The organism is Pseudomonas sp. DE0010 (assembly GCF_007680745.1).
Classification (GTDB): Bacteria; Pseudomonadota; Gammaproteobacteria; order Pseudomonadales; family Pseudomonadaceae; genus Aquipseudomonas; species Aquipseudomonas parafulva_B.
Map to the genome: position 1 here is coordinate 57,672 of NZ_VEJQ01000016.1, position 55,523 is coordinate 113,194.

Here is a 55,523-nt window from a genome sequence, read left to right on the forward strand (position 1 = left end):
ACGCGCCAGCCTGCGCAAGAGCGGCCTGGTGCGTCATAGCGTGGTGCTACGCCCCTTGCTCGACAGCCTGTGCAGCACGCTGGCCAAGGTCTACCGCGACAAGCACGTGGACGTGACCTTGCAGGTGCCGGACCAGGCGCGCGTGCCCATGGAGCAGGGCGCATTGCTCGAGCTGCTGGGTAACCTTCTGGAAAACGCCTACCGCCTGAGCCTGGGCCAGATCAGGGTAAGCCTGTTCAGAGAAGCCGGACGGCTGACCCTCTGTATCGAAGATGACGGCCCAGGCGTGCCCGCCGATCAGCGCCAGCGCATTCTGGAGCGCGGCGAGCGGCTGGACAGCCAGCACCCGGGGCAAGGCATTGGCCTGGCTGTGGTGAAGGACATCATCGACAGCTACGATGCCGAACTAAGCCTCGATGACTCGGCGCTTGGCGGGGCCGCCTTCCGTATCACCTTCAATCTGGAATGAGCCCAGGCGGTTTTCCGCCATCTGAGCCGCTCCAATTCCGCCAGCGGGCGGAAACCCGCCACCCTTGCTCAGGTTTCGCCCCGTCGTTGGGCATGGAAAGCCAGCAATAGCCCAGCCTGCACCCGGTTTGGGCATTTTGGCATCACCCTTGCTATTGCTATTGGCAGAGGCCTCAACAGGCAGCTCTACCACAACGACAAATCCCTCCAAGTGCAGGAGGGTTAGCGATTCAGGTGCTGCACCCCTGGAACAGGATGGCGCGGCACACTTGAGGAAAAACAGCCATGACGACACGTCAGCCGCTTTACAAATCCCTGTATGTCCAGGTGTTGGTTGCCATCACCATCGGTATTCTGCTCGGCCATTACTACCCGGAAACGGGTGTTGCCCTCAAACCCTTGGGTGATGGCTTCGTCAAACTGATCAAGATGGTCATCGCCCCGATCATCTTCTGCACCGTGGTCAGCGGTATCGCCGGCATGCAGAGCATGAAATCCGTCGGCAAGACGGGCGGCTATGCGTTGCTGTATTTCGAAATCGTCTCCACCATCGCGCTGATCATCGGCCTTGTGGTCGTCAACGTGGTCAAGCCCGGCGCTGGCATGCATATCGACGTCAGCACCCTCAATGCCAGCAGCGTGGCCGCCTATGCTGCCGCCGGCGCGCAGCAGACCACCGTAGGCTTCCTGCTCAACGTCATTCCCAACACCGTGGTCGGTGCCTTCGCCAACGGCGACATCCTGCAAGTACTGATGTTCTCGGTGCTGTTCGGCTTCGCCCTGCACCGCCTGGGCAGCTACGGCAAGCCGTTCCTGGACATGATCGATCGCTTCGCCCATGTCATGTTCAACATCATCAACATGATCATGAAGCTGGCCCCGATCGGTGCCTTCGGCGCCATGGCCTTCACCATCGGCCAGTACGGCGTGGGCTCGCTGGTGCAGCTCGGCTACCTGATGGCGTGCTTCTACATCACCTGTCTGCTGTTCGTGCTGGTGGTGCTCGGTGGCATCTGCCGCGCCCACGGTTTCAGCGTACTCAAGCTGATCCGCTACATCCGTGAAGAACTGCTGATCGTGCTGGGCACGTCCTCGTCCGAGTCCGCGCTGCCGCGCATGCTGGCCAAGATGGAGCGCCTGGGTGCCAAGAAGTCCGTGGTAGGCCTGGTCATCCCGACCGGCTATTCGTTCAACCTGGACGGCACCTCGATCTACCTGACCATGGCTGCGGTGTTCATTGCCCAGGCCACCGACACCCCGATGGACATCACCCACCAGATCACCCTGCTGCTGGTGCTGCTGGTCGCCTCCAAAGGCGCCGCGGGTGTTACCGGTTCGGGCTTCATCGTGCTGGCGGCCACGCTGTCGGCCGTGGGCCACTTGCCGGTTGCCGGCCTGGCCCTGATCCTGGGTATCGACCGCTTCATGTCCGAGGCGCGTGCCTTGACCAACCTGGTGGGCAACGCCGTTGCCACCGTGGTCGTGGCCAAGTGGGTCAATGAGATGGACAACGACAAGCTGGCGTCGGAGTTGGCTTCTGGTGGCGGTCCGCTGATCGACACCCGTCCGACCGATGACCTGGGCGTTGCCGAAGGTCCTGCGCGTTGATCGCACCGTAACGGCACGAAAAAAGGCGACCCGATGGGTCGCCTTTTTCGTGGGTGACTGTTCGTGCCTGCGGCCGATGGCGGCAGCACAATCCCCAGGTGTGGCCCTATTGCACCTTTAGGCCAGCACCACCTCAAGCACGCAGATCACATCCGTCTGCGGGTAGTGCCACCTGACCTGCACATCCCAGAACTTCACCCCATACACCCGCTCGGCCACAGGCACCTGATAGGCCGGCCGTGGGTCCTGCGCCAGGCATTGCTCGATCAGGGCCACCAGGGGCTCGCCCAGCCGCAACGCATGCTCGCGGGCCTGGGGCAGGGCGCTGTCGGCCCACTGCACGGTAATGGCGACTGGCGCACCGCTGGCCATGTGGTTATGGGCACCCTCGACACTGTCGGCATAGGGTACGTAAGGCTTGATGTCCAGCACCGGCGTGCCGTCGAGCAGGTCGATGCCTGACAGCAGCAAGCGGCCAGGTTCAACACCCTCCAGCCGCACCACCGACTGGCCGATGCCGTTGGGCCGGTGGGTAGCGCGGGTGGCGAACACGCCCATGCTCTTGTTGCCCCCCAGGCGCGGTGGGCGCACCTTGAGCCTGGGTTTTTCTTCCAGGGCCTGGTGGAACAGAAACAGCAGCCAGACGTGGCTGACCTGTTCCAGCCCTTCGACCGCCTCGGGTTGGTCGAAGGGTGGCAGCAGTTCCAGCACACCGCGTGCGGCCGGTGCCAGCTGCGGCTGGCGCGGAATGGCGAACTTCTCCATGAAGCAGGAGCGCACGATGCCTACCGGCGCCACCGTATGCTGCATGACCATTCAGCCGTGCACGCGCTGGGTCAGGCCCTTGAGGAAGTTGCGCAGCAACTGGTCGCCGCACGGGCGATAGTTGTCATGGCCGGCCTTGCGAAACAGTGCGCTGAGCTCAGGTTTGCTGACGGGGAAATCGACCGATTTCAAGATCGCGTGCAGGTCGTCTTCCTTCAGTTCGAAGGCCACGCGCAGCTTCTTCAGGATCTGGTTGTTGGTAACCGGCAGCTCGACAGGTTGTGCCGGACGGCTTTCGTCCTTGCCGCGACGGTAGATGACCAGGCCGTCGAGAAAGTGCGCCATGACCCGGTCCGGGCAGCGCACAAAGCCATGCTCTTCTTCTTTCTTCACATAGGTCGCCAGCACGACAGGGTTCACGTCCAGGCCGGTCAAACCGATGATCTCGGCCATCTTGGCGTCATTGACTTTCAACATGTAGCGCAGGCTGCGCAGGACGTCATTGTGGTTCATTGCTGCAAAATCCTGTTCTTGTGCCGCACGTCATCGCACGGCATCTCACTTAGAAACGTTCGGTGCCCATCAGGTAGCGCCATTGGCCCAGCGCCAGCTTGCCCATCGAAACCCCACCCAGGCGTATGCGGCGCATGCCCAGCAACTCCAGGCGCAGATAGGCGCACAGTTCGGAAATCTGGCCAGGTTGCGGGTTCTTCAGCACCAGGCGCAAATGGGTTTCGTTCTGCCAACTGGCCTTGGCCTTGGGCAACTCGCGGTCATTGCGCGTCACACCGCGTGCCAGACGCTCGAGCATCTGTGCACTGGCTTCACCGCGCACCTGGACGACGAATTCCTGTTCGAGCTTGCGCAGGTCGGCGTTGATCTTGCGGGTTACCCGCCAGTCCTGGGTAAATACCTGCAAGCCGCTGGCACCCGGTTCCAGTGGTGCTACACAAGCCTGGCGGGTGAAATGCCCGTGCAAGGGGCGCACGCCTTCGCGATGGGCTTCGCTGAGGCTGGTCATGTTCATGCCAAGCCGGGCGGTTTCATTGTCCATGCCCGCGGCTTGGTGCAACAGCAGCGTGACCGGCTCCAGGCTCTCGGCGCGCGCGTCGGGCAGCAGCTCCACGTGCTGCTGCTCAATCTTGAACTGCGGCTGCTCGACCACCACGCCGTCGACCGTCACCCAGCCTCCTTCGATATACAACTCAGCCTCGCGGCGGGAGCAGCCAAGCTGCTCGACAAGGCGTTTGGACAGACGGACGGGTTCGGACATGACGACGATTCGCAAAGGCAATGAAAGGCTGCATTGTACCCTTCCCGCCGGACGAGGGGCGGGAATCTGTGAGAATCAGGCCGTGCCGCGTCGGCGCATGTGCAGCAATGGATACGGCTGGCCCAGGCCGTCCTTGGGCGAACGGCCCACGATTTCGAAGCCCTGGTGCAGATAAAAGCCCAGCGCCTGGGTGTTCTGCTCGTTGACGTCGAGGGTCAGGGCGTCCAACGCCTGCACAGCATGCTGCAGCAGCTGTTTGCCGATACCCCGGCCATGCCATTGCGGGTCCACGAACAACATGTCGATTCGCCCGCCCGCCACGCCGACAAAACCCTGGATGCTGCGATCAGGCCCACGGGCACAGACCAGCATCACCGCGTCCAGGTAGCGCCGCAGCACCTTGTCGCGCAGCAGCACGATGTAGTATTCGGGCAGGAAAGCGTGCGTTGCACGTACCGCGTCTTCCCACACGCTGACCAGCTTGGGGTAGTCGCTGAGATGTGGCGTTTCCAGGGTCGAGAAGGTGCGCATCGGGTCCTGGCTCCAGTGGCCGTCAAACCAAGGATAGATGCTGGGGGAGGGCGCGACCCGGGGCGGGCCGCGCTACTGCGACAGGAGGCCAGCGTGGCGCCCTGTCAGATGGGCTCTGCCCACATGTCGTATTCGTCGGCGTCTACCACGCGGCAACGCACCTTGTCGCCAGGCTTGAAGCCATGGTTGCCATCGATGAAGACACTGCCGTCGATTTCTGGCGCGTCGAAGAAGCTGCGGCCCACCGAGCCTTGCTCTTCGACCTCATCGATGAGTACGTCGATTTCCTTGCCGATGCGCATCTGCAGGCGAGCGGCGCTGATGGCCTGCTGGTGGGCCATGAAGCGGTCCCAGCGATCCTGTTTGATCTCGTCGGGGACGTCGACCAGGCCCAGGTCGTTGGCCGGGGCACCTTCGACGGGCGAATACTGGAAGCAGCCCACGCGGTCGAGCTGGGCTTCGGTCAGCCAGTCCAGCAGGTACTGGAAGTCTTCCTCGGTTTCCCCTGGGAAGCCGACGATGAAGGTCGAACGAATGACCAGCTCCGGGCACTGCTCGCGCCACTGCTTGATGCGGGCCAGGGTCCGGTCTTCGAAGGCCGGACGCTTCATCGACTTGAGCACCTTGGGGCTGGCGTGCTGGAACGGAATGTCCAGGTACGGCAGGATCTTGCCGGCAGCCATCAACGGGATCACGTCGTCGACATTGGGGTACGGATACACATAGTGCAGGCGCACCCACGCACCCAGGCTGCTCAGGGCCTCGCACAACTCGAGCATGCGGGTCTTGACCGGGCGGCCGTTCCAGAAGTCGGTCTTGTACTTGACGTCTACGCCATAGGCGCTGGTGTCCTGGGAGATCACCAGGATTTCCTTGACCCCGGCCTTGACCAGGCGCTCGGCCTCGCTCAGCACCTCGCCCACCGGGCGGCTGACCAGCTTGCCACGCATCGACGGGATGATGCAGAAGCTGCAGCTGTGGTTGCAGCCTTCGGAAATCTTCAGGTAGGCATAGTGGCGCGGCGTAAGCTTGACCCCTTGCGGCGGCACCAGGTCGATCAGCGGGTTGTGGTCCTGACGCGGCGGCACCACTTCGTGCACGGCGTTGACCACCTGCTCGTACTGCTGCGGACCGGTTACCGAAAGCACGCTTGGGTGCACATCGCGAATGCTGCCTTCCTCGACACCCATGCAGCCGGTGACGATCACCTTGCCGTTTTCCTTGATGGCTTCACCGATCACTTCGAGCGATTCGGCCTTGGCGCTGTCGATGAAACCGCAGGTGTTGACCACCACCACGTCGGCATCCTCGTACGTTGGCACGACTTCATAGCCTTCCATGCGCAACTGGGTCAGGATGCGCTCGGAATCGACCAGGGCTTTGGGGCAACCCAGGCTGACGAAACCGACCTTGGGGGTGGCGGGCGTGGTGGACATGACTAACCTCGGCATTGAATACAGGTCGCCCAGCGGTGATCGGGGGCGATCTTGACGGGCGCTTTTGGCGCCTCTGATCAAAAAGTGCGCAATTCTAGCGAGCGATGGGTCGATTGACCAGCACAAATACGACGAACGCTGCGCTATGCTTCGCGCCGTTACGCCAGGCCCGGATGGGCGACCTGGCATGCACGCTGACAACAGTGGCCGTGAGGGCCTTTTGCGGGAGTGGTCGATGGTTCAGGCAAGCAGTCACGCCGAGGGCGGGCACGCAGCGAAGCAGGGGGCGACCCGATCGCTGGGCCTGCTGGTGGCGGCGGTCGGGGTGGTTTATGGCGATATCGGCACTAGTCCGCTGTATACCTTGAAAGAAGTGTTCACGGGCGGTTACGGGGTGCAGGTCAATCACGACGGTGTGCTGGGGATCCTGTCGTTGATCCTCTGGTCGCTGCTGTGGGTGGTGTCGTTCAAGTACGTGGTGTTCATCCTGCGTGCCGACAACCAGGGGGAGGGCGGCACCATGGCCCTGACCGCGCTGGCGCGGCGCGCCACGGCGGCGCATCCGCGCCTGCGGACCCTCATGGTGATCTGCGGCTTGATCGGTGCCTCGCTGTTCTATGGCGACAGCATGATCACCCCGGCCGTTTCGGTGCTCTCGGCCGTCGAGGGCCTGGGCCTGGCCTTCGATGGCATCGATCATTGGGTGGTGCCGGTGTCGCTGGTGGTGCTGGTGGCGCTGTTTCTGGTGCAGCGCCACGGCACCGAAAAGATCGGCAAGCTGTTCGGCCCGGTCATGGTCATCTGGTTCGTGGTGCTGGCCGCGCTGGGGGTTCATGGTATCGCACAGACGCCTGAAGTGCTGCGCGCCTTCAACCCCGGTTGGGCAGTCAATTTCTTCATCGTCCACCCCGGCATGGGCGTGGCCATCCTTGGCGCGGTGGTGCTGGCGCTGACCGGTGCCGAAGCCCTATACGCCGACATGGGGCATTTTGGCCGCAAGCCGATCGCACGGGCCTGGTTCGCCCTGGTGCTGCCGGCACTGGTGCTCAACTACTTTGGCCAGGGCGCCATGCTGCTGCAAAACCCCGAGGCCGCGCGCAACCCGTTCTACCTGTTGGCCCCTAGCTGGGCCTTGCTGCCGCTGGTCGGCCTTGCCACGCTGGCCACTGTCATTGCGTCGCAGGCGGTGATCTCCGGCGCCTTCTCGCTCACCCGACAGGCCATCCAGCTGGGGTACATCCCGCGCATGCACATCCAGCACACCTCCAGTGACGAGCAAGGGCAAATCTACGTGGCGGCGGTCAACTGGACGTTGATGGTGGGCGTGGTGCTGCTGGTGATCGGCTTCGAGTCCTCTGGCGCCCTGGCGGCAGCCTATGGCGTGGCCGTCACCGGGACCATGCTGATGACGACCATTCTGGTGGCGGCGGTGATGTTGTTGCTGTGGAAGTGGCCACCGGTCCTGGCCGTGCCGCTCCTGCTCGGCTTCTTGTTCGTCGATGGGCTGTTCTTTGCCGCCAACGTTCCGAAGATCGTCCAGGGTGGGGCCTTCCCTGTGCTGGCGGGCGGTGTGCTGTTCCTGCTGATGAGCACCTGGAAACGTGGCAAGCAAATTCTCGTCGAGCGTATAGACGAAGGGGCGCTGCCACTGCCGCTGTTCATCAGCAGTATCCGCATCCAGCCGCCGCATCGGGTGGAGGGCACGGCAGTGTTTCTCACCGCGCGCTCGGATGCCGTGCCCCATGCATTGCTGCACAACATGCTGCACAACCAGGTGCTGCATAGCCAGGTCGTGTTGCTGACGGTGCTCAGCGAAGATCGACCCCGCGTGCCTGAGCAGGAGCGATTCGAGGTCGAGGCCTATGGCGATGGCTTCTTCAGGGTGGTGCTGCATTTCGGCTTCATGGATGAGCCGGACGTGCCGGCGGCGCTGAAACTCTGCCACCTGGACGAGCTGGACTTCACGCCCATGCGCACCACCTACTTCCTCAGCCGCGAAACCGTGATCGCGTCCAGGCTTGAAGGCATGTCGCGCTGGCGAGGCAACCTGTTCGCGTTTTTGCTGAAGAATGCCAACGGCAATTTGAGGTTCTTCAACCTGCCGCTCAACCGGGTGATCGAGTTGGGGACTCAGGTTGAGATCTGAAACAGGGTAGGGGAGCGGCTGAGGGGATTCCCCTAGGGCCTGGTGATGTTTGCGGCGACGCGAGGATACTGGGGCTGCTGCGCAGCTCATTGCGGCCGGTCCGGCGCCCCGGCGAGGCCGCCCCTACACTGACCGCATAACGCCTGAGTCAGGAGCTTCACAGGGCTTTGTAGGAGCGGCCCTAGTGCCGCGATGGGCCGCAGCGCGGCCCCGGCAATATGCGCTGCGAAGCTGAAATCTTGGGGCTGCTGCGCAGCTTATCGCGGCATGAGGTCATGCAGGGCGCTGGGTAACCCCCGATCCGCGCTATCAGTGCCGAGCGCTCGACCTGGCCCTTGCAAACTGTGCGTCCAATAGCCCTCAGTTCTGCTCAGCCACACTCGACTTGCCCTGACGCGTCTCGATCTCATCGATCAGGCGCTTGGCCAGGGCCGGGTAGTTTTCATCGAAGTGGTGCCCGCCCGGCAGTTTCAGGCGTTCGCCCACGGCGGTCTTGTCCGTGCAACCGCTTTCGTCGCTTTCCTCTACCCCGTACACACACACCACTTTCGCAGCCGGCAGCTTGGCCATCTCAGGCCCGGTGGGTGCCTCTTGACCTTCCTTGCCTAGCCAGCCTTCGACTTCGATCTCGAAGCTGCCGCTGCGGGCAAAGGCCAGCAACATGACAGCGTCCACCCGTTGCTGGTCTTCCGCCGGCAGGCGGTTGTAGATGGCAGGCAGTACGTCTGCACCGAACGAGTACCCCGTCAGCACGAAACGCTTGGTCCCCCACTTCTGCCGGTAGTGATGCATCAGTTCGGACAGGTCGGCAGCGCTTTGCTCCGGTGTCTTGTGCTGCCAGTAGTAGCGAAGGGTATCGATGCCCACCACCGGATAGCCCAGCTTGGCCATCTCGCCGGCCACGTCGCGGTCCAGGTCGCGCCAGCCACCATCGCCGGACAAGAACAACGTAACGGTATCGGTGGTTTGACCGGCAGGTACCTCGACCACGGGGATCGCCAATGCGTTGCCATCCTGGCCCACCAAGGCCTGGGTCAGCTGTGCCTTGAGCACCTGCGGCAGGTGGATGTCATAGTCGCTGATGCTGGTTTCGGCATTGCTCTGGTCGCGCACGAAGGCCGCACTGGCATCGTCCGGGTTATCGTTCCACGCCACGCTCCAGTGGCCGTGGGGCGCGGTCTTGGGCAAGGGGGCCTGGCACCCTGGCTGCTCGACCGTAAAGCCCACGGAAATGGCCCTGGCCTTGTCGTCGTTCTGGCTGGCCAGCCAGCGCCAGGCTTGGGTGGCACCCGGGCCAATGCCGGCGACCAGGGTCGGTTTGCTCGGCAACTGCGCCAGGGCCGTGTCCATGGCTTGCTGCTGCTTGGTGCAATCACCGGCAGGCAGCACCACTTGCACCAACTGCGCTTCGGCCGCCTGGGCAAGGTCCAGCAGTTGCTTGTGGGTCAGGGCCTGGTCCTGCGGCACGCCGATCGCCACCCAGGCAGTGGGATGCACGCCTGGGGTGACGCGGGTGATGCTGGCATCGTTGATTTGAAGTTGCTCAAGCTGTGCATCAGGCGCCGGGCGCGTCCAGAACCAGAACGCCGTGGCGCCGGCCAGGGCGGCCAACAGCAGGGTCAGCAACAGGTAAAGCCAAAAGCGTCGGGTCATCAGCGTTTCACCAATCCAGTCAAGCCGCCGGCAATCAGGGCGGCAGTGTCGGCCAGCGCCACCAGCGGGTCGAGCCCGGCAGGCACGGCCATGTAGCGAGGTTCCCAGTCGGGCTGGAACTTGTCCTTGAACCGGCGCAGCCCTTGGAAGTTGTAGAGCTGCTCGCCACGGCGGAACACCATCGAGCCCAGGCGCTGGGTCAGGGGCGCACCGCGCCGTGGTTGTAGCCCCGAAAGCGGTACCATGCCCAGGCTGAAGCGGCCGTAGTCATGGCTTTTGTAATGCAGGATCAAGCCGATCATCATGAACTCCATGGTCAGCTTGGGCGCCTGCGGGTGTGCGCGCATCAGGTCGAGGCTGGCCAACTCGTTGCTGTGGGTCTCGAGCAGGTTGGCAAAGGCCACAGGTTGGCCCTGGAAGCGGATCAGGGCGATACGGAAATGTTGCAGATAATCCGGGCTGAAACGGCCCAGCGAAAAACCCTTTTCGCGAACGTTCTTGCCACTTAGCCATGCATCGGAAATTTCCTTGAGCTCAGCCAGCGGCGCATGGCCTGGCTCATGGATTTCCAGGCTCAGCCCGTCACGGCCGCCTCGATTCCACGTGTAGCGCAGGTCCTTCATCTCCTTGCCCTTGGCGTCGAGGTCGAAGCGGCGCAGGTCGACACGGGCTTCTTCACCAAGCTTCAACGCGGTCAGGCCGATATCCATGTAGAACGGCAGGTTCTCCGCACGCACCTGGTAAAACACCGGTCGGGCGTGGTGCAGGTCGCACAGGTCGCGGAACTGCCAGATCATTTCGGCACGCTCCTGGGCCGGCCCGATCGGATCGTAGAGCGCTACCAGGCTGCGACCACGGCGGGCATACATCAGGAACGCGTTGTCCCGGGGATGGAACAGCAGCGCCTTGTCGCCGGTCAGGGCCAGGCCGCCATCGGGCTGGTCGGATGCCTGCAGAATGCGATGGGCACGTTGCAATTCGGCTTCATCGGGCAGGTGGATCACCGGCGGTGCGGTGCGTAGCAGCCAGGTCAGCGCCAGCGCTGCTAGCAGCAAGGCACTGCCCATCGCCGCACGCAGCCCACGGGGGGCATCGGCGTCCAGGGTGAACTGCCACCACAGCTGATGGCTGTAGGGAACATCCTGGTAGGCGAACAACAGCAGCCACACCGAGGCGCCCACCGCGCAGGCGCTGGCCACCAGGTACACTGGCGAGAACGGCAGCTCCATCAAACGGCTGGGCCGGTAGAACGAGCGGCGGAACAAGGCCAGGAGCGCGGCCGTGAAGGTCAGCAGGCAGGCTTCCTCCCAATCGAACCCCTTGAGCAGCGAGAGCAATGCACCCACCAGCAACAGCACCGTGGTCAGCAGCCATGCGGCCGACAGGCGCCGACGCAGGCCTTGGGCCAGCAGCAGGCACAGTACGCCGATCAGGCTGGCGCCGAAGTGGGAGGCATCGATCAGCCGATGAGGGATCAGAAAGCCCATGTGCTCAAGGCGGGTATCGATCTCGGGCGTGGCGCCGGAAAACAGCAGCACCACCCCAGACAGAAATACCATGATGGCCAGGATAGGCGCTGCCAGCCCGGAGGCAGCCTTCATGGCCTGCCGCGCGAACAGCAAGCGCCGGGCTTCGTTGGCCAGCAGCAGGACGCAGGCCAGCAGAAGCGGCAGCACCACATAGATGATGCGGTACAACAGCAACGCGGCCGCCAATGGCGCAGCGCCCAATTGATCGGCGAAGGCGGCCAGCAGGATGGCCTCGAACACACCAACGCCACCCGGTACATGGCTGAGCACGCCCGCGGCCAGCGCCAGGAGGTAGACCAGTACGAAGGCACCGAACGGGGGTGCTTCGGGCAGCAGCAGGTAGAGCACGGTAGCGGCGGCGGCGACGTCCAGTGCCGTGATCAGCAGTTGCAGGCCAGTAAGCCGGGCGCCGGGCAGTCGTAGCGTACGCCGACCCAGTTGCACCAGCAGATTGTCAGGCACTGGCTGCTCGGCCAGCCGCTTGCGGTACAGGCCTACCGCCAACAGTGCGCAGGCGGCCAGGACGGCAACCGCAATGCCGGCCAGCAAGCCTTGCGGCAACCGCAGGGCAGTCGAGGCGGCGGGCAGATTGCTAAGGGTGGCCAATGCTGCGAGCGGTGGCAGTGCACAACCCAGTGAAAGGCTCGCGAAGACGGTCATGCGCGCGACCTCGCCCGCACCCACGCCTTGGCGTGCATACAGCCGGTAGCGCACCGAGCCGCCCGACAGCATGGACAGGCCGATGGCATTGCCGATGGCGAAGGCGCTGAAACCGCCCAGTATCAACGTTCGCGCAGGTAGCTTGACCCCAGCGTAGCGGCTGGCCGACCACTCGTAGCCCAGCAGAATCACGAATCCGATCACGGTCGCCAGCAGCGCGCCAAGCAGTGACTGCACCGGCACTTCGAGCATGGCATCGTGCAAGGCATAGATGTCCAGCTCGCTCAGCAGGTGGCGGCAGGCGATCAAGGCCATGGTGAACAGCACCAGCGTCACCGCCAGCCCGATCGGCTGACGATAGCGGCTTATCCGTTCAAGCAAGGGCAGGCGCTGCACGGCTCCGGGCAACGCTGTGGCCAGCGGCACCGTAGGTTCAGGGTTCTGAGCGGTCATGAATTACCCCGGGCGTCAGGCACGAGGTGAAGAAGAGGCGCGGCCAAGTGAAAGTCCCTTTGGAAAACGTATCCAATATTACTCCGGCCATGGGCGCATAACAGCCCGGCAGGGGTTAAAGATAGTTCATCCACGCAAGGGCAGCGCCAGCCGCTAATCGGGAGGGGGCGCCAAGGCATGCAGGCATCGCTTGCAAGTAAGGGAGGTAGAAACGAAAAACCCCGCGCGTATCGCTACGTGCGGGGTTTGTTCTGACGAATATGGTTGCGGGAGCCGGATTTGAACCGACGACCTTCGGGTTATGAGCCCGACGAGCTACCAGACTGCTCCATCCCGCGTCAGAGGTGCGCATTCTACAGCGAAGTGCATTGATGTCAAGTGTTTAATGAAGCGCGCGGGCAACACTCGAACAGGGCAGGGCGCACCCGTGCCAATCCTGCCGCCGTATGACAGGCAAAGAAAAAGGCCACTGCGTTAACAGTGGCCTTTTCTTGAACTTGGTTGCGGGAGCCGGATTTGAACCGACGACCTTCGGGTTATGAGCCCGACGAGCTACCAGACTGCTCCATCCCGCGTCTGTGGGGCGGATTCTACAGCTTTAGCAGGGGGTGTCAAGTGCTACTCATTGATTTACCGAGGTTTTTTACGAATTGCTTTACACACGCGCAAAGAAAAAGGCCACTGCGTTAACAGTGGCCTTTTCTTGAATCTGGTTGCGGGAGCCGGATTTGAACCGACGACCTTCGGGTTATGAGCCCGACGAGCTACCAGGCTGCTCCATCCCGCGCCTGTGAGATCGAATTCTACGGATTTCTTGCCCAGTGTCAAGCAAATAGTATGAAAAGCCCTTTTTGTTCAACCCTTTAGCCTTGCAAGGCGCGGGCAGGGGTCGTTCCCCTGAGCCGAAGACCGGCGTTGCCCAACCCACGGCCATGCTGTTTGAACACGAAACCATGCGCTATTATCTGTATGAATTTACAGTGCCTACGGTCATCCATGTCCCTGCGCAAGATCATTCACGTCGACTGCGACTGCTTTTATGCTGCCATCGAAATGCGCGACGACCCTCGTCTTGCAGGTCGCCCCATGGCAGTGGGCGGGTCGGCCGAAAGGCGTGGGGTCATCGCCACGTGCAATTATGAAGCGCGTGCCTACGGGGTGCGTTCTGCAATGTCGTCCCGTCACGCCCTCAAGTTGTGTCCGGACCTGTTGATCGTCAAGCCGCGCTTCGAGGCTTACCGTGAGGCTTCTCGAGAGATCCATGCCATCTTTCGTGACTACACCGACCTGATCGAGCCGCTGTCCTTGGACGAGGCCTACCTGGATGTCAGCGAAAGCCAATGGTATGCCGGCAGCGCTACACGCATCGCCGAGGACATCCGTCGGCGCGTGGCCCGTACCCTGCATATCACCGTCTCGGCCGGAGTGGCGCCCAACAAGTTTCTGGCCAAGATCGCCAGCGACTGGCGAAAGCCCAATGGCCTGTTCGTGATCAGGCCTGATGAAATAGAAGCGTTCGTGGCGACGCTGCCGGTCACCCGCCTGCACGGTGTGGGCAAGGTCACAGCAGACAAGCTGACCCGCCTGGGGATCGAGACCTGCTCGCAGTTGCGCGAATGGTCTCGCCTGGCGTTGGTGCGAGAGTTCGGCACCTTTGGCGAGCGGTTGTGGGGACTGGCGCGTGGTATCGATGATCGCGTGGTTCAAAACGACAGCCGGCGGCAGTCGGTCAGCGTCGAGAATACCTACGACACCGACCTGCCGGATTTGCCCAGTTGCCTGGCACGGTTGCCGGAATTGCTGCAGAGCCTGAACGAGCGCATCGAGCGGATGGACAGCACCTACCGGCCGGAAAAGCCTTTCGTCAAGGTCAAGTTCCATGACTTTACCCAGACCACCCTTGAGCAAGCAGGCGCCGGCAGGGACTTGGACAGTTACCGGCAGCTGGTGACGCAGGCGTTCGCGCGCGGTGGTAAACCTGTGCGATTGCTAGGTGTAGGGGTGAGATTGCGGGACTTGCGCGGTGCGCATGAACAGCTGGAGCTTTTCCCGCCGGTATAGCTCGCAAGGAAAGTGCTGCGGGTCACGAAAGTTGCGCTCGAAGGGACTGCTTCGGATTATATCGCCGGTAGGCCGGCTTCTATGGGGCAGGAGCGTGTAAGGCCTATTAAAGGCAGTTGCCCCGCGTTGAGCCCATCACGGGCCCAACGCAGGTCAACCACAGGCGGCCATCAATGCCCGGGATCGGCAACCAGCCGGCCAGTGGCCTTGGTCAGGGACTGCAAGAACTCCTGTTGCAACTCGGGATCGTTGCGCGTCAGCTCGATCAGGCTCTGCTCCAACTCACTGGCTTCCTCTTCAAGGCCCAGCTCGGACAGCCGCTTGACCCGGTGCACCCACTGGCTCACCTCATCATCTTCGAGGTCGTCGAAAATCAGCTCGTGAGCTTCGCGCAACTTGTTGCGCAGCGTGGCGCTGATCAACAAACTGGCGTCACCGCGCACGGCGTTGTCCTCATCGACCACTTGCAGGTGCAAGGTGCCGACATGGTTGAGGTTCTGCTCCGAGAAGGGGCTGTCGAGCAGGTTCAGGCGCAGGATGCCCGCGCGGTCGGTGGTCAGCTCATAGGTGTTCTTGCCGGCCTTGACCTCCACCAGGCGCTCGCTCCACGGCATGCTCGTGGCCTCTTCGCGCTTGGCTTTCTGCACTTCGCTGATACCTGCCAGGTTCTGCTGGGCGCGGCCGTTGGAAGGCACGTTCATGAACGGATTAAGGCCGTCCACGCCATAACTGAGCCAATCGTGGGTAATGCTCTGGGGCAGGTTGCCCAAGGCGAAGACGTTGACCACGTTGGCACCCACGCCCGCTACAACCGCCACGGCGCCCAGCGGAATCTCGTAGATTTCCCGCCAGGGTTGGTAAGGCGTGTAGCGGTCGTAATGGCGCGTCACCTCGAACTCGGTGACCTCGAAACGCTTCTGCTCATGCACGCGTACACGTCGTTGCGGCAGCTCCATCACCTTCGGCTCGCCAACGTCGATCTGCAGGGTGTGTTCGAGCAGTTTGCGCTCGACGCGCTCCTCGTGGTCGCTGCGCTGGGGCATCTGGTTGGCGCAGCCGCTGACGAGCAGGGCGCCGCACAGTGCGGCGCCCTTGAGCTTATAGGTACTTCGCTTGGACATGATCACTCGTGCATTGATTATCAGCGGCGAACGCGGGCCTGCAGGAAGGTCAGCACTTCTTCGAGTGGCAACACCTGGGCATCCTGCTCGGTACGGTGTTTGTATTCCAGGTTGCCATCGGCCAGGCTGCGATCACTGACGACGATGCGATGCGGAATGCCGATCAGCTCCATGTCGGCAAACTTGATGCCGGGGCTGGTCTTCTTGTCGCGGTCGTCGAGCAGCACTTCGTAACCTGCCGCAGTCAACTCGGCATACAGCTTGTCGGTAGCTTCGCGAACCACGTCGGTTTCATAGCGCAGGGGTACCAGGGCAATCTGGAAGGGCGCCAGGGCGTCGTTCCAGATGATGCCTTTCTCATCGTGGTTCTGCTCGATGGCAGCCGCTACCACGCGGGACACGCCGATGCCATAGCAGCCCATGGACAGCATGACCGGCTTGCCGTTTTCGCCCAGAACCTGGCACTTGAGGGCTTCGCTGTACTTGGTACCCAGCTGGAAGATGTGACCTACCTCGATGCCACGCTTGATTACCAGGGTACCCTGGCCATCCGGGCTCGGGTCGCCTTCGACCACGTTGCGCAGGTCGGCCACCTGCGGCACTGGCAAGTCACGCTCCCAGTTCACGCCGAAATAGTGCTTGTCGTCGATATTGGCACCGATACCGAAGTCGCTCATCAGGGCGACCGAACGGTCGATCACGCACTCGAGCGGCAGGTTCAGCGGGCCCAGCGAGCCTGCCCCAGCACCGATGGCCTCGCGCAGTTCGGCATCGGTGGCCATGACCAGGGGGTCGGCCACCTGTTCCAGCTTGGCGGCCTTGATTTCGTTGAGCTCGTGATCGCCGCGCACGATCAGGGCGACCAGCTTGCCTTCCTCGGCGCCGCGTACGATCAAGGTCTTGACGGTCTTTTCGATCGGCAGACCGAAGTTTTCGACCAGCTGGGCGATGGTCTTGGCATCGGGCGTATCGACCAGGCGCAGCTCTTCGGTTGGGGCAGGGCGCACGGTTTCGCGCGGCACGGCCTCGGCCTTTTCGATGTTGGCAGCATAGTCGGAGCTATCGCTGAAGATCACATCGTCCTCACCGGACTGGGCCAGGACGTGGAATTCATGGGAGTAGCTGCCACCAATGGAACCGGTGTCGGCCTGCACCGGACGGAAATCCAGCCCCAGGCGGGTGAACACATTGGTGTACGCCTGGTGCATGCGGTCATAGGTTTCCTGGAGGGAAGCCTGGTCGGCATGGAAGGAGTAGGCGTCCTTCATGATGAACTCGCGGCCACGCATCAGGCCGAAGCGCGGGCGGATTTCATCGCGGAATTTGGTTTGGATCTGGTACATGTTCAACGGCAGCTGCTTGTAGCTCGACAGCTCGTTGCGCGCCAGGTCGGTGATGACCTCTTCGTGGGTTGGGCCCACGCAGAAATCGCGCTGATGCCGGTCCTTGACCCTCAGCAGCTCGGGACCGTACTGCTCCCAGCGGCCGGACTCCTGCCACAGTTCGGCAGGCTGGATGCTGGGCATGAGCACTTCCAGGGCGCCGGCGGCGTTCATTTCCTCGCGCACCACGTTCTCGACCTTGCGCATTACCCGCAGGCCCATCGGCAGCCAGGTGTATAGGCCCGAAGCCAGTTTGCGGATCATGCCGGCACGCAGCATGAGCTGATGGCTGATGACCACTGCGTCGGCAGGGGTTTCTTTTTGGGTGGCGAGCAAATATTGACTGGTGCGCATGGTTAGCCGTGTCGATTGCCTAAGACGTTGAAATAGCCCCGCATTGTACGGGGGTGAAGCCAAGGCGTACAGGATGCCCCAGGGCGTCCTGCTTGTCAGCCAAGAAAAAGCCCGGCACGGTCGCCGGGCTTTTCAGGTGCGAAGCGTTGCAAGCCAGGCTTACAGGATGCTCAGCGGGTACTCCACGATCAGGCGCAGCTCGTCCAGCGATGGGGAGCCGTAGTAGACGCCATCGGAAGAACGGTAGGTGGCTTGACGAACGCGGAAGCTCAGGTCCTTGGCAGGGCCCTCTTGCATCACGTACTTGATGTCGATGTCGCGTTCCCATTCCTTGCCGTTGCTGGTGGTGCCGGTGTCGGCGCCGCTGCCACGCACGTAGCGGGTCATGAAGCTCAGGCCTGGAATGCCGTACTCGGCGAAGTTCAGGTCGTAGCGAGCCTGCCAGGACTTCTCGCCTTCGGCGTTGAAGTCGGAACGGGCCACGGAGTTGGCCAGGAACACGGTGCCGCCACCGTCGACGCCGTAGCCATAGTCGCCGTCGCCGGTCACTTTCTGGTAGGCCAGGGTGAAGGTGTGGGCGCCGATGTTGTACGCACCGGACAGGCTGAACGCACGGTTGTCGAGCTTGGTCACGCCGTCTTTTTCGGCGCGTTGCAGGCCTTGGCCGTCGCTCTTGGTGTCATAGAAGTTGAAGTCGAACACCAGGCCTTGCTTGTCCGACAGCGGCAGCGCCCAGTTGACGTTGGCGTAGTATTTGCGCCAGTAGTCTTCGACCTTGGAGTAGTACAGGCTGGTGGACAGGCTGTCGGTGAAGGCATAGGTGCCGCCGAATACGTCGGCTTCTTTCAGGCGCAGGCTGTCACGGTTGGTCTGTTCCTGACCGGTCAGGCTGGTGAAGCGACCCGCGTGCAGGGTCAGGCCCTTGATGTCGTTGCTGGTCAGCAACGCGCCCTGGGCGATTTCCGGCAGCAGGCGGCTGTCGTCGGTGGCGAACACTGGCAGGGCAGTGAACTGGTCGCCGACTTTCAGCACGGTGTCGGAAATACGGAATTTAACCGCGCCGCCACCCTTGGAGTAGTCATCCTGTGCACGGCCGTCCGAGCCGTTCGGGAACAGGCCGGTGCCAGCACGGCCCTTGCCGCTGTCCAGTTTCAGGCCGAGCATGCCAATGGCGTCGATACCCACGCCCACGGTGCCCTGGGTGAAGCCCGACTCATAAGTGCCCACGAAGCCGAGGCCGGTTTCTTCACGGCGGCTCTGGCCGCCTTCGTTGTTGCGGAAATCACGGCTGAAATACAGCATGCGAGTTTTGACGCTCAGCTTGCTGTCTTCAATGAAACCTTTGGACTCATCCTGCGAAGAGGCCAGTGCCATCTGCGAGGACCCCGCCGAAACGGCCAGGGCGATCATGCTCCACTTCATCACGCGCATCGTGACTTGCTCCTTTGGTTTTTTTAGGAAGAGTACCGCTGCATCCAGGTGTTCTAGTTATAGGGTGCAGCTCTTTCTTGTTATGTCGGCGAAAATGTATAGCACGCTGAAGGTCGTTGGCGATACGGCGTAAAGCACTCTTGATGGAACTTTTTGGTCGTGTCGCTGTCGGGCAATTCAGCGTCGCATCCGAGGGTGGTGACGCCCGGTGTGCAGGTGTTTCAGAGAGCATGCCGACTTGGGGTGAAGGCAATGCAACAAGCGTGCTCAACTTGGGCTGGCATTGATGAATTTTTCACAAAATTTTCAGGAATCCGTTTTTAACCGCCGTAAACACGGGGGTTGGTCGGACTGCACCTCAAGCCTGCCCGGCCGGGCTATTCAGTTGGCTAGCTTGCTATCAAAGTCAATGTGTTACCGCAACATGTTGATGCGGTGTCAATTGTGGTGGGCCACGGAGTCAGTCGACGTGGCGAAGCACCTTATTGGTGCGAAAAGTAGCGCTGTGTTACCGCAATTGCGCAAGGTATCCTTGCTGCCGTTTTTTACCGCCACCGTGCGGGTCGCTTTGCCTGAAGGAGGTACGCCGTGTTCGTTCTTGATCCACGCTTGCAGCAGGACACATGGGTGCTGGGCGATTTCGCCCTGTGCCAGTTGCTGCTGAGCCGAGATGCCAACTACCCCTGGTTCATCCTGGTGCCCCGCCGTGCCCAGGTCAGCGAACTGTTCGACCTGAGCCTGGATGACCAGCACCTGCTCTGGCAGGAAACCACGCAGCTTGCCGAGGCGCTCAAGCGCAGCTACGGGGCTGACAAGATGAACGTGGCGACGTTGGGCAATGTGGTCAGCCAAATGCACATGCACGTGATCGTTCGCCAGCACGGTGATGTGGCCTGGCCTGCACCGGTCTGGGGCAAATGCCCGGCCGTGGCCTATACCGACGCACAAGTACAGGCGATACGCGCCCGCGTGCGAAATCTGCACCTCGAAGGTTTCCAGGAGGCCGCCGATGTCGCTTGAGCCGAGAATGATCGAGCTGGAAACGCGCCAGGCATTCCAGGACGACACCCTGCAGGCGCTCAATGATGTGGTGGTCGAGCAAGGGCGCGTGATCGAGCGGCTGCAGTTGCAGATGGCCGAGTTGATCAAACGTTACGAAGAGATGGCAGGTCAGTATGGCAGCGAGGGTGAAGAGGCGCCGCCGCCTCACTATTGATCATGTGGTCGTCAGGCCTGTCGCACCCGTGGGCGAAGCGACAGGCCTGGTTTCAACGTGTTGAAGCCTGCTCGCCTGTCAGCGGCGCGTGACGGGGACCACATCCTCGGCCTGCAGGCCCTTGTCGCGGTGCATGACCGAGAACTCGACGCGTTGACCCTCTACCAGGATGCGATGGCCCTCGCCGCGGATGGCGCGAAAGTGCACGAAGATGTCATCGCCTGAGTCCCTGGAAATGAACCCGAACCCCTTGGACGTATTGAACCACTTGACCGTGCCCATATCTCGGTTGCCGGCCTCCGTCAGTGGCTGTTGGCTGCTGCGTACCTTGCGCGTGCCCTGGGCAAAGCCTGCGCCCAGGTGCAGGGCCACGGCCAGAGCGGCGCACACCAGCGCCGCCAGGTTGCCAAGCTCCGGTCGAGCCAGCACGGTAAGGGTCTGCAGCACCACGGCCACCACCAGCAGGGCGCAGGCCAGGTATTGCAACTGCTGCCTGGCACCTCGGTAGTACAGCGGCAGGACAGGCGCCAGGATCAGGTTGAGCAAGCCGAACAGGGCCAGGTAGACCGCGTCGGGTTGTTGCAGGAAAGGCGTTGCCTCGGTTTTAAGGCTGGGTATGAACGCTAGCAGCAAGGCTGCCGCGCCTGTCACCAGGTGGACGATCTTGAACATGGGATTGGCTCACATTGATTGAAGCTGATCACGGGAAGAGCTGACGGCCCGGTGCGCATGAAGTGTTGGCGCGAACACGTGGCCTTCAGCCTATGCATTCGGCAATTGCAGTCCGCACGAATGGCACGCTGCCTATTTAACCGTAAACCTGCAGGCTACTCAAACTGCACCCGGCGCCCTGTGCGTGCGGCCACCTGACAGAGGCGCGGCGCTCAGAGTGTTGCTAAAGTGGTCGGCACCCGCTTGGGTTTCACGTTTTCCGAAGGGGAGCATCATGGCAATCGATATCGGCATCAGTGAAGAAGATCGCAAGTCCATCGTCGATGGGCTTTCCCGCCTGCTTTCAGATACCTACGTGCTGTATCTGAAAACCCACAACTTCCATTGGAACGTCACCGGGCCCTCGTTCCGTACCCTGCACCTGATGTTCGAGGAGCAGTACAACGAGCTGGCGCTGGCGGTGGACGCCATTGCCGAGCGCATCCGCGCCCTGGGGTTCCCGGCGCCTGGGTCCTATGCGTTCTACGCCAAGCACTCTTCGATCAAGGAAGAGGAGGGGGTTCCCCCGGCCGACGAGATGATCCGGCAACTGGTGCAAGGGCAGGAGGCGGTAGTGCGCACCGCCCGCAGTATCTTCCCGGCGGTGGACAAGGTCAGCGATGAGCCCACCGCCGATCTGCTCACCCAGCGCATGCAGGTCCACGAAAAGACCGCCTGGATGCTGCGCGTGTTGCTCGACGAGAAATAGCCGGGTCGTGCCGGCAGGCCTGCCCAGGGTGGCTGGGCCGGCCTGCCGGTTTCTGTGCGGGAAGGGTTTGCCGCTGCTCTGCACTGGCGCGTTCGGCGCTTGATACACCCCTTGGTTCAATCATCAGGAGGTGTGCAGATGGCTCAGTCTGGCAAGCGGACGGCAGGTCAGGGGCGCTGGCCCGGCAAGCAATGCGTCGACCCATTCACGGCAGATTTCGACATGTTGCAGACCCAGCCTATTTCCCGCTCGGTGCGGCTCAATGGTTTTTCCACCTGTCTGCGCCTAGAAGCCGTGTATTGGGGTATCCTCGAGCGCATTGCCGCTGCCAACCAGTGCTCGGTCAGTGCGGTGTTGTCCTACGTCGACCGTGAGGTGCACCTGCGCCAGGGGGGCGTGCGCAACTTCAGTGGGCTGATACGGGTGATCTGCGTGGCCTGGTTGCAGCAGCCACCGACGTCGCACTGATTGCCCGGCGGGCTGCGCAGCGCTGGTTAACCATATATAATCCCGCCTTTTGCTGCCCAGGCAGCCAGCGTTATGGTTGACGAGAGACATCCATGCCCCTTTACGACTATCAATGTGCGTCCTGCGAGCACCGTATGGAAGTGCTGCAGAAAATCAGCGCCGCGCCGCTCACCGATTGCCCGGCCTGCCAGGCGCCGGCGATGAAGAAACTGCTGTCGGTACCCGGCTTTCGCCTGAGCGGTAACGGCTGGTACGAAACCGACTTCAAGACCGGTGCGAAAAAGAATCTGGCAGGCGGCGACAAGGCCGACTGAGTTGAATGCTATGACCGGGTCTTGCAGTATTAGCCCTCCGGGCGGCCAAGGCCTCCATCGAATACACGAATCACGAGAAGCGAAACCACCATCATGATGCGCAGCCATTATTGCGGCCAACTGAACGAGAGCCTGGACGGCCAGGAAGTCACCCTTTGCGGCTGGGTCCATCGTCGCCGGGACCACGGCGGGGTGATCTTCCTCGACATCCGTGACCGCGAGGGCATGGCCCAGGTCGTTTTCGATCCGGATCGCGCCGACACCTTCGCCGCAGCCGACCGTGTGCGCAGCGAGTATGTCGTGCAGATCACCGGCAAGGTCCGCCGTCGCCCGGAAGGTGCGGTGAACAGCAACATGGCCTCCGGTGCCATCGAAATCCTCGGCTACCAGCTCAATGTGCTGAACGAAGCCGAAACCCCGCCGTTCCCGCTGAACGAATACTCCGACGTTGGTGAAGAAACGCGTCTGCGCTACCGCTTCATCGACCTGCGTCGCCCTGAGATGGCCGACAAGCTGCGCCTGCGTTCGCGCATCACCAGCAGCATTCGACGCTTTCTCGACGAAAACGGCTTCCTCGACGTGGAAACGCCGATCCTGACCCGCGCCACCCCTGAAGGCGCGCGCGACTACCTGGTGCCAAGCCGTACCCACGCCGGTAGCTTCTTCGCCCTGCCGCAGTCGCCACAGCTGTTCAAGCAGTTGCTGATGGTCGCCGGTTTCGATCGTTACTACCAGATTGCCAAGTGCTTCCGCGACGAAGACCTGCGTGCCGATCGCCAGCCGGAATTCACCCAGATCGACATCGAGACCAGCTTCCTGGACGAGTCCGAGATCATGGGCCTGACCGAGAGCATGATCCGCAAGCTGTTCAAGGAAGTGCTGGACCTGGAGTTCGGCGAATTCCCGCACATGACCTTCGAGGAAGCCATGCGTCGCTATGGCTCCGACAAGCCAGACCTGCGCATCCCGCTGGAGCTGGTTGACGTCGCCGACCAGCTCAAGGACGTGGACTTCAAGGTATTCGCCGGCCCCGCCAACGATCCTAAATGCCGCGTCACCGCGCTGCGCCTGCCAGGCGGCGCCAGCATGCCGCGCAGCAAGATCGACGAATACACCAAGTTTGTCGGCATCTACGGTGCCCGTGGCCTTGCCTACATCAAGGTCAACGAGCGTGCCAAGGGCGTTGATGGTCTGCAGTCGCCGATTGTCAAGAACATCCCCGAGGCCAATCTCAACACCATCCTCGACCGCGTGGGCGCCGTTGACGGCGACATCGTGTTCTTCGGTGCCGACAAGTTCAAGGTGGTCAGCGAAGCGCTGGGCGCCCTGCGTATTCGTCTGGGTCACGACTTCGAACTGTTCACCTGCGAGTGGGCGCCGATGTGGGTCGTCGATTTCCCCATGTTCGAAGAAAACGAAGACGGCAGCTTCACCGCGCTGCACCACCCGTTCACCGCGCCCAAGTGCACGCCCGAGGAACTGGAAGCCAACCCGGCCACGGCCCTGTCCCGTGCCTATGACATGGTGCTCAACGGTACCGAACTCGGTGGCGGCTCGATCCGTATCCACCGCAAGGAAATGCAGCAGGCCGTGTTCCGCCTGCTGGGTATCGAGGCGGCGGAACAGGAAGAGAAGTTCGGCTTCCTGCTCGATGCCCTGAAGTTCGGTGCACCGCCTCACGGTGGCCTGGCCTTCGGCCTGGATCGCCTGGTCATGCTGATGACCGGCGCCCAGTCGATTCGTGAAGTGATTGCCTTCCCGAAAACCCAGAGCGCCGCGTGTGTCATGACCCAGGCGCCGGGCATGGTCGATGCCAAGGCATTGCGTGAGCTGCACATCCGTCTGCGCGAGCAGACCAAGGTCGAGTAATCGGCCCGGGCGCAGCCGGCGGTTGCGCCCACGCGCTTTGGCGCAGTCTTTCCACGTTCCGCCCTTCGGGGCGGAACCTGTTTCTGTTACACGGATCGGGAGTCGTTATGGCGGGTCATTCCAAGTGGGCGAACATCAAGCACCGCAAAGAGCGCCAGGATGCCAAGAGGGGCAAGGTATTCACCAAGTGGATCCGCGAGCTGACAGTCGCTGCCAAGCAAGGCGGCCCGGACCCTGCCTCCAACCCGCGCCTGCGCCTGGCGCTGGACAAGGCCCTGGGCGCCAACATGAGCCGCGATATCATCGATCGCGCAGTGGCCCGTGGCGCCGGCACGAACGAAAGCGACAACGTCGAAGAGCTCACCTATGAAGGTTACGGGCCGGGCGGTGTAGCGATCATGGTCGAGGCCATGACCGATAACCGCAACCGCACAGCTGCAGCAGTGCGCCATGCCTTTGCCAAGTGCGGGGGCAACCTGGGCACCGATGGCTCGGTCGCCTACCTGTTCGAGCGCAAGGGGCAGATCAGCTTTGCACCGGGCCTGGAGGAGGATGCCTTGATGGAGGCGGCGATGGAGGCCGATGCCGACGACGTGGTGGCCCACGAGGACGGCTCGTTTGACGTGTTCACCTCGTTCAACAGCTTCTACGCCGTGCGCAATGCCTTGGAAGAGGCCGGTTTCAAGGCGGCCGACGCCGAAATCGTGATGCAGCCGACCACTAGCGCCGAACTCGATCAGGAGGGCGCCGAGAAGGTACTCAAGCTGATCGACATGCTCGAAGACCTGGACGACGTACAGAACGTCTACTCCAATGCGCAGATTTCCGACGAGATCATGGAAAACCTCGGCTGAGGGCTTTCCGGCGCGCCATACTGACGCTTCCGGGCGTCGTACAGGCCCTTTCGCAGGGCACCCGTGGCACAGGTGGCGACACATGCGACCTGGCCAGGGGGTTGACCTGCGAAAGGGCCTGTACTGTTTGCACACCGCTTCACTTCAACGACAGGCGCTATGACTCTGATTCTAGGTATCGACCCCGGCTCGCGCATCACAGGTTATGGCGTCGTCCGCCAGACCGCACGTGGTTGCGAGTACGTGGCCTCAGGCTGCATCCGCACAGGCAGTGGTGAACTGCACGAGCGCTTGCAGATCGTGTTTCGGGGGGTCAGCGAAGTCATCGGCCAGCATGGCCCGGTGACCATGGGCATCGAGCGGGTGTTCATGGCCCGCAACGCCGATTCCGCCCTCAAACTGGGACAAGCCCGAGGCGCGGCCATCGTCGCCGCGGCTGAAGCAGGGTTGGAAATCGCCGAGTACAGCGCCACTCAGGTCAAGCAGGCAGTGGCCGGTACGGGCGGGGCGAACAAGGACCAGGTGATGATGATGGTCATGCACCTGCTCAAGCTGACCCAGAAGCCCCAGATCGATGCTTCCGACGCGCTGGCCATCGCCTTGTGCCATGCCCACACCCGTTCGAGCCTGGTGCCCCATGGGCTGTCGACGGCGCGTCGGCGCGGTGGGCGCTTGCGTCTGTAAGCGCTTCATGCGCTGATACACATTTTGTGCAGGTGGAGCGTCCGCCTGCCGTATTTGCTGATAGGGTTGAGCGGCCATCGAGCAGCTCCCCGTGAAAAGGATCGAAACGTGATCGGACGTTTGCGCGGCACCCTGGCGGAAAAGCAGCCGCCGCACCTCATCATCGACGTCAATGGCGTGGGCTACGAACTGGAAGTCCCCATGACGACGCTTTATCGCCTGCCCAAGGTCGGCGAACCGGTGACAGTGCACACACACCTTGTGGTGCGCGAAGACGCCCACCTGCTCTATGGCTTTGCCGAGAAGCGCGAGCGCGAATTGTTCCGCGAACTCATTCGGCTCAACGGTGTAGGCCCCAAGCTGGCCCTGGCACTGATGTCCGGGCTTGAGATCGATGAGCTGGTGCGCTGCGTCCAGGCCCAGGACGCCTCGGTGTTGGTACGCGTACCCGGCGTAGGCAAAAAAACAGCAGAGCGCCTGCTGGTCGAGCTCAAGGACCGCTTCAAGGCCTGGGAAACGTCACCGGCCATGTTCACGCTTGTGTCCGATGGCCCACTGCCGGCCGCCAGCGAGTCCAGCGCCGAGGCGGATGCGGTCAGCGCCCTGGTGTCCCTGGGCTACAAGCCTCAGGAAGCGAGCAAGGCCATCGGCGCGATCAAGGACAAGTCGGGGCTTTCCAGTGAAGAGCTGATTCGTCGCAGCCTCAAGGGGATGATTACCAAGTGATCGAAGCCGACCGCCTGATCGCTGCCAGTGGCCGCGACCGCGAAGAAGTCCAGGATCGCGCCATCCGGCCATTGCGGCTGGAGGAGTACATCGGCCAGCCCGTGGTGCGCGAGCAAATGGCGTTGTTCATCCAGGCGGCGCGTGGGCGCAGCGAGTCGCTCGACCACACCCTGATCTTCGGCCCGCCAGGCCTGGGCAAAACCACCTTGGCCAACATCATCGCCTATGAGATGGGGGTATCGGTCAAAAGTACCTCGGGGCCGATTCTCGAGCGCCCTGGCGACTTGGCCGCCATGCTGACCAACCTTGAGCCCCATGACGTGCTCTTCATCGATGAGATCCACCGGCTGTCGCCGGTCGTCGAAGAAGTGCTCTACCCAGCCATGGAAGACTTCCAGCTCGACATCATGATCGGCGAAGGCCCGGCGGCCCGCTCGATCAAGCTCGACCTGCCACCTTTCACACTGGTCGGTGCCACCACGCGCGCTGGCATGCTCACCAACCCGTTGCGCGATCGTTTCGGTATCGTCCAGCGGCTGGAGTTCTACAGCGACAAGGACCTGGCCACCATCGTCAGCCGTTCGGCCAACATCCTGGGCTTGGTCATCGAGGACCTCGGTGCCTACGAGATCGCACGCCGTGCCCGTGGCACGCCGCGCATTGCCAACCGTTTGCTGCGGCGGGTACGCGACTACGCCGAAGTGCGCGGCAAAGGCCAGATCACCAAGGCCGTGGCCGACATGGCGCTCAACCTGCTGGACGTCGATGAGCGCGGCTTCGACCATTCCGACAGGCGCCTGCTGCTGACCATGATCGAGAAGTTCGACGGTGGCCCGGTCGGCGTCGACAACCTTGCCGCCGCCATCAGCGAAGAACGTCACACCATCGAGGACGTGCTCGAGCCCTATCTCATCCAGCAGGGCTACATCATGCGCACCCCCCGTGGCCGTGTGGTGACCCGGCACGCCTACCTGCACTTCGGCCTGAATGTTCCCGGGCGGTTGGGGGAGGGCGCGGATTTTTCCGAGCCGGGTGATGAATGACAGATCGAAACATGCTTTTCGTGGTCCTACCGCTGGCATGCAGCGGGGGCGTTGGCACCTGGACATGAATGTTGAAAAACAGTTGCCAGAGCGGATTGGCAAGCCGAGGAGTAAGCACTAGAGTATGCGCGCGCAAAAAGGCCTGGAACCGTTCACACACCGTTGTCGCGTCTATTACGAAGATACCGATGCCGGTGGCGTGGTGTATTACGTCAACTACCTGAAATTCATGGAGCGCGCGCGCACCGAACGCTTGCGGCACCTGGGCTTTTCCCAGTCGCAACTGGCTGACGACAACCTGCTGTTCGTGGTCCATTCCAGCGAAGCGCGCTACCACGCGCCGGCGCGGCTGGACGATGAATTGCGGGTGACCGCGCACGTACTTGAACTCAATCGCGCCAGCTTGCACTTCGTGCAGCAAGTGTGGCGGGAAAGGGACGACACGCTGCTCTGCGAAGGGCGGTTCCTGATAGCCGCTGTGCGCGCCGACACTTTCAAACCCCGAGCCATACCTCCCCAGCTGCGCGACGCCTTTGCGGCAGACGGCTCGGGTAATCAATCGAATGCAGGAGAATAAGCGTGGAAGCTAACGTCGTCGACCATACCTCCATGTGGAGTCTGGTCAGTAACGCCAGCGTCGTGGTGCAGCTGGTGATGCTGACCCTGGTGGCCGCCTCGGTCACCTCGTGGATCATGATTTTCCAGCGCAGCACCATGCTGCGCGCCGGTCGTCGTGCGCTCGATGCTTTCGAGGAGCGCTTCTGGTCGGGTATCGACCTGTCCAAGCTGTACCGCCAGGCCGGTAGCAACCCGGACCCGGACTCGGGTGTGGAGCAGGTCTTCCGTGCAGGCTTCAAGGAGTTTTCCCGCCTGCGTCAGCAACCTGGCGTTGACCCGGATGCCGTGATGGAAGGGGTTGGTCGTGCCATGCGCGTTGCCATTTCCCGCGAAGAAGAAAAGCTCGAGCAAAGTTTGCCGTTCCTGGCGACCGTGGGTTCGACGAGCCCCTATATCGGCCTGTTCGGTACCGTGTGGGGCATCATGAACTCCTTCCGCGGCCTGGCCAGCGCCCAGCAAGCCACGCTCGCCACCGTTGCGCCGGGCATCGCCGAGGCGTTGATCGCCACGGCCATCGGCCTGTTCGCAGCCATCCCGGCGGTGATTGCGTACAACCGCTTCGCGGCCCGCAGCGAGACGCTGATCGGCCGTTACTACACCTTCGCCGACGAGTTCCAGGCGATCCTGCACCGCAAAGTGCACACCAGCGAAGAGTAATCAGGTAGAAGCCCATGGCCCGAGTTCGCCACAAACGCAAGCCCGTCGCCGAGATGAACGTGGTGCCCTACATCGACGTGATGCTGGTGCTGCTGGTCATCTTCATGGTGACGGCGCCCATGCTCAACCAGGGCGTGAAGGTCGACCTGCCCAAGGTTTCCAGCGAAGCCTTGCCGCAGGACAACAACGTCCAGATCCTTACCATTTCCATCAAGGCCGACAAGACCTACTACTGGAACCTTGGCAGCGAAGTCGATACCGACAAGCAGATGGACAAGGCCATGACCCTGCCGGCCATGACCGACGCCGTCACCAAGATCATCGCGGCCGGCCGCGACCAGGGCAAGCAGACCCAGGTATTCATCCGCGGCGACAAGGCGGTGGACTACGGCGCGGTCATGGGTGCCATGGGCGGGCTGCAGAAAGCCGGTGTCGGTAACGTCGGCCTGATTACCGAGGCACCCTGATGCAACAGCGAGAGCCCTCTGCCTCGGAAAGCTACTTCTGGCCCAGTGTCTGGGCCATCGGCCTGCATGTGCTGGTGTTCGGCATGCTGTTCGTAAGCTTTGCCATGACGCCCGAACTGCCGCCGGCCAAGCCGATCGTTCAGGCTACGCTGTATCAGCTCAAGTCCAAGAGCCAGGCCACCACCCAGACCAATCAGAAGATTGCCGGGGAAGCCAAGAAAACCGCTTCGCGCCAGACCGAGGTCGAGCAGCTTGAGCAGAAGAAGGTCGAGCAGGAAGCGGTGAAAGCTGCGGAACAAAAGAAAGCCGACGCTGCTCAAAAGGCCCAGGAGGCACGCGAGGCAGCCGAGGCCAAGAAAGCCGAGGACGCCGCCAAGGCCGCTGAAGCTGCCAAAGCCGCCGAGGCCAAGAAAGCGGCTGAAGCCAAGAAGGCCGATGAGGCGAAGAAAGCGGCCGAGAAACAGCAGGCTGACATCGCCAAGAAGAAGGCCGAGGAAGAAGCGAAGAAAAAAGCCGAAGAAGAGGCCAAGAAACAGGCCGCTGAAGAGGCGAAGAAGCAAGCTGCCGAGGAGGCCAAGAAGAAGGCCGCAGCGGCCGAAGAAGCGAAGAAGAAGGCAGCCGAAGACGCCAAGAAGAAGGCCGCGGCCGATGCCCAGAAGAAAAAGGCACAGGAAGCGGCTCGCAAGGCGGCTGAAGACAAGAAGGCACAGGCCCTGGCCGAGCTCTTGTCCGACACCACCGAGCGGCAGCAGGCGCTGGCCGACGAGCAGGGTGACCAAGTGGCCGGCGACTTCGACGACTTGATCCGCATGCGCGCGGCAGAAGGCTGGGCTCGCCCGCCATCGGCGCGTAAAGGCATGACGGTGGTACTGCAGATCAGCATGTTGCCCGATGGCACCATCACCAGCGTCAGTGTGGCCCGGTCAAGCGGTGACGGCCCCTACGACAGCTCGGCGGTGGCAGCGGTGAAGAACATCGGTCGCCTGACTGAAATGCAGGGCATGAAGCCGAGCGATTTCAACCAATATCGCTCGTTCAAGATGACATTTACACCTGAGGATCTAGCGTTGTGATTAAACGTCTGAGAGGACTGCTGGTCATGCTGTGCTGCGTGGCAGGCATGGCCGTAGCAGAGGAAAAGAACATCCTGGTCACCAGTGGCAGTGACCGGGCAACGCCAATTGCGGTGGTGCCGTTCGCTGTTCAAGGTGGCAGTGTGCTGCCTGAAGACATGGCCGACATCATCGGCAACGACCTGCGCAACTCCGGCTACTATTCGCCTATCCCGCGCCAGAACATGATCAGCCAGCCTTCCCAGGCCAGCGAAGTCATCTTCCGCGACTGGAAGGCGCTGGGTGCCCAGTACGTGATGGTAGGCAGCATCGTGCCCTCCGGTGGGCGCTTGCAGGTGCAATACGCCCTGTTCAACGTCGCCACCGAGCAGCAGGTCCTGACCGGCAGTGTCGCTGGCGGCACCGACCAGTTGCGCGACATGTCGCACTACATCGCCGACCAGTCGTTCGAGAAGCTCACCGGTATCAAGGGTGCCTTCTCCACGCGCATGCTGTACGTGACGGCCGAGCGCTTCTCCACCAACAACACGCGCTACACCCTGCAGCGTTCGGACTATGACGGTGCCCGCGCCGTGACCCTGCTGCAGTCCCGCGAGCCCATCCTGTCGCCGCGCTTTGCGCCCGATGGCAAACGCATCGCCTATGTATCGTTCGAGCAGAAGCGCCCGCGTATCTTCGTCCAGCACATCGATACCGGTCGCCGTGAACAGGTCACCAACTTCGAAGGCCTCAATGGCGCACCTGCCTGGTCGCCAGATGGTTCGCGCCTGGCCTTCGTGCTGTCCAAGGATGGCAACCCGGACATCTACGTGATGAACGTGGCTTCGCGTCAGATCAGCCGCGTGACCGCCGGCCCTGGCATCAATACCGAGCCATTCTGGGGTAAAGACGGCAACACCCTGTACTTCACGTCCGACCGTGGCGGCAAGCCGCAGATCTACAAACAGTCGGTCAGTGGCGGCAGCGCCGAGCGCGTAACCTTCGTGGGTAACTACAACGCCAACCCTAAACTCTCGGCGGATGAAAAGACCCTGGTGATGATTCACCGCCAACAGGGTTTCACCAACTTCAAAGTTGCCGCCCAGGACTTGCAACGCGGAAGTGTAAAGATTCTCTCGGAAACAAGTCTTGATGAGTCTCCCACTGTTGCGCCCAACGGCACCATGCTAATCTACGCCACCCGCCAGCAGGGCCGGGGAGTCTTGATGCTCGTGTCGCTTAATGGCCGCGTGAGGCTCCCACTTCCTACCGCTCAAGGCGAAGTCAGAGAACCGTCCTGGTCCCCTTACCTGAACTGATTGCGGCGTAATACGTTTTGCTTAACACACTGGGGTTTCATTAGGAGTTTCACGATGGAAATGCTGAAGTTTGGTAAATTCGCTGCGCTGGCTCTGGCCATGGCCGTGGCTGTAGGTTGCTCCTCCAAGGGCGGTGACAACGCAGGTGAAGGCGCTGGCGCCGTTGACCCGAACGCTGGCTACGGTGCCAACACCGGCGCAGTCGACGGTTCCCTGAGCGAAGAAGCCGCTCTGCGCGCAATCACCACCTTCTACTTCGAATACGACAGCTCGGACCTGAAGCCAGAAGCCATGCGCGCTCTGGACGTTCACGCCAAGGACCTGAAAGCCAACGGCAACCGCGTTGTCCTGGAAGGCAACACCGACGAGCGCGGCACCCGCGAGTACAACATGGCTCTGGGTGAGCGTCGTGCCAAGGCCGTTCAGCGCTACCTGGTTCTGCAGGGCGTTTCCCCTGCTCAGCTGGAAGTGGTTTCCTACGGCGAAGAGCGTCCAGTTGCTACCGGCAACGACGAGCAGTCCTGGGCTCAAAACCGTCGCGTAGAACTGCGTAAGTAAGTTCCTATGCGCAAGTGCCGCCGTGCAGTAACCGTCCTCGCACTCAGCCTGCCCTTTTCGGCGTGGGCTGCAGTCCCTGTAGTAGATGACAACACAGGCAGCTATCCGCCTGCGGGTTATGGCACGAGCGGCGCCTATGCCGGGTCAGGGGCTTCGGCCCCTGCCTCTGCACAGGGCCAGCTGTTCATGCAGCTGCAACAGATGCAGGATCAGCTTTCCCGCCAGCAAGGCATCATCGAAGAGTTGCAAAACGATGTGTCTCGTATGAAGCAGGAAAACCTGGAGCGATACCAGGACCTGGACCGTCGCATCAACAGTGGCGCTGCGCCTGCCGCGACCCCTGACAATTCTTCCGCCGGTGGTGCCTCTGGTGCCGCCGCGGGGGCTGCAGCCGGTGCTGCTGCCCAACAACCGGCCGCCAGTAGCGAGCCCGGTGATCCGGCCAAGGAGAAGCTCTACTACGATGCTGCCTTCGACCTGATCAAGCAAAAAGACTTCGACAAGGCCAGCCAGGCGTTCAACGCCTTCCTGCGCAAGTACCCCAGCAGCCAATATGCTGGTAACGCACAGTATTGGCTGGGCGAAGTGAACCTGGCCAAAGGTGATCTGCAGGGCGCAAGCCAGGCGTTCGCCCAGGTAAGCCAGAAGTACCCCAAGCACAGCAAGGTGCCAGACTCCTTGTACAAACTGGCCGACGTCGAGCGTCGTCTCGGCCACACGGACAAGGTAAAGGGCATTCTCCAGCAGGTGGTGACCCAATATCCGGGCACATCGGCTGCGCAACTGGCGCAGCGAGACCTGCAAAGGCTGTGAAGTAATGCGGCGCTTGCCTGCCGTTCGAAAGAAACCCGCGCCTGGCGCGGGTTTTTTCGTTAGAATCACCGCCCTTTTTTCGTAAACACGCTGTCACGGATAACGCTATGTCGAGTCCGTGCCAGTGCCTGACGGAGGCGGGCAGCCTGTTTTGCTGTCACGCCCGTGGCGATCATGCAAGATACATTACGCATCACCGAAGTCTTTTACTCGTTGCAGGGTGAAACACGAACGGCTGGGCTGCCCACGGTATTCGTGCGGCTCACCGGTTGCCCCCTGCGCTGCCAATACTGCGACAGCGCCTATGCCTTCAGTGGCGGCACCCTTCGCAGCCTGGATTCGATCCTTGAACAGGTGGCCGGCTTCAAGCCGCGCTATGTCTGCGTGACGGGCGGCGAGCCCCTCGCCCAGCCTAACGCCTTGCCCCTGCTGCAGCGCCTGTGCGACGCCGGTTACGAAGTCTCGCTGGAAACCAGCGGCGCGCTCGATATCGCCGGCACCGACACCCGTGTCAGCCGCGTCGTCGACCTGAAAACCCCAGGTTCGGAAGAATCGCACCGCAACCGCTATGAGAACATCGAGCACCTGACGCGCAACGACCAGGTCAAGTTCGTCATCTGCTCCCGCGAAGACTACGACTGGGCGGTGTCCAAGTTGATTCAGTACAACCTAGCCGAGCGCGCCGGCGAAGTATTGTTCTCGCCCAGCCACCACCAAGTGAGTGCCACTGATTTGGCCGACTGGATCGTTGCCGACAACTTGCCTGTGCGTTTCCAGCTTCAGCTGCACAAGCTGTTGTGGAACGACGAACCTGGCCGCTGAGCAAGAGAGTGAGACATGACTGATAAACGCGCAGTAATTCTTCTGTCCGGTGGCCTGGATTCGGCCACGGTAGTGGCCATGGCCAAGGCCCAGGGCTATGCCTGCTACACCATGAGCTTCGATTACGGCCAGCGTCACCGCGCTGAGCTCAACGCCGCTGCACGGGTCGCTCATGACCTGGGCGTGGTAGAGCACAAGGTGATCGGGCTGAACCTGGACGGCATCGGTGGCTCGGCCCTGACCGACAGCAGCATCGATGTGCCGGAAACGCCGGGCGAAGGTATCCCGGTGACCTACGTACCAGCGCGCAACACGGTGTTCCTGTCGCTGGCGCTGGGCTGGGCCGAAGTGCTGCAAGCCCGTGACATTTTCATCGGTGTCAATGCCGTGGATTATTCCGGCTACCCGGACTGCCGCCCCGAATTCGTCGAAGCCTTCGAACGCATGGCCAACCTGGCTACCAAGGCAGGGGTCGAAGGGCAGGGTTTCCGCATTCAGGCGCCCTTGCAGAACATGAGCAAAGCCCAGATCGTCCAGGCCGGCGTGGCGCATGGGGTCGACTATAGCTTGACTGTGTCGTGCTACCAGGCTGATGACGACGGGCGTGCCTGTGGCAAGTGCGACAGCTGCCGCTTGCGCGCTGACGGCTTCAAGGCAGCATCCGTGGCGGACCCAACGCGCTATTTTTAAGAAATTTTACTGCGGGGTGTTGATTTCTCTATAGAAATCAGTATTATACGCGCCATCCAACGGGTCGTTAGCTCAGTTGGTAGAGCAGTTGGCTTTTAACCAATTGGTCGTAGGTTCGAATCCTACACGACCCACCATATTCGCAGCGGTTCGTATGTACTAGGAAGTAAGGCCTGTCACAGCCAACCTAGTCGTGCTGCCGTATGGAGCGAACCTTAGGCGCGCTTCAGCGTGATGCAAATATGAAATAGCCCGCAGCCTGCACAGGTTAGCGGGCTTTTTCGTTGGTCCAGTCAGCGTATGCACCTGCCTTCACCCCATATCCCACCTGCGGCCAGTGCTCAAAAAAATCATGCAACACAGCTTCATAGCTGAAGCAGGTGATAGTTTTTCGCCAATACATAGCCCGATCCTGAGCCGGTGATACCGCAGCTCAGGTGGATCAGTACGACACAACCCCCATCAGAGGCGAAGCGCCGTTATATTCCAGGAACAGCTGCCCACTGTTTGTGCTTGCCGATGAGGTGTTGCAGGAAGAGTGCTGCCCGAGATGGGACTGGGCGTCTGGGGATAAGGTCAGGCGTGTGGTTTCAGCAACAATCCGGCGAGCAGTAGGTCTAGCGCGGCCACGCTTTCTGCGAGTCTCGGCATGACGTCGTCGGTCTCGGCGATCCAGAAGGCCGCCTCTGCCAAGCTGCCATAAATCAGCGCGGCCAGTGCTTGTGGATTGACAGGGGCTACGGTTCCCTGGCGAATCAAGTTGGCAAGCAGTAATTGCATCGAGTCCACGCAATAGCGCTGTGCGTCTGGCGATGCTCCTCCCAGAACTGCGCGGGCGTCGCGCAACACGATTCGCTGAATTGGCGGTTCCGTTGCCATCTCCAGATAGGCACGGCAACGCTTACAGAAACCCTCCCAGGCATCGTCTGCTGTGTCGGTGATCGCTCGCAAGCGCGCGTCCATTTCCGCATCCAGCTGCTCGACCACCGCCGCCAACAGCCCCTGCTTGTCGCCGAAGTGGTGATATAGCGCCCCTCGGGTGAGCTGCACCTGGGCTGTCAGTTCATCCATTGATGTCTGCGCGTACCCGCGCTCACTGAACATCTTGCGCGCTATCGCCAGGAGCGTGGCGCGGGTTTCTTCCATTTCGGCACGGGTACGGCGGGCCATCAGGCATTTCCTTTTTCAAAAGGGGACATGACGGTGAACAACTGCCGCCACTGACGTGATCCGCGTATTTTCCGGTGCCGGGCTTACAGAGACAAGTCCGGCGCCGTAGTGGTGGGCATTAGCGCGCGAGCAGCTCGTGGATGGCACTCTCGATGGTATGGGTATCCCTGTCATTCAAGCCTTCACCGGCAACGTGTCCCCAGTCGGACTCGAGTATGCGCAATTCGGCCCCGGCGATGCACCTGGCTTCCTGCTCGGCATCCTGCACCGGAAAATACAGATCGCTGGAGGAGGGCATGATGATGGTCTGAGCCTTGATCGATGCCAGCGCTTTGTCGATATCGCCTTGGTAACGCGTATTGGCGCTGATATCGGCATGCTGGCCGGTCCATAGCTGGGCGAGCAGGTTATTTGCGTCGCGCTTGAGGAACCAGCCTTCCCAAAAGTCGATCAAGAAGTCTTCGATCGACGCATAACCCAGCTCCCGTTGATCTAGGCGTTCGCGATAGAACGCTTGGGAGAATCCCCATCCCGCGTAGATCCGTGCCGCCACGCGCAGGCCGCGATGCGGGGGCTGTGTGTAGAATCCCTCCTTGAAATCAGGGTCGAGCTCAATCGCCGCGCGCACGCTGTCGAAGAACACATGGAAGTGTCGGGAGGTCTGCGCTGCGCTCTGGAAGGTGAACAACCGTTCCACCTGCTCAGGATAGGCTGCAGCCCATTCGAACGCTTGCGAGCCCCCCAAGGACCAGCCGATTGCCAGCCTGATCCGATTGATCCCGAATTTCTCGGTCAACAGGCGGTGTTGCTGGTTCACGTTGTCATGCACGGTAATGCGCGGAAAGCGATTGCCGTTCTGTGGTTCCGGGGTGTTGCAGGGTGAACTCGACAAACCATTGCCGAAGGCGTCGGGCACAATGATGAAGTACTTGCTCGGGTCCAGGGCTCGACCTTCACCAACCAGCCAGGCAGTATCGTCGTGGGTGGCGGCGAAAGAGGTCGGGTAGACGATGACGTTGTCCTTGGCGGCGTTGAGCTTGCCGTAGGTCTGGTAGGCAAGCTTGGCCTGGCGCAGGCAGCGGCCGGACTGCAACTGGATGTCGCCAAGTTCGAAGATTTCGTGGGGCATGGGATGTTCTCTCGGTCTGAGCGAATGGCGGTTGGTGAACATGAGCCGGATGGCCGGCTCTAGCGATCAATCAGGGCAGTCGGTAGGCGCATGCTACGACCAGAAACATCGAGACGCGCGGTACCCACTGCCAGTATCCAGCCCAACTTCCCGCCAAGCCCACGCCATACTCAGGACCAGCAGCGCCACGGCAACGCCGAACGCGTAGCTGCGTTGCCGCCACAGGCCAGTAGCGACTGCCGCAAGCAGCAGCCCCGCCACCAGGTAGAAGCCACTGCCACCGAGCAGCACCAACCAGGTGCCGCCAGCCAGCATCGTTAGGCCGATCAGTGCCAGGCAGGCCCCGGCTATGCACATCAACATCCGTGTACAACTCATTGTGGCCATCTCCCTAGCCATTCACGGGTATATACCGGCCGCCCATACGGCCCGCCATGACCGCGCAGTTAGATGAAGCGCAACTCATTCTTCCCAGGCAGGCGCGACCGAGCCAGCGGGAGCGTCAGCGTTCAGGGGCGCGAACGCCCGGGCGTGGGACCGCGGGCAAGTTTTTCATTTTGCGGCGTTGGCCTGCGCGGACAGGTCTTGTTGTTTCTGTCCGGATATGCCCATGCCAAAGGCCAACAGCAGCCCTAGCGCGGCTAGGCCGGCGGCCAGCCACAACGTGGCGGGCAAGCCGAGGATATCCACGGTCTGTCCACCGGCCCATGAGCCCAGCGAGATACCGACGTTGAATACACCGACATAAAGGGCGGTGGCGACCTCCACGGCCGTCGGCGCGGCTTTCATCATCCAGGTCATCAGACCCACCGATACACCGCCGTAGGCCAAACCCCAGGCGATAAGTACCACGGCGCCGCCAACTGGCGTGTCGCCGATTGTCAGGAACAATATTGGCGTCAGCAACAGACCCAGGGCGATGGTGGTCAAGGTCAGCGTGGTGCGCCGCGCCGCACTAATGCCAGCCAGGAAATTACCAATGATGCCGGCGATACCGTAGGTGAACAGCAGGGCGCCGATCCACTGCGGGTCGAAACCGGACACGGACAGCAACAGCGGGCGTACGAAGGTAAATGCCATGAAGTGCCCAGCTACCAGCAACAGGGTCAACAGCAACCCGGCCTGTACGCCACGGTTGGTGAACTGCGCGACGAACTGGCGCACGGTAACCGAACTGTGCACCGGTAAGGACGGAATCACAGCGAGGTGAATCAATAGAACCACGCCACCGAGTATGGCCATGCTGCCAAACGCCCAACGCCAGCCGGCAAATTCTCCAATGAGCGCCCCCAGCGGCACGCCGAGCACGGAGGCTGCCGCCACGCCGCCGAAGATGATTGAGGTGGCCAAGCCGATCGAGTGCCCTGGGACGAGTCGCGCGGCCAATCCCCCCGCGATGGCCCAGACGCCACCCATGCAGAAACCGACCAACACCCTTGCGGCTAGCATCCACGCCATGCTCGTGGCCATCGCCGAGGCAATGTTGGCGATCACCAGCAGGCCCAGCAAACCACATAGAATCCAGCGCCTGTCGAGGTTGCCTGCCGCAATCACGACCAGCGGCGCGAAGAAGGCCGCCAGCAGCGCCGGCAAGGTGATCATTAGGCCTGCGCTGCCGGTAGAGGTGCCCAGTTCCTCGGCGATGGTCGTAAGCAGGCCTACCGGCAGCATTTCAGTGGTTACCACGGAGAACGTGGCAACCCCTGCAGCTATGACTGCCAGCCAGGGGTGGCGGGCGGTCGTTGCATGGGCAGCGTTTGCAGATGAGCACATGGTTGCAAATCCCTTGAATGATAATCAGGCGTCGCTGGTTCCACGAGGTCCCCGTGGCGACACGGATCATTGAAACTTCCCTACGGGCGAACATTGCCGCTTGCTTTAATCATACATTCTGAATGTATAAAAATGAAGCGCTCTCGTTGGCCGTTAACCCCGTCACCCGGTGGGTGTTTGGCAGTCATTAGAGGTTCAGCCGAAATCAGGCGGTTGACATGTGTTTGCGAGCGGGATCATGGTGAACATTTGCCTTCATCCATTGCCCAGAAACCATGGAAGTTATGGCCATCGGCAAAGCACTCGCTCAACCGCTCGGAGCGTAGGGCTATCTAGTCCAGATGTACTAGATAGCCCTTTGCCCACTACTGCGGATGGGAAAATTTTCCGTCTAAGTAATGGCAGAGAGATGGCCAGTCATGCGCTTCCCAGTGAAACAACTGCTGTCGCTTGCACTCCTGTTGGGTGCTTTACCCGTCCATGCGGACACTGCCCAAAAGGGCGACTACTGGGTAGTGCATCATCAAGCCAGCCTGGGCAAGAGCAAGGTGTACCTTGCAGATGGCGACCCCAGTAACATCTACGAGCGCCCCGGTGGCGCCAAATCCGTGGGCGTCTATCTGTTTGACCAGCAGCCCGGCAAGCCCGATTTCACAGTCTACGACGTCGAAGTCGATTGCAGGAACAAGCGGGCAAGGGTCACAGGGGCGCTCGACTTCAGCAGCGTGGCCAATACCTTGCGCAAGGCCAAGTTCTCCAATCAATGGCAGGGCGATCAACAACCGTGGTTGGCGCAAAGCCGTAATTTCATCTGCAAGCCAGCTGAGCGCCAAGCCCTCAAGATGGAGCACCTGGGCGTGATGTCAGCTTCGCAGCTGAGCCGCTCTGGCCCCCAGCTATTCGAGATACTGAACCGCGAAGCGCTCAGGGCCGAGATCATCAGGCAGATCGACCACGCCTTCACACAGATGCCTGCCAAGTAACTGGCCACCAAGGAGAGAAACCATGATCCGCCTGCTTGTGTTTTGCCTGGGCGCTGTCCTGCTTGGCGGTTGCTCGTCACTTGAGGCAACCAGTGCGTGGAAAGGCCGCCCGGTCGGTGAGCTGATCGACTATTTCGGTGTGCCCAGGGTCATCATGGTGGCGCCTGATCAGGACATGGTGGTGCTCAGGTACGTGCGCGACAGCACGTATATCTCCCGGGAGGCTGCGGGCACTTACACCGGCCCTGAAAATGGCCAATTGGTACACCGCGAGTATTGGCAGGATGTCGAGCATTCAGGCAGTTGCGAAATCAACGTCTTTGTCGACAGGGCGCACGTGGTGCAGAAAGTCAGGGCCAATGGTCGCTGTGTGGTCATCGACATGGCGCCCAAGGCGTAGCCCGGTAGTGGGAAGCCGATACCGGGCAAAGGGGCGTTAAGCGATGACCGCTTTCGCCCCCCGTCATCACTGATTCAAAAAAGCTTCCACCACAGGCAGTAGCCATTGCGGGTGCGTTTCATGAGGTGAGTGATCAGCCAGCGCCAGGTTCAACAGCTGCGCCCCAGGCACTTGCTCTACCAGCTCCAGGGCATTGGCGCGTGAAACCAGGCGATCACGATCGCCACGCACTACCAGCAATGGCGCGGTAATGCGACCGACGTTGGTGGCGGGATACCCGTGCTCGCTGTCATCGAGCCACATCCCCCGCACGGCCTCCAGCAACCTTGCAAAGTCCGGTTGCGGGTTGATCGCCTCATAGCGAGCCACATCTTCGGCAAACAGGTCGCGCCACTTCGCGGCGGTAATGCTCTCGTACAGGGCCCGCGCAGGGTCGTTCTCTCCCAGCGCCCAGTGAGCCCCGATGGTGACGAGCCTATCGACCGTCACAGCCTGCGAGGCAGCCATGCGCAACGCGACGATTCCGCCATCGCTGTGCCCGATCAGGCTGACGCGTTCAAGCGCCAGATGCTCGATCACCCGCTCCACGTCGTGCTGCATGCGTTCATAAGTAAGTGGTGCGCTGCCCAGGGTGGACATGCCCTGGCCGCGGCTGTCGATGCCGATTACGCGCCAGCGGTGGGCTAAATGCGGGGTGATGGCGTTGAAGGTTTCGATATGTCCTAGGCCGCCATGCAGCAGGACCAGTGCTGGTGCGTCAGGTGCGCCCAGTTGTTCGTAATAAAGGCGTGCATCACCGACGGTGAGGTACTCGCCGCCCCGGTGGTTGAAGACAGTCATGTCGAAGTTGTCCATGTCGTCAGCTGTTATATCCGGCGCCAGTGTACCGAGTTGCCCGCTCAAGCCCAATGAATCCGAGCTGCCAGGCCTTTTTATCTGGTCTTTACCTTGCGCACCGCACCTCTGGGCAAGCATGCTGTCAAAGTGCCAACAACGCTGTCCCGACGTTCTAACGATCGTGTTATTCCAGCGCTACTTTCTCTTCATCAAGCTGCCGGAGACACCATGGCCGATTTGATCTTTGCGCAGCCTTTCGAAGCTGTGGGTTGCAAGCAATGCCGTGAGATGGCGGACCTCGGGTTCGGCATCACCATGGCCTTCCAACCTATTGTTCACCAACCTTCGGGTAAACCGTACGCCTACGAGGCGCTGGTCAGAGGTGTAGCGGGGGAGGGGGCTGCGCAGGTGCTGGCCAAGGTTACACCCGATAACCTGTATCGCTTCGACCAGGCCTGCCGGGTCAAGGCCATCGAAAAAGCCTCCGAGCTTGGGCTCAACCGTGTGCAGGATTGCAAACTCAGCATCAACTTCCTGCCCAATGCCGTGTACCGTCCCGCCACCTGTATTCGTGCAACGCTCGAAGCCTCCAGGCAGTTCGATTTTCCGGCCGACAGGCTGATCTTCGAAGTGACCGAAGGCGAACGGGTCGAGGACACCGAACACCTGAAGTCCATCTTTCGCGAGTACGACCGGCAGGGCTTCACCACGGCCATTGACGATTTCGGATCGGGCTACTCGGGCTTGAACCTGCTTGCCGAGTTTCAACCGGACCTGCTGAAGCTGGACATGGCGCTGACACGCAACCTTGGCGCCGACCCAGTGCGCCAGGTGATTGTGGCAGGCATCGTGCTGGTGGCGCAGCGGCTGGACATTCTGCTGGTCGCCGAAGGCGTGGAAACAGAAGCCGAGTGCCAGGCGTTGGCAGCCTTGGGTATCGAGCTGATGCAAGGCTACTATTTCGCCCGCCCTGAAATCGAAGCGCTGCCGCTGATCGAACGCCTGCGTGGCTGAGTGCTGATGGCTATTCGGCCCACTCGGGGTCGCCGGTAAACACCACCGTCAGCCAGCGGTTGGGCCCTTCACCGCCGATGGCCTCGCCGATCTCGTTGCGCCAGGCATCCCACTGTTCAATGGTCTTGGCCGCCATCTGCGGCGGTACGATGAAGTACAACTCAATCTCCCGTGAGCGCCCCACCTTGGCCACATAGGCGCGGTAGGACTGCAGGCCATGGCGCTCGACGAAAGCCTGCGCAACCACATCCACATGCTGCTTGAGATCGCCCGGGGTGACGAGAAAGATATCCGCCAACGCCTGGCGAACGACCGACATCGGCAGCGGCACGATCACCAGACAGACCAGTGCCAGCACGGCCGGGTCAATGTAGGGCGATACCCATTCAAGCGATGTGCCCTGCACGGCATAGCCAAAGCAGAAGGCGATCAGCAGCGCTGCCGTGATGCTGGCGGACATCACCCAGCCCTTGACGTCCATGGCGACGAAATCCGAGCGCAGCTTGCGGTTGGCCTTGCCCTCGATCACCGCGATGGTCACGCAGGCGGCGACGGTAAGCGCCGCATAGACCATGGCGATACCGAATTCCAGGTGACGCCCACCTTCCAGCAGGCTGCTCACGGCGTTGATCAGGGCATAGATGGCGACCCCGCTGAGCAGGATGCCATTGAGTGCCAGCACCATGGGTTCCAGGTGCCAGAAGCCCATGGTGAAGCGCTCACGCAGTTTGCGCGACATCTGCAGGCTGCTGGCATGGGAGGTGATCAGCCTGACCACCATCAGCGACAGCCCGCTCATGCTGGCATCCACCAGCGAGTAGACGCCGTCGAACACGATGGAAAACGAGCCCGACGCCAAGCCAAAGGCAATGCCGATGCTGGCGATGAACAGCGTGACCGCGATCGAGGTGCGCAGCAGGCCCTGCTCAGTGGTGATGTCGAAGAAACCGGTTGTGGTTGAGCTATGCATGGTCGGTACGCGTCATCCCTCGGCGATACAGTTGGGCGGCGCCGCACGGAACGCCTTGGTCAACCAGGCCAGGTACACCAGGCCTAGCGTGGCCCAGATCCCGCCGAACAACAGCGAGTGCACGTTCAGGTCCAGCCACAGCGAAACGATGATACAGAAGCCAGTGGTAGGCAGTACCAGGTACTTCAGTTGGTTGGCCAGCCCTCGGCGATTGCCCTCTCGCAGGTAGCAGTGATTGATCACCGACAAGTTGACGAAGCTGAACGCTACCAATGCACCGAAGTTGATGATGGAGGTGGCGGTGACCAGGTCGAAGAAGATGGCCGACAGCGAAATCACCCCTACCACGGCAATGTTCAGTACGGGTGTCTTGTAGCGCGAATGCAACCGCGCAAAAACGCTCGCGGGTATGACCTTGTCACGGCCCATGACATACAGCAGGCGCGACACGCTGGTTTGCGACGCCAGCCCCGAGGCGATGGTGTTGATTACCGTGCACGCGATGAAGACCGACTGGAACAGCTTGCCGCCCACGTACAGGGCGATTTCCGGCAGCGCCGCTTCCTGATCGTGAAAGCGTGCCATGGTGGGAAAATAAGCCTGGATGAAGTAGGAAACGGTGATGAATACAACGCCGCCGATCAATGCCGTCAGGAAAATAGCCCGCGGTATGGTTTTGGCCGGGTCACGCGTTTCTTCGGACAGGCACGTGACCGCATCGAAACCCAGGAACGAGAAGCACAGAATGGTTGCACCTGCCGCCAGGGCGCTCAGGTGGGTCTGCTGGTCGGCGAAGGGCAACAGGCTCCATGCCGTGCCCAGCCCTTCGCCCTGGTCCAGCCCGCGTATGCACAGGTAGATGAACACCGCGATGATCGCCACCTGCACGCCGACGAACAGCAGGTTGAAATGCGCAACCAGGTTGACGCTGCGCATGTTGATCAGGCTGATCAGGGACACGAACGCCACCACCCAGACCCACGGCGCCACCTCAGGGAACATGGCAGACAGGTACAGCTTGGCCAGCAAGGCGTTGACCATGGGCAGCAACAGGTAATCCAGCAAAGAGGACCAGCCCACCAGGAAGCCCACGTGTGGATTGATGGCACGTTGTGTGTAGGTGTAGGCCGAGCCCGACTGGGGAAAGCGCTTGACCAGGGTGCCATAGCTGACGGCCGTGAACAGGATCCCGGCAAGGGCCAGGATATAGGCGCTCGGCACGTGCCCTGCGGTGATGCCTGACACGATGCCGAAGGTGTCGAACACGGTCATGGGCGTCAGGTACGCCAGGCCAATGATGATCACATGCCATAAACGCAAGGTCTTGCGCAGTTGGCCGGCTTCGGGTGCGTAGGGTTCAGGCTGCATGCTGGCGTGGCTCCTGGACGAAGGCTTGAAAGACAGGCACAGCGCAGGGCGCAGGCAGCAGCGGCGAGCGGGTGGGCTCCATATTGTTCACCTTTATGTAGGAGCAGCAGAGGCGCAATCGGGTCACGCGAGTGATCAAAATAAAAAACGAAGGCGTCTTAAGTGTCAAGTTAAACATGACAAGGTGTTTCGAAAGTAGGACTTTTATCGAGATTTGTAATGCATTAATCGTTTTTAATACGTTCTTGCAGGGCGAAAAGGTCATAAGTGTGTTCGTAAAAATTAACAGTTACGGCATGGGTTTCTGCAACCCTCTGCACAGCTGCAACGTGTAGCTGTTGCCGACGTGTCAAGGCTTCGGTGATATCCTCCATTTTCCTGGCTGCGTAGGTGGCGTGCGAGCCTTTATGGACATCAATCGGTTTTATTCATGAAGAAAACATCAGTAGGAATCTTGTCCGGTGTGGCGGCGGCCATTGCCGTGGTCGTCGTTGGCGGAGCCTGGTACACCGGCAAGCGTTTACCGGCCGAGCTGGATCATGCGCTGGCCCAGGGCAATGCGCAGTTGCAGAAGTCTCTGGCCAATACCGGCGGGAGTATGCGCATTGAGCGTGTATCGCTTGAGCAGCATTGGTTCAGCAGTACTGCCCGCTATCGCCTCATCGCGCGCGACGTGCGCGTCAGTAATAAAACGCTGACTAATTTCGAGGTTAGCCTGACCGATCACATCGAACACGGGCCGTTTCCATGGTCTCGCGTCAAGACGCTCAGGCTGATGCCCGTGCTGGCGCACAGCACCAGTACCCTGGACAAGGATGAAGGCACCTCTGCCTGGTACGACGCAGCCGATGGCCGCGTGCCTGTCAGCGCTCAGACCAGCCTGGGGTATGGCGGCAGCATCGACAGCGAGATTCATCTGGCGCCTGTAAAGGTTGAGGACAGTGACCGCGCTGGCCTGACCTTCTCCGGGTTGGACCTACAGGTCAGCGGTGACCGCGATGGCAAGGACTCGCGTTTTCACGGCAGTGCTGACCAATTCCTGGTGAAGATGGTCTACGAAGACCAACCCCCCGTCATTTTCGAGCTCAAGGGGCTCAAGCTAGGTGGCAAGCTGGCCGCAACCGCGTTTGATAACTTCTATGCGGGTAACGTTGACCTGTACCTGGCTGAAGCCAAGATGACCGTCGGGCCCAGGCAGCAGATGCTGGTGATAAAGGGCCTTGAGCAGAACATTCTGCAGGGTGTCGAGGGGCCCGAGACCGTAGGCGGGCGCGTCGAATACAAGCTTGGCGACATCACCTGGGATGGGCGAGCTGTCGGCAAGGCGCAGATGACTGTCAGCCTCAAGTCCATCAACGCGCCTGCTTTCCAGGCATTGTCCAACTGGTATGGGTCCCATTTGCCTGAGTTCGAGGCCGCCGCTGCCGCTGGGCAGCCAGTGCCACGGATCGACATGGACGAGGCCGAAAAGGCCAAGTTCCAAGGGGACCTGCGTGCCCTATTGGCCGCTGAACCCAAACTTGCGATCGAAGACCTCAGCTTCAAGACCGCCAATGGCGAGAGCCATTTCAACCTGGCGGCAGACTTCAAGGCCCCTGCTTCCTTTGATCTGCCAGAAGATCAAGTGGTCAGGCAACTGGTGAGTCAGGTCGTCGGCAAGCTCTCGCTCTCCAAGCCGATGCTGGGCGATCTGGCGACCCTGCAAGCGCTGCTGGACGGTCAGACCGATGCCCAGGCCATCGCCATGCAGTCCAGCCAGGCAGGGGAAATGGTCGGCTTGGTGGCGGTACAAAGTGGCTTGGGCACAGTGCAAGGCAGCGACGTGGTCAGCACGGTGCGCTATGCCGATGGCATGGTGGAATTCAATGGCCAGAAGATGACGCCTCAGGCTTTTGCCGCGCTCTTGCAGGCGCCACTGGCGGGGCTGTCGCCTCAACCCTGACAGCAGGTCTCTGCCCGCACCCGAGCCGCTGGTGCGAGGGCGGGTAGAGGCGCTTAAAAACCGCTTTAGAAATCCACGGTTTCTCTGTAGCCTTCGGCCTCCATAATAACCCGCGCCCGCAGAGGGCCGTGGCGGCCTGCGCCGTCCGGCGCCCTTAGCCGATCTGCCAGGGCCGGGTGATACACTCGATTTGATGCGCGCACGCGCTTGCAGGTCCAGCGATCATGACCCAGATTTCCGAACGCCTGTTGGTACAGGCTCACCTCGACGCCAAGCAGCCCAACCCGCTGACGGACGAGCAGCAGGCCGAATACCGTGCGGCCATCGCTGCCGAGCTCAAGGCGCAGAATGCCGTGCTGGTTGCCCATTACTACTGCGACCCGGTGATCCAGGCCCTGGCGGAGGAAACTGGCGGCTGCGTGTCCGACTCGCTGGAAATGGCCCGCTTTGGCAAGCAGCACCCGGCCGAGACGGTGATCGTGGCCGGCGTGCGCTTCATGGGTGAAACCGCCAAGATTCTCACCCCTCACAAACGCGTGTTGATGCCCACGCTCGAAGCGACCTGTTCGCTTGACCTGGGTTGCCCCATCGAAGAATTCTCTGCCTTCTGCGATCAGCACCCCGAGCGTACCGTGGTGGTTTACGCCAACACCTCCGCTGCCGTGAAGGCACGGGCCGATTGGGTGGTCACTTCCAGTTGCGCGCTGGAAATCGTCGAAAGCCTGATGGATAACGGCGAGACCATCATCTGGGGCCCCGATCAGCACCTGGGTCGCTACATCCAGAAGCAGACCGGTGCCGACATGCTGCTGTGGGACGGTGCCTGCATCGTTCATGAGGAGTTCAAGTCGCGTCAGCTTGCCGACATGAAGGCCCTGTACCCGGACGCCGCGGTGCTGGTCCATCCCGAGTCGCCGGAGTCGGTGATCGACCTGGCCGATGCGGTGGGCTCCACCAGCCAGTTGATCAAGGCTGCCCAGACGCTGCCTAACAAGACCTTTATCGTCGCCACCGACCGCGGCATCTTCTACAAGATGCAGCAGCTATGCCCCGACAAGGTCTTCATCGAGGCGCCCACTGCCGGCAACGGCGCGGCCTGCCGCAGCTGTGCCCACTGCCCGTGGATGGCCATGAACACCCTGGAGCGCGTGCTGCATTGCCTGCGCAGTGGCGGGGACGAGATCTTCGTCGACCCAGCCCTGGTGCCCAAGGCCATCAAACCGCTGAACCGGATGCTGGATTTCACCCAGGCGGCCAGGTTGAAGCTTTCCGGGAACGCGTGAGGTAAGCGCTGGCTGAAATGCAGGTCCTGGTGCCATGCCCGTCGCAGATGACTTGCCTAACAGCTAGGGCCTCTGTACGACGTTGCCGGTCCGGCGCGCCGGCGAGACCGCTCAGGCATGCTGTTCAACGTTGGAAGCGGTAACGCCCCAGACCCTGAAACGCTTCAGCGCCCCATCATCTCCCGCACCATGCGCTGCTGCTCCAGCACCTCTCGCTGGCGTTGGTCGATCTGAGAAGCCAGCGGGAAATTCCCCCCAGCGCGGCGCTTGGCGTAGTCGAGCTGCTGAATGGCCTGATCAAAGTCCCCCACCAAGGTGAAGTATTCCGCCCGCGCCCGGTGCAGGCCGATGGTATTGCCCGACAACCCGCGCACCTCGGCCATGTCGTACCAGACGTCCGGATCATCCGGGCGGCTCTTGATCAGGTCGTTCAATACCTTCTCCGCCTCGACCGGCTTGTTCTGCTTGACCAGCAGGTCGGCGCGCACCTGCTTGAGCGGGTAATTGCCCGGGTACAGCCCCTGCATGCGCTCGGCCCGCTGCTGTGCATCGGCCAGGCGATTGTTGGTGATATCCAGGTCGATCTGCGCCAGGTTGTAGGTAATGTCGTTGGGCGCCTTGGCCAGCAGCGGCTTGAGCATCTCCCGTGCTTCGTTGAGCTGACCGCCCTTGATCTGCGCCAGCGCCAACCCATAACGTGCCGCATCGAGTTTGGGGTCTTCGTCGAGCTGGGCGCGAAAACGCTTGGCCGCAAGCCCCGGCGTACCTTCATACGTGAGCGCTACCCGGGCGCGGATCAGCTGATAGCGCAGGCTGTCTTCCACACCGCCTTTTGGCGCCTGCTCTGCCCGGTTACGGGTGTCGGCGATCCGCGACTCGGTTACCGGGTGCGTCAACAGAAATTCCGGCGGCTTGGCGTCGTAGCGGTACTGACGCGCCAGGCGTTCGAACATGGTCGGCATGTTGCGCGGATCGTAGCCGGCCTTTTCCAGGTTCTGGATGCCGATGCGGTCGGCTTCCTGCTCGTTTTGCCGGGAGAATCTGCGCTGTTCCTGAATCGCCGCCGCCTGGGTGCCGGCAATCATGCCGATGCCGGCATCACCGGCGCCACCGGCCGCCAGCACGATACCGGTGAGCAACGCTGCCATCATCGGCAACTGCATGCGCTGCTGGGCCTCGATACCCCGGGCAAAGTGCCGTTGGGACAAGTGCGCCAGTTCGTGCGCCAGCACCGACGCGTACTCGCCTTCGGTCTGCGCGTTGAGGAACAACCCGCCGTTGACACCCACGATGCCGCCTGGCGCTGCAAACGCGTTGAGTTCGCGGCTGTCGATCAGGATGAATTCCAGGCGACGGTCCTGCAGCTGGCTGGTTTCGGCCAGGCGGTACACGCTGGTCTCCACGTAGTCCTTGAGCTGAGGGTCGTTGAGCTGGTTGACCTGGCCGCGCAACAGGCTCAGCCAGGCGCGGCCAAGCTGATGTTCCTGCTGTGGCGAGACGATCGCCGAACTGGCGTCACCCAGCGACGGCAGGTCGTCAGCATGGCCAGGCAGGGCCATCAGGCAGGCCAGCGTCAGCAGGGTAGGGCGCAGTAGATTCATGCACGAAGCTCGCGTCGGTCAAAGATTGCTACTGTAGCGGGCTCACACGTTGGCGACCAGTGGCGCTATCCTAGGCGGCCGATCAGGCCGTAGCCGGCATTGCCCTGGAGAGCCCCGTTGATGAGCACCCCCTTGACCTGTGACGCCGAACTCGATGCCAGCGGGCTGAACTGCCCGTTACCGCTGCTCAAGGCCAAGATGGCGCTCAATGGCCTGGCCAGTGGTGCCGTGCTCAAGGTCATCGCCACCGACGCAGGTTCCCAACGCGACCTTCGCACCTTCGCTAAATTGGCCGGTCATAGCCTGTTGCACGAAACGGCCGAGGCCGGTACCTACACCTACTGGCTGCGCAAGGCCTGAGTCCTACAAGGATCGTTCATGTTCAAAGTGCTACGCGACTGGGTCCAGCGCTACTTCTCCGATGAAGAAGCGGTGGTGCTGGCGGTCTTGCTGTTTCTGGCGTTCACGGCGGTGCTCACGCTGGGCGGGATGCTGGCGCCAGTGTTGGCCGGCATGGTGCTGGCGTTTCTCATGCAGGGGTTGGTCAACGCCCTGGAGCGTCTGCGAGTGCCTTCGAGACTGGCGGTCATGCTGGTATTTGCCCTGTTCATGGGCGCGCTGGCGGTGTTCATGCTGGTGCTGGTGCCGCTGCTGTGGCACCAGCTGATCACCCTGTTCAACGAGCTACCGGGCATGCTTGGCAAATGGCAGTCACTGCTGCTCCTGCTGCCAGAGCGCTACCCGCACCTGGTGTCGGACGAGCAGGTGCTGCATGCCATCGAGTCGGTCCGTGGCGAGATCGGCAAGTTCGGGCAATGGGCCCTGACGTTCTCCCTGTCCAGCCTGCCGCTGCTGGTCAACGCCATGATCTACCTGGTACTGGTGCCGATCCTGGTGTTCTTCTTCCTCAAGGACCGCGAGCTGATCGGCCGCTGGGTCAGTGGCTACCTGCCGCGTCAGCGCACCTTGCTCAACCGTGTGGGCAGCGAGATGAACCGGCAGATCGCCAACTACATCCGGGGCAAGGGCATCGAAATTCTGATCTGTGGCATCGCCACCTACATCGCGTTCATCGCCCTGGGCCTGAACTACGCCGCGTTACTGGCGCTGTTGGTTGGGCTGTCGGTGGTCGTGCCCTATGTAGGGGCGGTGGTGGTTACCGTGCCGGTGACACTGATCGCGTTGTTTCAATGGGGATGGGGAGACCAGTTCATCTACCTGATGACGGTCTACGCGATCATCCAGGCGCTCGATGGCAACGTGCTGGTGCCGCTGCTGTTCTCCGAGGCCGTCAGCCTGCACCCGGTGGCGATCATCTGCGCGGTCTTGCTGTTCGGTGGGCTGTGGGGGTTCTGGGGCATCTTCTTCGCCATTCCGTTGGCGACCCTGATCAAGGCCGTGCTGGACGCCTGGCCGCGTCAGGAGCCCAGTGTATCGCCCTTGCTCTGATAGCCATGGGGCTGCGCCGATGACCGACGCAGCCTGATCCGATCAGGCCTCGTTAAGGGCCTGGGCCGCTGCCAGTACGGCATCCACATGGCCAGGCACTTTCACCCCACGCCACGCTTGGCGCAACACGCCCTCCTTATCGATCAGGAAGGTGCTGCGATCCACGCCCAGGTATTCCTTGCCGTACAGTTTTTTCAGCTTGATCACATCGAACAGCTGGCACAGGGCCTCGTCCTTGTCGCTGATCAACTCGAACGGGAAGCCCTGCTTGGCCTTGAAGTTCTCGTGGGACTTCATGCCGTCGCGCGAGACGCCAAGCACCACGGTATTGGCGGCTTCGAAGGCGCCATGCTGATCGCGAAAGCCTTGGCCTTGGGTGGTGCAGCCTGGCGTGCTGTCCTTCGGATAAAAGTAAACCACCACCTGGCGGCCCTTGAGCGCGGACAGGCTGACCGTCTGCCCACTGGTGGCCTGGGCGGTGAAGTCGGGGACAGGTTGGTCAAGTGCAACGGCCATGGGAACCTCCTCAGACAGGGTTTTGTGGGCGCCAGGGCTCGATCAGGGCATCGAGGTTCAGCGCGTCGGCAAAATCCAGGAACTGGTCGCGCAGCCAACTGATCTGGGTGCCGGCCGGCAGGATCACCGTGAACTGGGCATTGAGCATGCTGCTGCCAGTCTGCGGTGCCAGGTAGGTGTCGCACGTCATGGCTTCGAGCTCGACACGGTGGTCAAGGAAGAACTGGCACAGCTCGTTGATGATGTCAGGCCGGTAGGCGGCGCTGACATAGGCCACGTAGGGCAGGGCCTGCGGGCGTACTTCCTGGTCGGCGCTGCGCACCACGTCGAGGGTCAGGCCGTGCTTCTTGCCAAGGCCGGGGAGCATGGCCTCAAGGCGCGCCAGGGCATCCCAGCTGCCGCCGACCTGCAAAACCAGTGCGCTGGTCTCGCCATGGCGGCTCAGGCGCGAGGTAACCACCGCGCAGCGGTTTTCGAAGGCAGCGCGGCTCAGTACATTGGCCAGCTCCATGGGGTTGGGCCCCAAGGCGCTGATGACGAGGAATTGTTCGCGGACAGTGGGGGTGGACATGCAGCATTCCTAAAGCGATGAGCGGTCGGTGCAGGACGGGCGAAAGCCTCCTGTAGGCAGCGCTCGGCACTCGCAGGCGAGGGCCGGGGCGCTGGCCGGGAGCAGGGTCTACGGCCCGGCGGGCCGTGCTGCACCGATCAAAGCATCAAGGGTAGCGAAATAAGGCGCCGAGGGGAATGCTCCGCCCGCCTGCTTCGCTTGTGCAAGGCCGATGCCCCCAGTACCATTACCGCTCTCTTTTTCCGGCAGGAGCAGATACATGATTGCGGGCAGTATGGTGGCACTGGTCACTCCCATGGATGCACAAGGGCGTGTTGACTGGGGCAGCCTCGACAAACTTGTAGACTTCCACCTGGAAAACGGCACCCACGCCATCGTCGCCGTCGGCACCACCGGTGAGTCCGCCACGCTGGATGTCGAAGAGCACATCCTGGTCATCAAGCATGTGGTCGAGCGCGTCAAGCGCAGCAAGAGCCCGATCCCGGTCATCGCCGGCACCGGTGCCAACTCCACTGCCGAAGCTGTGCACCTGACCCAGAACGCCAAGAATGCCGGCGCCGATGCCTGCCTGCTGGTCGTGCCGTACTACAACAAGCCGACCCAGGAAGGCCTGTACCAGCACTTCAAGCACGTTGCCGAGTCGGTCGACATCCCGCAGATCCTGTACAACGTGCCAGGCCGCACTTCCTGCGACATGCAGGCCGAAACTGTAATCCGCCTCTCGACGGTGCCCAACATCATCGGCATCAAGGAAGCCACCGGTGACATGGCCCGCGCCAAGGCCATCATCGAGGGCGTTGCCAGCGACTTCATCGTGCTGTCCGGTGACGACCCAACCGCCGTCGAGCTGATCCTGATGGGCGGCAAGGGCAACATCTCCGTCACGGCCAACGTCGCCCCGCGGCAAATGGCCGACCTGTGCGAGGCCGCCCTTGAGGGCAATGCCGAGAAGGCCCGCGCAATCAACGACACGCTCATGCCCCTGCACAAAGACCTGTTCTGCGAGTCCAACCCGATCCCCGTCAAATGGGCGCTGGTCGAGATGGGCCTGATGAAAAAAGGCATTCGCCTGCCACTGACCTGGCTCAGCGAAGGCTGCCACGACAAAGTCCGTACTGCCCTGCGCCAGTCCGGCGTACTGGTTTAAGAGGAAGTACCCTGCATGAAGCGACTGGCTGGCCTTTCTGCCCTTGCCCTGATCATCTCCAGCACCAGTGGGTGCGGCTGGCTGTGGGGCGAGGATGGTTATTTCCGCGACCGCGGCAGCGATTACCTGCAGGCGCACTCGACCGCGCCCATGCAGTTGCCTTCGGACGTCAGCGGCGTCAAGCGCCTCGACCCCCTGCTGCCCATCCCGCGCAATGTTGCCGACGACAACGTCAGCGGTGAGTACGAAGTGCCGCGTCCGCAGCCGCTGACCGGCGGTGCGGGCCAGGCCAACGACTACAGCCTGCAGCGCAGCGGCAGCAGCCGTTGGGTGCTGGCCCAGCACGCCCCGGCCGAAGTCTGGCCGGTGGCGCGTCAGTTCTTCGAGGACAACGGCTTCCGTATTGCTGAGGAGCGCCCGCAGACGGGCGAATTCAGCACCACCTGGCAGCGTTTCGACGAACTCTCGGCCTCCCTTGGTCAGCGCCTGGCCAGCACGGCCAGCAGCAACGACAGCGAAGTGCGCGTGCGTGTGCGCATGGAGCCCGGCGTGCAGCGCAACACCTCCGAGGTGTACGTGGTCACTGTCGAGCGTCCGGCTGGCAGCAGCGCCGAACCCGACTTCCCGTCCAGCTCCACCAACACCGGCGCCGACGCCCTGCTGGTCGACGAGTTGCTCGCCAGCATGAACCGCAGCGCCGAGAAGGGCGGTTCGGTGTCGCTGCTGGCCGAACGTGATTTCGATGTGCCGAACCGCGTCAGCCTGAGCGAAGACGGCAGCGGCAACCCGGTCCTGAACGTTGGCGCCGACCTGGATCGCGCCTGGTCCAGCGTTGGCCGTGCCCTGGAGCAGGGTGGCCAGTGGCGGGTCGAGGACATCAACCGCAGCCTGGGCCTGTACTACATCAACCTGTCCGAAAAACCCGAAGACAAAGAGAACAAGCCTGGCTTCTTCGGTCGTGTGTTCGGCAGCGAGCCCACCAAGGAAGAGCGCGAAGCCCGTGCCGAGCGCTATCAGGTACGCCTGAGCAAAGTGGGTGAAAACGTGCAGGTCACGGTCGAGAAGAACATCAACACCGTGGCTCCGGCCGACGTCGCTCGCCGTGTGCTGAGTGCCATTCAGGACCACCTGGGTTAAGTGCGCTTCGCCGTACTTGGAAGCGGTAGCCAGGGAAACGGCACGCTGATCGCCAGTGGTGATACCTACATCCTGGTCGATTGCGGCTTTTCCCTGCGCGAGACCGAGCGGCGCCTGGCGCTGCTCGGTGTGTCGGCAGCCCAGCTGAGCGCTGTGCTGGTCACCCACGAACATGCCGACCACGTGCATGGGGTTGGCCTGCTGTCGCGGCGCTACAATGTACCGGTCTACCTGAGTCAGGGCACTTTGCGCGGGCTGCGAAAGCCGGTGGAAGTGGCCGGTTTCCTGGCTTGCGGCCAGCGCCTGAGCGTCGGCAGCCTGGAGGTTACGGCATCGCGCGTAGAGCACGATGCCCATGAACCGTTGCAATACGTGGTCAGCGACGGCACACGCCGTTTCGGCATGCTGACGGACCTGGGCTCGTACGACGCGCGGCTGCTGGACGGCTATCGCGACCTGGATGCGCTGTTGATCGAAGCGAATCATTGCCGCGACATGCTGGCGCGTGGTCACTACCCCTACTTTCTCAAGCAGCGGGTCGGCGGCATGCGCGGGCATTTGAACAACCACCAGGCCGCGAGCCTGGTACATGAGCTGGGCTGGAATACCCTGCAGCACCTGGTGCTGGCCCACCTCAGCAGCAAGAACAACCTGCCACACCTAGCCCGCCAGTGCTTCGTCGACACCCTTGGGTGTGACCCTGACTGGCTTGAGGTGGCAAATCAGGAACACGGGCTCGACTGGCGCGCCATCGCCTAGCCCACCCCTCACGCAAGCGGAGCCCAATCATGGAAAAACGCGACGAACTCTACCGCGGCAAGGCCAAATCGGTTTACAAGACCGATGACGCCGACCGCTTGATCCTGCTGTTTCGCAACGACACGTCGGCCTTCGACGGCAAGCGCATCGAGCAGCTGGACCGCAAGGGCACGGTGAACAACAAGTTCAACGCCTTCATCATGCAGAAGCTCGAAGAAGCCGGCGTGCCGACCCAGTTCGACAAACTGCTGGGCGACAACGAGTGCCTGGTCAAGAAGCTGGACATGATCCCGGTCGAATGCGTCGTGCGTAACTACGCAGCCGGCAGCCTGGTCAAGCGCTTGGGCGTGGAGGAGGGCATCAAGCTGGAGCCGTCCACCTTCGAGCTGTTCCTGAAAAACGACGAGAAGGGCGACCCCTTCATCAACGAATCCCACGTTGTCGCCTTCGGCTGGGGCACCGCCGAGCAACTGGTCGAAATGAAGAAGCTGTCGCTCAAGGTCAACGAGGTGCTGACCAAGCTATTCGACGACGCCGGCCTGCTGCTGGTCGACTTCAAGCTAGAGTTCGGTGTCTTCCACGGCCAGATCGTGCTGGGCGACGAGTTCAGCCCCGACGGCTGCCGCCTGTGGGACAAGGAAACCCGTAAGAAGATGGACAAGGACCGCTTCCGTCAGGGCCTGGGCGATGTGATCGAAGCCTACGAAGAAGTTGCCAAGCGTCTGGGCGTGCCGCTGTAAGGCGCCCGCACACGCAAGCGCCTGATACCACGTGGTTTTTTTGAAAATAAAGGTTTGCGTTTTCAGAATTCGCTGGTATGATGCGCGGCATTGGAGAGATGCCGGAGTGGTCGAACGGGACGGATTCGAAATCCGTTGTACTGGCAACAGTACCTAGGGTTCAAATCCCTATCTCTCCGCCATACACTAGAAGCCCCGCAGGTTTAGGTCTGCGGGGCTTTTTAGCACCTGCGCTTTGACAATTATGGGTGCGCTATAAGGGCAGCCGTTCCG

At 61.7% G+C, this 55,523-nt stretch carries 56 protein-coding genes and 5 tRNA genes (2 of these 61 cut by a window edge); 36 read left to right on the forward strand and 25 right to left on the reverse strand.

What is annotated here, in order from left to right:
* Window positions 1-469 carry the 3' portion of an ATP-binding protein gene (locus FS767_RS13680; protein WP_144966244.1) on the forward strand. 878 nt of this gene lie to the left of the window's left edge, so 469 of the gene's 1,347 nt are visible here — the last part of the coding sequence; its start codon lies off the left edge, out of view; its stop codon occupies window positions 467-469.
* Between the two features lie 284 nt (window positions 470-753).
* On the forward strand, window positions 754-2,076 hold the full coding sequence (locus FS767_RS13685) for a dicarboxylate/amino acid:cation symporter (RefSeq protein WP_027914199.1): 1,323 nt from the start codon (window positions 754-756) through the stop codon (window positions 2,074-2,076).
* A gap of 117 nt (window positions 2,077-2,193) precedes the next feature.
* Here the strand turns inward: FS767_RS13685 and tsaA are convergent, their stop codons facing one another.
* The 5 genes from tsaA to rimO form a co-directional block, all read right to left on the reverse strand.
* Window positions 2,194-2,886, reverse strand: a complete 693-nt coding sequence (gene tsaA, locus FS767_RS13690; protein WP_144966246.1) for a tRNA (N6-threonylcarbamoyladenosine(37)-N6)-methyltransferase TrmO — start codon at window positions 2,884-2,886, stop codon at window positions 2,194-2,196.
* A gap of 6 nt (window positions 2,887-2,892) precedes the next feature.
* Entirely contained in the window at window positions 2,893-3,354 is a 462-nt protein-coding gene (locus tag FS767_RS13695) for a DUF1456 family protein (protein ID WP_144966248.1), read from the reverse strand.
* A 49-nt stretch (window positions 3,355-3,403) separates the two neighbouring features.
* Entirely contained in the window at window positions 3,404-4,114 is a 711-nt protein-coding gene (locus FS767_RS13700; RefSeq protein WP_144966250.1) for an rRNA pseudouridine synthase, read from the reverse strand.
* 75 nt (window positions 4,115-4,189) lie between these two features.
* A complete protein-coding gene (locus tag FS767_RS13705; RefSeq protein WP_144966252.1) occupies window positions 4,190-4,645 on the reverse strand; it encodes a GNAT family N-acetyltransferase in 456 nt (151 codons plus the stop codon).
* A gap of 104 nt (window positions 4,646-4,749) precedes the next feature.
* Window positions 4,750-6,081, reverse strand: coding sequence for a 30S ribosomal protein S12 methylthiotransferase RimO (gene rimO, locus FS767_RS13710; RefSeq protein WP_144966254.1), 1,332 nt, complete (start codon window positions 6,079-6,081; stop codon window positions 4,750-4,752).
* 235 nt (window positions 6,082-6,316) lie between these two features.
* Between rimO and FS767_RS13715 the strand changes: the two genes are divergently transcribed.
* Complete coding sequence (locus FS767_RS13715; RefSeq protein WP_058604325.1) at window positions 6,317-8,227, forward strand: potassium transporter Kup; 1,911 nt, start codon at window positions 6,317-6,319, stop codon at window positions 8,225-8,227.
* Between the two features lie 360 nt (window positions 8,228-8,587).
* Here FS767_RS13715 and FS767_RS13720 read toward each other — a convergent pair whose 3' ends face one another.
* From FS767_RS13720 to FS767_RS13740, 5 genes are all read right to left on the reverse strand, one after another.
* On the reverse strand, window positions 8,588-9,880 hold the full coding sequence (locus tag FS767_RS13720; protein WP_058638512.1) for a virulence factor family protein: 1,293 nt from the start codon (window positions 9,878-9,880) through the stop codon (window positions 8,588-8,590).
* Window positions 9,880-12,522 (reverse strand): bifunctional lysylphosphatidylglycerol flippase/synthetase MprF, encoded by a 2,643-nt coding sequence (mprF, locus tag FS767_RS13725; RefSeq protein WP_144966256.1) that lies wholly within the window; start codon window positions 12,520-12,522, stop codon window positions 9,880-9,882. Before mprF ends, FS767_RS13720 begins: the two co-directional genes overlap by 1 nt.
* 261 nt (window positions 12,523-12,783) lie before the next feature.
* Window positions 12,784-12,860, reverse strand: a tRNA-Met gene (locus tag FS767_RS13730).
* Window positions 12,861-13,020: 160 nt separating this feature from the next.
* Window positions 13,021-13,097 (reverse strand) — tRNA-Met (locus FS767_RS13735).
* Between the two features lie 135 nt (window positions 13,098-13,232).
* Window positions 13,233-13,309 (reverse strand) — tRNA-Met (locus tag FS767_RS13740).
* Between the two features lie 215 nt (window positions 13,310-13,524).
* On the opposite strand from FS767_RS13740, the gene dinB reads away from it, so the two are divergent.
* Window positions 13,525-14,583 (forward strand): DNA polymerase IV, encoded by a 1,059-nt coding sequence (dinB, locus tag FS767_RS13745; RefSeq protein ID WP_371921594.1) that lies wholly within the window; start codon window positions 13,525-13,527, stop codon window positions 14,581-14,583.
* Window positions 14,584-14,753: 170 nt separating this feature from the next.
* Here the strand turns inward: dinB and FS767_RS13750 are convergent, their stop codons facing one another.
* The 3 genes from FS767_RS13750 to FS767_RS13760 form a co-directional block, all read right to left on the reverse strand.
* A complete protein-coding gene (locus FS767_RS13750; protein WP_058604321.1) occupies window positions 14,754-15,704 on the reverse strand; it encodes a hypothetical protein in 951 nt (316 codons plus the stop codon).
* Between the two features lie 20 nt (window positions 15,705-15,724).
* Window positions 15,725-17,440, reverse strand: coding sequence for a proline--tRNA ligase (locus FS767_RS13755; RefSeq protein ID WP_100851028.1), 1,716 nt, complete (start codon window positions 17,438-17,440; stop codon window positions 15,725-15,727).
* 159 nt (window positions 17,441-17,599) lie between these two features.
* A complete protein-coding gene (locus tag FS767_RS13760) occupies window positions 17,600-18,871 on the reverse strand; it encodes an OprD family porin (RefSeq protein ID WP_058604319.1) in 1,272 nt (423 codons plus the stop codon).
* Window positions 18,872-19,459: 588 nt separating this feature from the next.
* Between FS767_RS13760 and FS767_RS13765 the strand changes: the two genes are divergently transcribed.
* Entirely contained in the window at window positions 19,460-19,891 is a 432-nt protein-coding gene (locus FS767_RS13765) for an HIT domain-containing protein (protein ID WP_144966260.1), read from the forward strand.
* The gene (locus FS767_RS13770; RefSeq protein ID WP_023536323.1) at window positions 19,881-20,087 is read left to right on the forward strand and encodes a SlyX family protein; all 207 of its coding nucleotides are present in this window, start codon (window positions 19,881-19,883) and stop codon (window positions 20,085-20,087) included. The genes FS767_RS13765 and FS767_RS13770 overlap by 11 nt, the downstream gene beginning before the upstream one ends.
* A gap of 78 nt (window positions 20,088-20,165) precedes the next feature.
* Here the strand turns inward: FS767_RS13770 and FS767_RS23345 are convergent, their stop codons facing one another.
* Entirely contained in the window at window positions 20,166-20,759 is a 594-nt protein-coding gene (locus tag FS767_RS23345) for a cold shock domain-containing protein (protein WP_144966262.1), read from the reverse strand.
* A gap of 274 nt (window positions 20,760-21,033) precedes the next feature.
* Here FS767_RS23345 and FS767_RS13780 point away from each other — a divergent pair, with 274 nt between their 5' ends.
* From FS767_RS13780 to FS767_RS13865, 18 genes are all read left to right on the forward strand, one after another.
* A complete protein-coding gene (locus FS767_RS13780) occupies window positions 21,034-21,507 on the forward strand; it encodes a Dps family protein (RefSeq protein ID WP_023536324.1) in 474 nt (157 codons plus the stop codon).
* A gap of 138 nt (window positions 21,508-21,645) precedes the next feature.
* Entirely contained in the window at window positions 21,646-21,975 is a 330-nt protein-coding gene (locus FS767_RS13785; RefSeq protein ID WP_144966264.1) for a ribbon-helix-helix domain-containing protein, read from the forward strand.
* Window positions 21,976-22,067: 92 nt separating this feature from the next.
* Window positions 22,068-22,289 (forward strand): FmdB family zinc ribbon protein, encoded by a 222-nt coding sequence (locus FS767_RS13790; protein ID WP_023536249.1) that lies wholly within the window; start codon window positions 22,068-22,070, stop codon window positions 22,287-22,289.
* A 93-nt stretch (window positions 22,290-22,382) separates the two neighbouring features.
* Window positions 22,383-24,158, forward strand: a complete 1,776-nt coding sequence (gene aspS, locus FS767_RS13795) for an aspartate--tRNA ligase (protein WP_144966266.1) — start codon at window positions 22,383-22,385, stop codon at window positions 24,156-24,158.
* Window positions 24,159-24,265: 107 nt separating this feature from the next.
* On the forward strand, window positions 24,266-25,012 hold the full coding sequence (locus FS767_RS13800) for a YebC/PmpR family DNA-binding transcriptional regulator (protein ID WP_144966268.1): 747 nt from the start codon (window positions 24,266-24,268) through the stop codon (window positions 25,010-25,012).
* Between the two features lie 159 nt (window positions 25,013-25,171).
* Complete coding sequence (ruvC, locus tag FS767_RS13805; protein WP_023536229.1) at window positions 25,172-25,696, forward strand: crossover junction endodeoxyribonuclease RuvC; 525 nt, start codon at window positions 25,172-25,174, stop codon at window positions 25,694-25,696.
* A 108-nt stretch (window positions 25,697-25,804) separates the two neighbouring features.
* Window positions 25,805-26,422, forward strand: coding sequence for a Holliday junction branch migration protein RuvA (gene ruvA / locus FS767_RS13810; protein ID WP_058604315.1), 618 nt, complete (start codon window positions 25,805-25,807; stop codon window positions 26,420-26,422).
* Complete coding sequence (ruvB, locus tag FS767_RS13815; protein ID WP_144966270.1) at window positions 26,419-27,465, forward strand: Holliday junction branch migration DNA helicase RuvB; 1,047 nt, start codon at window positions 26,419-26,421, stop codon at window positions 27,463-27,465. The genes ruvA and ruvB overlap by 4 nt, the downstream gene beginning before the upstream one ends.
* A 124-nt stretch (window positions 27,466-27,589) precedes the next feature.
* Window positions 27,590-28,042: a tol-pal system-associated acyl-CoA thioesterase gene (gene ybgC, locus FS767_RS13820; protein ID WP_058604314.1), complete on the forward strand. Its 453-nt coding sequence runs from the start codon at window positions 27,590-27,592 to the stop codon at window positions 28,040-28,042.
* A gap of 2 nt (window positions 28,043-28,044) precedes the next feature.
* Complete coding sequence (tolQ, locus tag FS767_RS13825) at window positions 28,045-28,740, forward strand: protein TolQ (protein WP_023536305.1); 696 nt, start codon at window positions 28,045-28,047, stop codon at window positions 28,738-28,740.
* Between the two features lie 14 nt (window positions 28,741-28,754).
* Window positions 28,755-29,207: a protein TolR gene (gene tolR / locus FS767_RS13830; RefSeq protein ID WP_003254760.1), complete on the forward strand. Its 453-nt coding sequence runs from the start codon at window positions 28,755-28,757 to the stop codon at window positions 29,205-29,207.
* Window positions 29,207-30,280 carry a cell envelope integrity protein TolA gene (gene tolA / locus FS767_RS13835; RefSeq protein ID WP_144966272.1) on the forward strand — a complete coding sequence of 358 codons (1,074 nt, stop codon included), beginning with the start codon at window positions 29,207-29,209 and terminating at the stop codon, window positions 30,278-30,280. The genes tolR and tolA overlap by 1 nt, the downstream gene beginning before the upstream one ends.
* Window positions 30,281-30,306: 26 nt before the next feature.
* Window positions 30,307-31,578 carry a Tol-Pal system beta propeller repeat protein TolB gene (gene tolB / locus FS767_RS13840; protein WP_205885280.1) on the forward strand — a complete coding sequence of 424 codons (1,272 nt, stop codon included), beginning with the start codon at window positions 30,307-30,309 and terminating at the stop codon, window positions 31,576-31,578.
* A gap of 54 nt (window positions 31,579-31,632) precedes the next feature.
* Complete coding sequence (pal, locus tag FS767_RS13845; protein ID WP_023536326.1) at window positions 31,633-32,136, forward strand: peptidoglycan-associated lipoprotein Pal; 504 nt, start codon at window positions 31,633-31,635, stop codon at window positions 32,134-32,136.
* Window positions 32,137-32,142: 6 nt separating this feature from the next.
* On the forward strand, window positions 32,143-32,949 hold the full coding sequence (ybgF, locus tag FS767_RS13850) for a tol-pal system protein YbgF (RefSeq protein ID WP_144966276.1): 807 nt from the start codon (window positions 32,143-32,145) through the stop codon (window positions 32,947-32,949).
* A 174-nt stretch (window positions 32,950-33,123) separates the two neighbouring features.
* Entirely contained in the window at window positions 33,124-33,771 is a 648-nt protein-coding gene (queE, locus tag FS767_RS13855) for a 7-carboxy-7-deazaguanine synthase QueE (protein WP_023536244.1), read from the forward strand.
* A gap of 15 nt (window positions 33,772-33,786) precedes the next feature.
* Window positions 33,787-34,461, forward strand: a complete 675-nt coding sequence (gene queC, locus FS767_RS13860; RefSeq protein WP_144966278.1) for a 7-cyano-7-deazaguanine synthase QueC — start codon at window positions 33,787-33,789, stop codon at window positions 34,459-34,461.
* Window positions 34,462-34,522: 61 nt separating this feature from the next.
* Window positions 34,523-34,598, forward strand: a tRNA-Lys gene (locus FS767_RS13865).
* A 439-nt stretch (window positions 34,599-35,037) separates the two neighbouring features.
* Here FS767_RS13865 and FS767_RS13870 read toward each other — a convergent pair.
* The 4 genes from FS767_RS13870 to FS767_RS13885 all read right to left on the reverse strand — a co-directional run bounded on the left by FS767_RS13870 (window position 35,038) and on the right by FS767_RS13885 (window position 38,533).
* On the reverse strand, window positions 35,038-35,631 hold the full coding sequence (locus tag FS767_RS13870; RefSeq protein WP_144966280.1) for a TetR/AcrR family transcriptional regulator: 594 nt from the start codon (window positions 35,629-35,631) through the stop codon (window positions 35,038-35,040).
* 118 nt (window positions 35,632-35,749) lie between these two features.
* Complete coding sequence (locus tag FS767_RS13875) at window positions 35,750-36,760, reverse strand: alpha/beta fold hydrolase (protein ID WP_144966282.1); 1,011 nt, start codon at window positions 36,758-36,760, stop codon at window positions 35,750-35,752.
* Window positions 36,761-36,853: 93 nt separating this feature from the next.
* On the reverse strand, window positions 36,854-37,138 hold the full coding sequence (locus tag FS767_RS13880) for a hypothetical protein (protein ID WP_144966284.1): 285 nt from the start codon (window positions 37,136-37,138) through the stop codon (window positions 36,854-36,856).
* 174 nt (window positions 37,139-37,312) lie between these two features.
* Complete coding sequence (locus FS767_RS13885; protein ID WP_144966286.1) at window positions 37,313-38,533, reverse strand: MFS transporter; 1,221 nt, start codon at window positions 38,531-38,533, stop codon at window positions 37,313-37,315.
* A gap of 419 nt (window positions 38,534-38,952) precedes the next feature.
* Between FS767_RS13885 and FS767_RS13890 the strand changes: the two genes are divergently transcribed.
* Together FS767_RS13890 and FS767_RS13895 are read left to right on the forward strand one after the other, a co-directional pair.
* Entirely contained in the window at window positions 38,953-39,516 is a 564-nt protein-coding gene (locus tag FS767_RS13890) for a hypothetical protein (protein WP_144966288.1), read from the forward strand.
* 22 nt (window positions 39,517-39,538) lie between these two features.
* A complete protein-coding gene (locus tag FS767_RS13895; RefSeq protein ID WP_144966290.1) occupies window positions 39,539-39,916 on the forward strand; it encodes a hypothetical protein in 378 nt (125 codons plus the stop codon).
* Between the two features lie 66 nt (window positions 39,917-39,982).
* Here FS767_RS13895 and FS767_RS13900 read toward each other — a convergent pair whose 3' ends face one another.
* A complete protein-coding gene (locus FS767_RS13900) occupies window positions 39,983-40,756 on the reverse strand; it encodes an alpha/beta fold hydrolase (protein ID WP_144966292.1) in 774 nt (257 codons plus the stop codon).
* Window positions 40,757-40,981: 225 nt separating this feature from the next.
* Here FS767_RS13900 and FS767_RS13905 point away from each other — a divergent pair, with 225 nt between their 5' ends.
* Window positions 40,982-41,767, forward strand: a complete 786-nt coding sequence (locus FS767_RS13905; protein WP_144966294.1) for an EAL domain-containing protein — start codon at window positions 40,982-40,984, stop codon at window positions 41,765-41,767.
* A 10-nt stretch (window positions 41,768-41,777) separates the two neighbouring features.
* Here FS767_RS13905 and FS767_RS13910 read toward each other — a convergent pair whose 3' ends face one another.
* Both FS767_RS13910 and FS767_RS13915 read right to left on the reverse strand, forming a co-directional pair.
* Entirely contained in the window at window positions 41,778-42,737 is a 960-nt protein-coding gene (locus tag FS767_RS13910) for a cation diffusion facilitator family transporter (RefSeq protein ID WP_144966296.1), read from the reverse strand.
* A gap of 12 nt (window positions 42,738-42,749) precedes the next feature.
* Window positions 42,750-44,105: an APC family permease gene (locus FS767_RS13915; protein ID WP_144966298.1), complete on the reverse strand. Its 1,356-nt coding sequence runs from the start codon at window positions 44,103-44,105 to the stop codon at window positions 42,750-42,752.
* Between the two features lie 430 nt (window positions 44,106-44,535).
* Between FS767_RS13915 and FS767_RS13920 the strand changes: the two genes are divergently transcribed.
* Both FS767_RS13920 and nadA read left to right on the forward strand, forming a co-directional pair.
* Window positions 44,536-46,047, forward strand: coding sequence for a YdgA family protein (locus FS767_RS13920; protein WP_144966300.1), 1,512 nt, complete (start codon window positions 44,536-44,538; stop codon window positions 46,045-46,047).
* Between the two features lie 224 nt (window positions 46,048-46,271).
* Complete coding sequence (gene nadA, locus FS767_RS13925; RefSeq protein ID WP_058604303.1) at window positions 46,272-47,330, forward strand: quinolinate synthase NadA; 1,059 nt, start codon at window positions 46,272-46,274, stop codon at window positions 47,328-47,330.
* 164 nt (window positions 47,331-47,494) lie between these two features.
* Here nadA and FS767_RS13930 read toward each other — a convergent pair whose 3' ends face one another.
* On the reverse strand, window positions 47,495-48,931 hold the full coding sequence (locus FS767_RS13930) for a M48 family metalloprotease (RefSeq protein ID WP_144966302.1): 1,437 nt from the start codon (window positions 48,929-48,931) through the stop codon (window positions 47,495-47,497).
* Window positions 48,932-49,051: 120 nt separating this feature from the next.
* On the opposite strand from FS767_RS13930, the gene FS767_RS13935 reads away from it, so the two are divergent.
* Both FS767_RS13935 and FS767_RS13940 read left to right on the forward strand, forming a co-directional pair.
* Window positions 49,052-49,291: a sulfurtransferase TusA family protein gene (locus FS767_RS13935; protein ID WP_023536286.1), complete on the forward strand. Its 240-nt coding sequence runs from the start codon at window positions 49,052-49,054 to the stop codon at window positions 49,289-49,291.
* Window positions 49,292-49,309: 18 nt separating this feature from the next.
* The gene (locus FS767_RS13940) at window positions 49,310-50,380 is read left to right on the forward strand and encodes an AI-2E family transporter (RefSeq protein ID WP_058638493.1); all 1,071 of its coding nucleotides are present in this window, start codon (window positions 49,310-49,312) and stop codon (window positions 50,378-50,380) included.
* Between the two features lie 42 nt (window positions 50,381-50,422).
* Here the strand turns inward: FS767_RS13940 and FS767_RS13945 are convergent, their stop codons facing one another.
* Both FS767_RS13945 and FS767_RS13950 read right to left on the reverse strand, forming a co-directional pair.
* The gene (locus FS767_RS13945) at window positions 50,423-50,896 is read right to left on the reverse strand and encodes a peroxiredoxin (protein ID WP_058638492.1); all 474 of its coding nucleotides are present in this window, start codon (window positions 50,894-50,896) and stop codon (window positions 50,423-50,425) included.
* Between the two features lie 10 nt (window positions 50,897-50,906).
* Window positions 50,907-51,467 carry a glycine cleavage system protein R gene (locus FS767_RS13950; protein ID WP_023536329.1) on the reverse strand — a complete coding sequence of 187 codons (561 nt, stop codon included), beginning with the start codon at window positions 51,465-51,467 and terminating at the stop codon, window positions 50,907-50,909.
* Window positions 51,468-51,726: 259 nt separating this feature from the next.
* Here FS767_RS13950 and dapA point away from each other — a divergent pair, with 259 nt between their 5' ends.
* From dapA to FS767_RS13975, 5 genes are all read left to right on the forward strand, one after another.
* Window positions 51,727-52,614 carry a 4-hydroxy-tetrahydrodipicolinate synthase gene (dapA, locus tag FS767_RS13955; protein ID WP_100851039.1) on the forward strand — a complete coding sequence of 296 codons (888 nt, stop codon included), beginning with the start codon at window positions 51,727-51,729 and terminating at the stop codon, window positions 52,612-52,614.
* Between the two features lie 15 nt (window positions 52,615-52,629).
* The gene (bamC, locus tag FS767_RS13960) at window positions 52,630-53,751 is read left to right on the forward strand and encodes an outer membrane protein assembly factor BamC (RefSeq protein ID WP_058638490.1); all 1,122 of its coding nucleotides are present in this window, start codon (window positions 52,630-52,632) and stop codon (window positions 53,749-53,751) included.
* Window positions 53,752-54,510: an MBL fold metallo-hydrolase gene (locus FS767_RS13965; protein WP_027914235.1), complete on the forward strand. Its 759-nt coding sequence runs from the start codon at window positions 53,752-53,754 to the stop codon at window positions 54,508-54,510.
* A 29-nt stretch (window positions 54,511-54,539) separates the two neighbouring features.
* Window positions 54,540-55,250, forward strand: a complete 711-nt coding sequence (gene purC, locus FS767_RS13970; RefSeq protein WP_016498342.1) for a phosphoribosylaminoimidazolesuccinocarboxamide synthase — start codon at window positions 54,540-54,542, stop codon at window positions 55,248-55,250.
* A gap of 92 nt (window positions 55,251-55,342) precedes the next feature.
* Window positions 55,343-55,432: transfer RNA gene (locus FS767_RS13975), tRNA-Ser, on the forward strand.
* A 71-nt stretch (window positions 55,433-55,503) separates the two neighbouring features.
* On the opposite strand, the gene FS767_RS23525 is transcribed toward FS767_RS13975, so the two are convergent.
* Window positions 55,504-55,523: the 3' end of an RHS repeat-associated core domain-containing protein gene (locus FS767_RS23525; RefSeq protein ID WP_371921592.1), read on the reverse strand. Its footprint extends 826 nt past the window's final position; only the last 20 of its 846 coding nucleotides appear in the window; its start codon lies off the right edge, out of view; it ends in the stop codon at window positions 55,504-55,506.

What these genes read in the sequence shown, in the direction of transcription:
- FS767_RS13685 (WP_027914199.1), top strand. Translation starts at nt 754, where the DNA reads ATGACGACACGTCAGCCGCTTTACAAATCCCTGTATGTCCAGGTGTTG.
- tsaA (WP_144966246.1), bottom strand. Translation starts at nt 2,886, where the DNA reads ATGCAGCATACGGTGGCGCCGGTAGGCATCGTGCGCTCCTGCTTCATG.
- FS767_RS13695 (WP_144966248.1), bottom strand. Translation starts at nt 3,354, where the DNA reads ATGAACCACAATGACGTCCTGCGCAGCCTGCGCTACATGTTGAAAGTC.
- FS767_RS13700 (WP_144966250.1), bottom strand. Translation starts at nt 4,114, where the DNA reads ATGTCCGAACCCGTCCGTCTGTCCAAACGCCTTGTCGAGCAGCTTGGC.
- FS767_RS13705 (WP_144966252.1), bottom strand. Translation starts at nt 4,645, where the DNA reads ATGCGCACCTTCTCGACCCTGGAAACGCCACATCTCAGCGACTACCCC.
- rimO (WP_144966254.1), bottom strand. Translation starts at nt 6,081, where the DNA reads ATGTCCACCACGCCCGCCACCCCCAAGGTCGGTTTCGTCAGCCTGGGT.
- FS767_RS13715 (WP_058604325.1), top strand. Translation starts at nt 6,317, where the DNA reads ATGGTTCAGGCAAGCAGTCACGCCGAGGGCGGGCACGCAGCGAAGCAG.
- FS767_RS13720 (WP_058638512.1), bottom strand. Translation starts at nt 9,880, where the DNA reads ATGACCCGACGCTTTTGGCTTTACCTGTTGCTGACCCTGCTGTTGGCC.
- mprF (WP_144966256.1), bottom strand. Translation starts at nt 12,522, where the DNA reads ATGACCGCTCAGAACCCTGAACCTACGGTGCCGCTGGCCACAGCGTTG.
- FS767_RS13750 (WP_058604321.1), bottom strand. Translation starts at nt 15,704, where the DNA reads ATGTCCAAGCGAAGTACCTATAAGCTCAAGGGCGCCGCACTGTGCGGC.
- FS767_RS13755 (WP_100851028.1), bottom strand. Translation starts at nt 17,440, where the DNA reads ATGCGCACCAGTCAATATTTGCTCGCCACCCAAAAAGAAACCCCTGCC.
- FS767_RS13760 (WP_058604319.1), bottom strand. Translation starts at nt 18,871, where the DNA reads ATGCGCGTGATGAAGTGGAGCATGATCGCCCTGGCCGTTTCGGCGGGG.
- FS767_RS13770 (WP_023536323.1), top strand. Translation starts at nt 19,881, where the DNA reads ATGTCGCTTGAGCCGAGAATGATCGAGCTGGAAACGCGCCAGGCATTC.
- FS767_RS23345 (WP_144966262.1), bottom strand. Translation starts at nt 20,759, where the DNA reads ATGTTCAAGATCGTCCACCTGGTGACAGGCGCGGCAGCCTTGCTGCTA.
- FS767_RS13780 (WP_023536324.1), top strand. Translation starts at nt 21,034, where the DNA reads ATGGCAATCGATATCGGCATCAGTGAAGAAGATCGCAAGTCCATCGTC.
- FS767_RS13785 (WP_144966264.1), top strand. Translation starts at nt 21,646, where the DNA reads ATGGCTCAGTCTGGCAAGCGGACGGCAGGTCAGGGGCGCTGGCCCGGC.
- FS767_RS13790 (WP_023536249.1), top strand. Translation starts at nt 22,068, where the DNA reads ATGCCCCTTTACGACTATCAATGTGCGTCCTGCGAGCACCGTATGGAA.
- aspS (WP_144966266.1), top strand. Translation starts at nt 22,383, where the DNA reads ATGATGCGCAGCCATTATTGCGGCCAACTGAACGAGAGCCTGGACGGC.
- FS767_RS13800 (WP_144966268.1), top strand. Translation starts at nt 24,266, where the DNA reads ATGGCGGGTCATTCCAAGTGGGCGAACATCAAGCACCGCAAAGAGCGC.
- ruvC (WP_023536229.1), top strand. Translation starts at nt 25,172, where the DNA reads ATGACTCTGATTCTAGGTATCGACCCCGGCTCGCGCATCACAGGTTAT.
- ybgC (WP_058604314.1), top strand. Translation starts at nt 27,590, where the DNA reads ATGCGCGCGCAAAAAGGCCTGGAACCGTTCACACACCGTTGTCGCGTC.
- tolR (WP_003254760.1), top strand. Translation starts at nt 28,755, where the DNA reads ATGGCCCGAGTTCGCCACAAACGCAAGCCCGTCGCCGAGATGAACGTG.
- tolA (WP_144966272.1), top strand. Translation starts at nt 29,207, where the DNA reads ATGCAACAGCGAGAGCCCTCTGCCTCGGAAAGCTACTTCTGGCCCAGT.
- tolB (WP_205885280.1), top strand. Translation starts at nt 30,307, where the DNA reads ATGCTGTGCTGCGTGGCAGGCATGGCCGTAGCAGAGGAAAAGAACATC.
- pal (WP_023536326.1), top strand. Translation starts at nt 31,633, where the DNA reads ATGGAAATGCTGAAGTTTGGTAAATTCGCTGCGCTGGCTCTGGCCATG.
- ybgF (WP_144966276.1), top strand. Translation starts at nt 32,143, where the DNA reads ATGCGCAAGTGCCGCCGTGCAGTAACCGTCCTCGCACTCAGCCTGCCC.
- queE (WP_023536244.1), top strand. Translation starts at nt 33,124, where the DNA reads ATGCAAGATACATTACGCATCACCGAAGTCTTTTACTCGTTGCAGGGT.
- queC (WP_144966278.1), top strand. Translation starts at nt 33,787, where the DNA reads ATGACTGATAAACGCGCAGTAATTCTTCTGTCCGGTGGCCTGGATTCG.
- FS767_RS13870 (WP_144966280.1), bottom strand. Translation starts at nt 35,631, where the DNA reads ATGGCCCGCCGTACCCGTGCCGAAATGGAAGAAACCCGCGCCACGCTC.
- FS767_RS13875 (WP_144966282.1), bottom strand. Translation starts at nt 36,760, where the DNA reads ATGCCCCACGAAATCTTCGAACTTGGCGACATCCAGTTGCAGTCCGGC.
- FS767_RS13880 (WP_144966284.1), bottom strand. Translation starts at nt 37,138, where the DNA reads ATGAGTTGTACACGGATGTTGATGTGCATAGCCGGGGCCTGCCTGGCA.
- FS767_RS13885 (WP_144966286.1), bottom strand. Translation starts at nt 38,533, where the DNA reads ATGTGCTCATCTGCAAACGCTGCCCATGCAACGACCGCCCGCCACCCC.
- FS767_RS13890 (WP_144966288.1), top strand. Translation starts at nt 38,953, where the DNA reads ATGCGCTTCCCAGTGAAACAACTGCTGTCGCTTGCACTCCTGTTGGGT.
- FS767_RS13895 (WP_144966290.1), top strand. Translation starts at nt 39,539, where the DNA reads ATGATCCGCCTGCTTGTGTTTTGCCTGGGCGCTGTCCTGCTTGGCGGT.
- FS767_RS13900 (WP_144966292.1), bottom strand. Translation starts at nt 40,756, where the DNA reads ATGACTGTCTTCAACCACCGGGGCGGCGAGTACCTCACCGTCGGTGAT.
- FS767_RS13905 (WP_144966294.1), top strand. Translation starts at nt 40,982, where the DNA reads ATGGCCGATTTGATCTTTGCGCAGCCTTTCGAAGCTGTGGGTTGCAAG.
- FS767_RS13910 (WP_144966296.1), bottom strand. Translation starts at nt 42,737, where the DNA reads ATGCATAGCTCAACCACAACCGGTTTCTTCGACATCACCACTGAGCAG.
- FS767_RS13915 (WP_144966298.1), bottom strand. Translation starts at nt 44,105, where the DNA reads ATGCAGCCTGAACCCTACGCACCCGAAGCCGGCCAACTGCGCAAGACC.
- FS767_RS13920 (WP_144966300.1), top strand. Translation starts at nt 44,536, where the DNA reads ATGAAGAAAACATCAGTAGGAATCTTGTCCGGTGTGGCGGCGGCCATT.
- nadA (WP_058604303.1), top strand. Translation starts at nt 46,272, where the DNA reads ATGACCCAGATTTCCGAACGCCTGTTGGTACAGGCTCACCTCGACGCC.
- FS767_RS13930 (WP_144966302.1), bottom strand. Translation starts at nt 48,931, where the DNA reads ATGAATCTACTGCGCCCTACCCTGCTGACGCTGGCCTGCCTGATGGCC.
- FS767_RS13935 (WP_023536286.1), top strand. Translation starts at nt 49,052, where the DNA reads ATGAGCACCCCCTTGACCTGTGACGCCGAACTCGATGCCAGCGGGCTG.
- FS767_RS13940 (WP_058638493.1), top strand. Translation starts at nt 49,310, where the DNA reads ATGTTCAAAGTGCTACGCGACTGGGTCCAGCGCTACTTCTCCGATGAA.
- FS767_RS13945 (WP_058638492.1), bottom strand. Translation starts at nt 50,896, where the DNA reads ATGGCCGTTGCACTTGACCAACCTGTCCCCGACTTCACCGCCCAGGCC.
- FS767_RS13950 (WP_023536329.1), bottom strand. Translation starts at nt 51,467, where the DNA reads ATGTCCACCCCCACTGTCCGCGAACAATTCCTCGTCATCAGCGCCTTG.
- dapA (WP_100851039.1), top strand. Translation starts at nt 51,727, where the DNA reads ATGATTGCGGGCAGTATGGTGGCACTGGTCACTCCCATGGATGCACAA.
- bamC (WP_058638490.1), top strand. Translation starts at nt 52,630, where the DNA reads ATGAAGCGACTGGCTGGCCTTTCTGCCCTTGCCCTGATCATCTCCAGC.
- purC (WP_016498342.1), top strand. Translation starts at nt 54,540, where the DNA reads ATGGAAAAACGCGACGAACTCTACCGCGGCAAGGCCAAATCGGTTTAC.